The sequence below is a fragment of the Phenylobacterium sp. T106 genome, assembly GCF_057219735.1.
The window spans coordinates 492,708-549,218 of the sequence record NZ_JBXVWA010000002.1; the positions used below are offsets into that span (position 1 = coordinate 492,708).

Below are 56,511 nucleotides of genomic sequence, written 5' to 3' on the forward strand. Positions count from 1 at the left end.
CGGCGGCGAGGCGTTCGACGACATCAACGGCAACATGGGCCGCGACACGCTGGAGGCGGGCGACGGAAACGACTGGGTGCGCGGGGGCAAGGATGAGGACGTGGTCTTCGGCGGCGCCGGCGACGACCTGGCGTTCGGCGACATCGGCGCGGACACGGTGGGCGGCGGCCTGGGCGACGACAGCATCCACGGCGGCGACGACAGCGACATCCTGCGCGGGGACGACGGCGACGACACGCTGTCGGGCGACGCCGGCAACGACACCATGGACGGCGGCCTCGGGGCCGACACGTTCATGTTTGCCGGGGGCGAGGGCCGCGACAGGATCATGTGGTTCAGCGCCGACGAAGGCGACACCGTCCGCCTCGAGGCCGGGGTGTCGTACGAGGTCTACCAGGACGGCGACGACACGGTGATCGCCACGGCCGGCGGGGGCCAGGTGGTGCTCGCCGGCGTGAACATGGCGACGCTGCCGCAGGGCTGGCTGGTGGCGGGCTGAGCGCCGGAGGGCCCCGGGCAGGACGCGTCGCGGGCGCGAGGGGCGGCGGGACCGTCCGACCGGCCCCCTCTCGCTTCGCGAGCTCCCCCAGGGGGAGCATCGACGGGACGGCGCAGGCCCCCACGTCCGGGCCTCGTGCCGGCTGTTCACCCGCGGTTGACGGCGTGCGGGGCATTGTCCAGCTTCGCAGCGCACCCAGGGGGGCTTCGCCGTGGCTGAGATCACCGGGACCAACGACAACGATGTGCTGATCGGCGGCGCCGAGGGCGACACGATGTCGGGCGGCTTGGGCGCCGACACGCTGACGGGCGGCGGGGGCGTGGACATCTACCGCCTGTCGGGCTCGGACAGTTCGGACGTGTCAGGCCTCACCAGCATCGCCAACCTGGACGTGATCACCGACTGGACGGCGGCCGACCGGTTCCTGGTCGCGGGAGGCAATCCGCCGGGGTTCTCGGCGCTGTTCCAGGGCGTCGACGACACCTACGAGGGCGCCTACAATCAGGCCCTGGCCGCCTATGGCCGCAGCTTCGACTACGCCTCGATCAAGGTGGGGAACGACGTGTTCCTGTTCTCCAAGATCGGCGGGCACGCGGTGCGCCTGGTGGGCGCCAGCCAGTCGGACATCACGCGGTTCAGCTTCATGTCGGGCACGCTCGACGGCGGCCTGCAGGAGACGGGGTCCTCGGGCGCCGACGTGCGCACGCTGGGCGCCGGGGCGGACCGCTACGACGGCGGGGCGGGCGACGACTGCATCACCGCCGGCGCGGGCGCCGACACCGTGTTCGGCAGCTTCGGCGACGACCAGGTCTACGGCGGCGCCGACAACGACTCCATCGCCGGCGGCGACGGCCGCAACTACCTCCGCGGCGAGGACGGCGACGACGTGGTCCAGGGCGGCGCCGGCTTCGACGACATCAACGGCAACATGGGCCGCGACAGCCTCTACGGGGGCGAGGGCAACGACTGGGTGGTCGGCGGCAAGGACGACGACATCGTGTTCGGCGACGCCGGCAACGACATCGTCTACGGCAACATCGGCTCGGACTCGATCGGCGGGGGGCTGGGCGCGGACACCGTGCGCGGCGGGCAGGGCGACGACCTGGTGCGCGGCGACGACGGGAACGACATCGTCGCGGGCGACCTGGGGACCGACACCCTGGAGGGCGGCCTGGGCGCCGACATCTTCATCGCCTTCGCCGCGGCGGGCGTCGACCGGGTGACCGACTTCAACGCCGGCGAGGGCGACCGGGTGCTGGTGGACGGCGGCGGATCGTACACCGTGAGCCAGATCGACGCCGACACGGTCATCGACTTCGGCGGCGGCAACCGCATGGTGCTGGTGGGGGTGACGCTGTCGTCGCTGCCCAGCGGGTGGATCTTCGGGACCTGACGGCGTCCTCCGCAGGCGCGGTCTGGAACCGCCTCCTGGCCCCGGGGTTAGGAAGCTCCCGTCCGCCAAGCCGCCAGGAGATTCCCCATGGCCGAAACCCGCCTTGAAGGCTGCCGCATCGCGATCCTCGCGACCGACGGCTTCGAAGAGGTCGAACTCACCCGGCCGCTGGAGGCGCTGCGCGACGCCGGCGCGCTGCCCGAGGTCGTCTCGCCGAAGGATGGCGAGATCCAGGGCTACCGGCATCACGACAAGGGCGGGACGGTCCCGGTCGACCGCGGGCTGTCGCAGGCCAGCCCCGAGGACTACGACGGGCTGGTGCTGCCGGGCGGGGTGATCAATCCCGACCAGCTGCGGCTCTCCGAGGAGGCCATCGCCTTCGTCCGGGCCTTCGTGGACGCCGACAAGCCGATCGCCGCGATCTGCCACGGACCGTGGACGCTGATCGACGCCGGCGGCGTCGACGGGCGGCGTGTGACGTCCTGGCCGTCGCTGAAGACCGACCTGCGCAACGCCGGCGCCGAATGGGTGGACCAGGAGGTGGTGGTGGACCAGGGGCTGGTCACGTCCCGCAAGCCCGACGACCTGCCGGCGTTCTGCGCCCGGATGATCGAGGCCTTCGCCGAAGCCCGCGCCGCGAACCGCGACCAGCCGCCGAGCGGCGACACCGTCGAGGCGGCGCGAATCTAGAAGCCTGCGCGTCCGCTGGTCGGGGCGACGGCGCGGCGGCTCGGCTGGGTGGCGCGGAGTCTATAGGACCCGGTGTTGCTCTGGCGGCGAAGCCGGGGTCTGAAGGAAGGCTTCGATTTCGCGATCGCTGCGCAGGCGCACGAGGCGGGCGTGGGCGCCGTGGTCGGCGAGGGCGCGCTCCAGGCGCGGGCGGACCTTGCGGTTGTAGGTCAGGATGAAGCCGTAGAACTTGAGGTCGATCTTCTCGCGGCAGCCCTCGGCCATGTCGGGCCGTGAGCCGTCGCGGTACTGGAACACGCGCCGGATCGCGCGAACGAGGCACAGCCAGACAGGCTGGTCGATCCAGACGATGGTGTCGGCGGCGGGCATGCGCAGCCTCCACGAGCCGCCGAAGTTGCCGTCGGCGATCCAGGCGTCTTCCTGCTGGTACGCCGCGATCCGGGCCTCGAACTCGGCGTCGTCGCTTTCGACCCAGCCCGGCTTCCAGAACAGCACGTCGAGGTGGATGACGGGCAGGCCCAGCTTCGCGCCCAGCCGGCGCGCCAGGGTCGACTTGCCGCCGCCCGAGTTGCCGATCACGAGGACGCGCCGCATCCCGACCTCCCGCCGCCACGCGTAGCCTGGGCCTGGGCGCGCGACAAGGCTTGACCCGATCACATATAAAGATATCTTTATGTGCGATGCTGCTCTCGGCGAAACAGACGGTCGACGTGCTCCGCGCTGCGGGCGAACCGACCCGGCTCCGCATCCTGGCGCTGCTCGAGCGCGAGGAGCTGGCGGTGCTCGAGCTGTGCCGCGTCCTCGACCAGAGCCAGCCGCGCGTGTCGCGGCACCTGAAGCTGCTGGGCGAGGCCGGGCTGGTCGAACGGTTCCCGGACGGGGCCTGGGTTTTCTACCGCCTGGCCGGCTCGGGCCGGCAACGCGAAGTGATCGGCGAGGTGCTGGCGCGGGTCAACCCCGACGATCCGGGCCTGGCGCGCGACCTGCGCAAGCTGCACGACGTGCAGGACGAGCGCGCGGAGGCCGCGCAGGGCTACTTCGCCGAGAACGCCGCCCGCTGGGACGAGATCCGGTCGCTGTACGTGTCGGACGCCGACGTCGAGGCGCGGGTGCTGAAGGCGGCCGGCCGCGGCCGCCTGCGCCGCCTGGTCGACCTGGGCAGCGGCACCGGGCGGATGCTGACCCTGCTGGCGCCGCAGGCCGAGCAGGCGATCGGCCTGGACCTGTCGCAGCAGATGCTGAACATCGCGCGCCGCAACGTGGCCGAGGCGGGCCTGGCCAACGTCGAGCTGCGCCACGGCGACATCCTGGACACCCGGCTTCCCGAGCATTCGGCCGACCTCGTGGTCGTCCACCAGGTGCTCCATTACCTGGGCGATCCGGCCTCGGCGGTGAAGGAGGCGGGCCGGCTGGTGGCCCCGGGCGGCAAGCTGATCATCGTCGACTTCGCGCCCCATAAGCACGAGTTCCTGCGCGAGCAGCATCAACACCGCCGGTTAGGATTTTCCGACGAAGAGATGGGCCGCTGGCTGGCCGAGGCCGACCTGCCGAACACCGACCTGACCGCCCTGCCGCCCAACCGGGCCGACGGGCTGACCGTGAAGATCTGGGCCGCCCGCCGCGCGCCCACCCAGCTGCGGAGCGCCGCATGATCATCCCGAACCGCAGACGCACCGACGGGACGGCGCTGGGGCCCGTGGCGCGCGCCGGCGCCGGCATCGGCCCGCGCCCGCGGGTCTCGTTCGAGTTCTCCCCGCCGAAGGGGCCGAAGAGCGAGGAGAGCCTGTGGGAGGCGATCCGCCGGCTCGAGCCCCTGAACCCCGAGTTCGTCTCGGTGACCTACGGCGCCGGCGGCTCCACCCGCGAGCGCACGCACCGCACGGTCGTCCGCATCCTGAAGGAGACGACGCTGAAGCCCGCCGCGCACCTGACGTGCGTCGAGGCCAGCCGGGCCGAGGTGGACGAGGTGATCCGCGACTATTGGGACGCCGGCATCCGCCACATCGTGGCCTTGCGCGGTGATCCGCCCGGCTCGCTCGGCGGCGCCTACACGCCGCGGGCGGACGGCTACCAGAACGCCACCGAGCTGACGGCGGGGATCCGGGCCATCGCCGACTTCGAGGTCAGCGTGGGCGTCTATCCGCAGATCCACCCCGAGAGCCCGTCCGTCGAGCACGACATCGAGGTGCTGAAGGCCAAGGTGGACGCCGGCGCCACGCGCGCGATCACCAACTTCTTCTTCGACATCGACGGCTACCTGAGGTTCGTCGACCGCATCCGGCGCGCCGGCGTCGAGGTTCCGATCCTGCCCGGGATCATGCCCGTCTCGAGCTTCGAGGGGCTGGCCAACATGTCGGCCCGGATCGGGGTGGAGATCCCCGCCTGGCTGGCCAACCACTTCGAGGGCCTGGACGCCGACCCCGAGACCCGGAAGCTGGTGGCCGCCTCGGTGGCGTCGGAGATGTGCGCCCGCCTCGCCGAGGAGGGCTTCAATGACTTCCACTTCTACACGCTGAACCGCGCCGACCTGGTCTATGCGATCTGCCGGGTCCTGGGCGTGCGCGAGGCGCCCCCGGCCGAACCCAAGGAAGCCGCCGCATGACGTCCCCCGTCTCGAGATCCGACCGCATCGCGGCCCTGAAGGCCGCCGCCCGCGAGCGGGTGCTGATCCTGGACGGCTCGTGGGGCGTCATGATCCAGAAGCGCGGCCTGGACGAGGCCGACTACCGCGGCGAGCGCTTCAAGGCCGCGCCGGGGCAGCTGAAGGGCAACAACGACCTCCTGTGCGTGACCCGGCCCGACATCGTCGCCGACCTGCACGACCAGTACTTCGCCGCCGGCGCCGACATCTCGGAGACCAACACCTTCTCGGCCACCTCGATCGGCCAGGCCGAGTACGGGATGGAGGCCGCGGTGCGCGACATCAACCTCGAAGGCGCCAGGATCGCCCGCGAGGTCGCCGACCGGTGGACCGCCAGGGAGCCGGGGAAGCCGCGGTTCGTCGCGGGCTCGATCGGGCCCCTGCCGGTGATGCTGTCCATGAGCTCCGACGTGAACGACCCGGGCGCGCGCAAGGTGACCTTCGACCAGGTCTACGAGGCCTACGCCAAGCAGGTGCGCGCGCTGCACGAGGGCGGCGTGGACATGTTCCTGGTGGAGACGATCACCGACACGCTGAACTGCAAGGCCGCGATCAAGGCGATCCTGGACCTGCAGGACGAGGGCTACGAGCCGCTGCCGATCTGGATCTCCGGGACCATCACTGACCGCTCGGGCCGGACGCTGTCGGGCCAGACGGTCGAGGCGTTCTGGAACTCGGTGCGCCACGCCAAGCCGTTCGCCATCGGCCTGAACTGCGCCCTGGGCGCCGACCTGATGCGGCCGCACATCGCCGAGCTGGCCCGGGTGGCGGACACGCTGGTGTCGGCCTATCCGAACGCCGGGCTGCCGAACGCCATGGGCGAGTACGACGAGGAGCCCCACCAGACGGGCCACCAGCTGCACGAATGGGCCGAGCACGGGCTGGTCAACATCCTGGGCGGCTGCTGCGGCACGACGCCCGACCACATCCGCCACGTGGCCGACGCCGTCAGGGGCCTGAAGCCGCGCGCCGTGCCGGAACGGCCGAAGGCCATGCGGCTGGCGGGCCTGGAGCCCTTCGAGTTGGCTGATGGCTAGCGTCTACGAACGGCTCGACGACCGGCTCATCGCCTTCATCAAGGCACAGAAGATGTTCTTCGTCGCCACGGCGCCGCTGTCGGCCCAAGGCTCGGTCAATGTCTCGCCCAAGGGGTACGACAGCCTGGCCGTGATCAACGAGCGCACCGTCGCCTATCTCGACCTCGGGGGCTCGGGCGCCGAGACGCTGGCCCATGTGCGCGAGAACGGCCGCATCACCCTGATGTTCTGCGCCCTCGAGGGCCCGGCCAACATCCTGCGGCTCTACGGCCAGGGGCGCGTCGTGGCCTTCGAGGAGCCCGGTTTCGCCGAGTTGAAGGCCCTGTTCCCGGGGTTCGAGCGGGCGCGCGCCGTGATCGTGGTCGATGTCACGCGGGTCGCCGACAGCTGCGGCTGGGGCGTCCCGGTTTTCGAGTTCAAGTCCGAGCGCGAGCAACTCCGCCGCCACGTGGACCATCGCCCGTTCGACGAATGGGCCGAGCGCCGCTACGAGGCCAACGCCTTTTCGATCGATGGCCTTCCGGCCCTGACGCGCCCCAACTAGTCGAGTCTCATGCGCCCCACCTTCATCAACGTCGGCGAGCGGACGAACGTCACCGGCTCGGCGAAATTCCGCAAGCTCGTGGCGGAGGGGAACTATCCCGAGGCGCTGAGCGTCGCGCGCCAGCAGGTCGAGGCGGGCGCACAGGTCATCGACGTCAACATGGACGAGGGCCTGCTCGACTCCGAGGCGGCCATGCGGACGTTCCTGAACCTGGTCGCCGCCGAGCCCGACATCGCCCGCGTGCCGGTGATGATCGACTCCTCGAAGTGGGAGGTCATCGAGGCCGGCCTGAAGTGCGTCCAGGGCAAGGCCATCGTGAACTCGATCAGCCTGAAGGAGGGCGAGGCCAAGTTCCTGGAGCAGGCGCGCGCGTGCCTGCGCTACGGCGCCGCCGTGGTGGTGATGGCCTTCGACGAGGTGGGCCAGGCCGACACCGCCGACCGCAAGGTCGAGATCTGCAAGCGGGCCTACGATCTCCTGGTGGAGAAGGTGGGTTTCCCGCCCGAGGACATCATCTTCGACCCCAACATCTTCGCCGTCGCTACGGGGATCGAGGAGCACGACAACTACGCGGTCGACTTCATCGAGGCGACGCGGCGGATCAAGACGCAGTGTCCGTACGCGCGGATCTCGGGCGGCGTGTCGAACGTCAGCTTCTCGTTCCGCGGCAACGAGCCGGTTCGGCGCGCGATCCACTCGGTGTTCCTGTACCACGCGATCGCCGCGGGCATGGACATGGGCATCGTCAACGCCGGCGACCTGCCGGTCTACGACGACATCCCCGCCGAGCTGCGGGAGGCGGTGGAGGACGTGATCCTGAACCGTCCGCAGCGCCTGCCCGACGTCAGCAACACCGAGCGGCTGGTCGAGCTGGCCCCCAAGTACAAGGGCGGCAAGTCCGAGGCCAAGGGGCCCGACCTGACCTGGCGCGAGCAGCCGGTGGCGGGGCGGCTCAGCCACGCCCTGGTGCACGGCATCACCGAGTTCATCGAGGCCGACACCGAAGAGGCGCGCCAGGCGGCCGAGCGCCCGCTGCACGTCATCGAAGGCCCGCTGATGGACGGGATGAACGTCGTCGGCGACCTGTTCGGCGCGGGCAAGATGTTCCTGCCGCAGGTGGTGAAGTCGGCGCGGGTGATGAAGCAGGCCGTGGCCTACCTGATGCCCTTCATGGAGGCCGAGAAGGAGGGCAAGCCGCGCGAGCAGGCGGGCCGCATCCTGATGGCGACCGTCAAGGGCGACGTCCACGACATCGGCAAGAACATCGTGGGCGTGGTCCTGCAGTGCAACAACTACGAGGTCATCGACCTGGGCGTGATGGTCCCGGCCGACCGGATCCTCGACGAGGCCGAGAAGCACAAGGTCGACATCGTCGGCCTCTCGGGCCTGATCACGCCCAGCCTGGACGAGATGGTGTTCGTGGCCTCCGAGATGGAGCGCCGGGGCATGACCATGCCGCTGCTGATCGGCGGCGCGACGACCTCGAAGACCCACACGGCGGTGAAGATCTCGCCGCGGTATCCGTCGGGGTCGACCACCTATGTGCTGGACGCCAGCCGGGCGGTGGGCGTGGTCTCGAACCTGCTGTCGCCCACCGAGAAGACGCGGTTCCTCGCCGACACCGCCGCCGACTACGAGAAGGTGCGCGAGCAGTTCGCGCGCGGCCAGGGCGCCCGCGCCCGGGCGACGATCCAGGAGGCGCGGGACAACGCCTACACGCCGGACTGGAGCGCCTATTCCGCGCCGAAGCCGGCCTTCCTGGGGACGCGGACCTTCGCGCCCTACGACCTGGGCGAGCTGGTGCGCCACATCGACTGGACGCCCTTCTTCGCGAGCTGGGAGCTGGTGGGCCGCTTCCCGGCGATCCTGGAGGACGACGTGGTGGGCAAGGCCGCCAGCGACCTCTACGCCGATGCGCGCCGGATGCTGGACCGTATCGTCCAGGAGGGCCTGCTGGAGGCGCGCGGCGTGGTGGGCTTCTGGCCGGCGAACGCCGACGGGGACGACGTGGTGGTGTACGCCGACGAGGGCCGCAGCACCGAGCTCGCCCGGCTGCACACGCTGCGCCAGCAGATGCTGAAGTCGGGCGACCAGCGCAACGTGGCGCTCTCCGACTTCGTCGCCCCGGTGGGGACGCGGCCCGACTGGATCGGCGGCTTCGCGGTCACCGCCGGCCATGGCGAGCTGGCCCAGGCCAAGGCGTTCAAGGACGCGGGCGACGACTATTCGGCCATCCTGTTCACGGCGCTGGCCGACCGCCTGGCCGAGGCCTTCGCCGAGGCGCTGCACCGGCGCGTGCGCACCGAACTCTGGGGCTATGCGCCGGACGAGCCGTTCGACATCGACGCCCTGGTGGCCGAGCAGTACCGCGGCATCCGCCCGGCGCCCGGCTATCCGGCCCAGCCCGACCACACCGAGAAGGCCACGCTGTTCCGCCTGCTGGACGCCACCTCGGCCACGGGGATCGAGCTGACCGAGAGCTTCGCCATGAACCCGCCCGCGGCGGTGAGCGGCCTCTACTTCGCCCATCCCGAAGCGCACTACTTCGGCGTCGGGCGGATCGAGAAGGACCAGGTCGCCGACTACGCCCGCCGCAAGGGCTGGGACCTGGCCACGGCCGAGCGCTGGCTGGCTCCGATCCTCAACTATGAGCCGGCCTGATGGAGCCAGCATCGCGCAACAGGCTGGCGGGCCGGGCGATCATCATCGTGCTGGGGCTGCTGCTGGCGGCCTACGTGGCGGCGACGTTCCTCCGGTAGCCCGCCGACGGCCCGCGCGATCCGCCGCTCAGGGGACGGCGTCGGCGGGAAGCGGCTGGACGACGACCCTGGCCGCGCCTTCGGTCTTCATGCCGAGGCGCTCGGCGGCCTTGGGCGTGACGTCGATGATCCGGTTCTTCGCATAGGGCCCGCGGTCGTTGACCTCCACGACGACCGAGCGGCCCGTCTCGGTGTTGGTCACCCTGGCGTCCGTGCCCAGCGGCAGCGACCGGCTGGCGGCGGTCATGGCCTCGGGCTTCAGCGGCTCGCCGCTGGCCGTCGGCCGCCCGGCGAGTTCGGACGCGTAGTAGGAGGCCTCGCCCACCTGCACGGGGCCGGGCGCCGCGGCGTCGGCCGCGCGCGCCGGCTCCGGTCCGCTCTCCGTTCCGCTCGGGGCCGACGTCTGCCCGCAGGCGGCGATCGCGAGGGCCAGCGGCAGCGCGGCGAGGGCCGTGAGGCGGGGCATGGAGCCCCAACGCGCCAGCCGGCCGGACGATCCGCGTTCCGCGAAACGCCACGAGGGGCCTCCCGCCGCGGCCTCGGATGAGGCAGGATCATGCCGAGGAGGACGCGCGATGCCCCAGCTCACCCACCTTCCGGCCGATGCGCCGGCCGACGACGTCTTCGCCGTTCTGGCGCGCGACGGGGCCCTGATCCTGGACGACGCGCTGCCTGCCGCCGCCGTGGACGCGCTGGTGGCCGAGCTGAAGCCGTACGTGGACGCGACGCCGCCGGGCCGGGACAGCTTCACCGGGGCGCGCACGACGCGCACCGGGGCGCTGGTGGCGCGTTCGCCCCGCATCCGGCCGCTGGTGATGGACCCTCGGATCCTGGCGCAGTGCGACGCCCTGCTGAAGCCGAACTGCCACCGCTATCACCTGCACCTGGCGCAGCTGATCCGGATCATGCCGGGCCAGCCGGGACAGGCGATCCACCGCGACCGCTGGGCGTGGGGCCAGCACCTGCCGCTGGCCATCGAGCCGCAGCTCAACACCATCTGGGCCCTGACCGACTTCACCGAGGCGAACGGGGCGACCCAGGTGTGCCCGGGCTCGCAGGTCTGGCCGGACGACCGCGTGGCGGCCCCGGAGGAGATCGGGCGCGCGACGATGCGCAAGGGATCGGTGCTGGTCTACACCGGCACCGTGTTCCACGCGGGCGGCGCGAACGTCCTGGACGATCCGGGCGACGGCGGCGGCGACCGCTGGGGCCTGAACATCACCTATTCGCTGGGCTGGCTGCGTCAGGAGGAGAACATGTACCTCTCGTGCCCGCCGCAGGTCGCCGCGGGGCTGGAGCCCGAGCTGGCGGCCCTGGTCGGCTACGCGATGAGCAACTACGCCCTGGGCTACTACACCCCGCCGCTGCCGCCGGGCGAAGGCCCCGAGACCGTGCCGCCGGAGTACGCGCTGGGCGGCGCGCAGGCGGACGCCGAGGGCAGCCTGGGCGGGGCCGAGCTGCTGGACGCGGTGCGCGCGGCGGCGCGGAAGCGGCGCGAGGCCGCCGAGGCCCTGAAGCCGCCGGCTACGGCCTGACGTCGCCCAGGCCGGCGTCGGTCAGGGGGAAGGGGGCGCCCGGCCGGAAGAGCACGATCGGGCGGACCTCGTAGGCGGCGCTGGGATTGGCGGCCTTCAGGTCGCGGGCGAGCTCGGCGGCGGCCGGGAGGCTCTCGGCCTCGACGACGTAGAAGCCCAGCAGGGCCTCCTTGGTCTCCGCGAAGGGGCCGTCCGTGACGAAGCCGCGCCCTTGCCCCCGAACGGTGGCGGCGCGCGTGGTCGCGCCCAGGCGGGCGGCCGGCCCCAGGGTCCCGGCGGCCGTCCACCGGCCGTGGACGGCCTCGAGGTCCGCCATCAGGGCGTTGTCGGCCGCCTCGTCCATCGCCTGGACGACGTGTTCCTCATGGTAGGCCAGCAGCGCGTAGAGCATCGGGCTCCCTTCTCATGCGTCCCGGAGGACGCACGATGGACCCCGATTCCCGACAAATGCGCGGCGGAAAGGTCCTACTTGCCCTGGCCGGTCCAGAGGCTGACGCCGCCGAGGACGACCATGAAGGTGACGAACATCGCGACGATGCCGCCGATGATGGGAACGACTTCCGTCGGCATGGGGCTCTCCTTCTGCTTCGGCGGAAGGACTAGCGGCGGGCGCGGCCCCGCGAATTGATCATGGTCAAGCTTGCCCGCCCGCCCGCTCAGCGGACGCGGTACTCGCGGCTGACCTGCAGGTCGTAGGTCTGGGCCACCCAGTTCGGCACGTCCTCGTCCAGGTCCAGCGCGGCGCCCCGGTCACGGCGGCTGGCGCCCTCGTCGCCGCGCAGGGCGTGGCTGAGGCTTCGCCCGTAGAGGGCGGTGGCGTTCTTCGGATCGGCGGCGAGCACGCGCGCGAACTCGGCGTCGGATTCGGCCCTTCGCCCGATCTTGAGCAGGATGTACGCCCGGTCGAGCCGCGTGGCGTGGTCGTCGGGGCGCAGCGTCAGCGCATGCGCGCAGTCGGCGGGCGTGCGGCTCCGCCACCGGTTGCGCACGCCGGCCGCGCAGAGCCAGGCCCAGGCGTCGGCGTCGCGCCGGTCGGCCTCGGCGCGGGCCGCCACGGCCTCGGGCAGGGCCTGCACCTCGCGCTGGGCCTGCCGCCAGGTGGCGACGATCCGACCCTTCGCCTGCTCGCACAGGACCGGGACCTCGTAGTCGCCGGGGTCGGCGGGACGGCCGCCGGGGTAGCCGTTGGTCGCGGTCTTCAGCCGGCCTTCGGCGTCGAACGCGCCGATGCGTCCCTCGTAGATGCGCCGCGCGCCGCAATCGACGCTCTCGCGGCGGGTCAGCAGCGCCGAGCCCTCGACGCCGTCCGGCTTGCGGCCCACCTTCAGGACCGTGGCCGACACGGCCCCGTCGGCGGTCCGGCGGACGTCATCGAGCGAGACGTAGACGGCTTCCTGCATGGTGGAGCTGACGAGTTGCAGGCGACCGGCCGGAAGGGTCGGGACGATCCGGGCCGCCGCCTCGGCCTCCCGGCGGGCGCGCTCGACGTCCTTCATGATCCAGAGGGCGCCGCCCGCGAGGGCCGCGACGGCCAGGCCGCCGAAGACGAACAGCGGCGTGCGGTTCGCCGCCTTGCGGCGTGAGGTGGTCATGGCGCAAACACCCCCCAGGTTGCGTCCCGGCGCCTGACGCGCCTTCCGCGTGGAGGATAACGGGCGGGTGAAGGGCGCGTCCACGCCGACGTCGCGGACGGAATGGTTGCCCTCCGCAGGGGCGCCGCCGGATAATGCGCGCTGCAGCAGTGGGAGCCTTGGCGTTGCGCGACGGGATCGAACAAGCGGCCTGGGAAAGCCACAGACCGAAGCTGACCTATCCGTTCGAACACGCGCCCAAGCTGGGCGAGGCGGTGGACATCGCCCCGGGCGTGAAGTGGCTGCGGATGCCGCTGGGCGGCGCGCTGGCCTGGATCAACGTCTGGGCGATCGAGGACCACTTCGCCGACGGGCGTCCCGGCTGGGCGATCGCCGACACGGGCATCAGCGGGCTCGAGACCCGCAACGCGTGGCGGTCGGCGCTCAAGGGGCCGCTGGAGGGCCGGCCGGTGACCCGGGTGTTCGTGACCCACATGCACCCGGACCATATCGGCATGTCCGGCTACCTCACGCGCAAGTTCGACGCGCGGCTGTGGATCACGCGGCTGGAGTACATCACCTGCCGCTCGCTGGCGGCGGACACGGGGCGCGAGGCCCCCGAGGACGCCATCCGCTTCTTCCGGGCGGCGGGCTGGGACGAGGAGGCGCTGGAGAACTACCGCGCAAAGTTCGGCGGCTTCGGCCGGGGGCTCTACGCGCTGCCCGACAGCTTCCACCGGCTGAACGACGGCGACGAGATCCGCATCGGCGACCACCTCTGGCGCGTGGTGGTGGGCTCGGGCCACAGTCCCGAGCACGCCTGCCTCTACTGTCCCGACCTCAAGCTGATGATCTCGGGCGACCAGGTGCTGCCGAAGATCTCCTCGAACGTGTCGGTCTTCCCCACCGAGCCGGACGGCGACCCTCTGACCGACTGGCTGACCTCGCTGAAGCGGATCAAGAGCCAGGTGCCGGACGACGTGCTGGTGCTGCCGGCGCACAACGACCCGTTCCGCGGCCTGCACGCGCGGATCGACCACTTGGTGGGCGGCCACGAGCGGGGGCTGACGCGCCTGCTCGACCTGCTGAAGGAGCCGAAGCGGGCCGTCGACGTCTTCCACGTCCTGTTCCGCCGACGGATCGACGAATATCTGCTGGGCATGGCCACGGGCGAGAGCCTGGCTCACCTCAACTGCCTGATGAGCCGCGGCCAGGTCGTGCGCGAGCGCGACGCGTCCGGCGTGGACTGGTACCGCGCGGCGGCCTGAGCCACTTTCGGGTCACGCCCGGCTCCGTCGTTCCGGCCCTCCGCGCTCCGGCGAGCGCTGCGCCCGTGATGACCCGGACCTGCCGGATGTTGGCTTGGGGGGCGCGGGTCGCTAGCGTGCGCGGCCACGCTTCCGGGAGGACCGCCATGACCGAACATGTGATCGTCGACAAGTCCGGCGGCGTGCTGACGCTCACGCTGAACCGGCCCGACAAGAAGAACGCGCTGACGGGCGAGATGTACGCGGCGCTGGGGGACGCGATCGACGCGTCCGGCGACGACCCGTCGGTGCGCTGCATCCTGATCCAGGCGAACGGCGACATGTTCACCGCCGGCAACGACCTCGGCGCCTTCGCGGCCGTGAACTCGGGCGAGACGCCGGCGGGCGAGCGGCGCGGCGGCAGCGCGCTGATCATGGCGCTGGCCCGGGCGAAGACGCCGATCGTCGCCGCCGTGAACGGCCGCGCGGTGGGCGTGGGCACGACCATGCTGCTGCACTGCGACCTGGTGTTCCTGGCCGAGGACGCGCTGCTGACGACGCCGTTCGTGAACCTGGCGCTGGTGCCCGAGGCGGCCTCGTCGATGCTGCTGCCCACGCGGATCGGGCACGCGCGGGCGTTCTCGATGTTCGTGCTGGGCGAGGCGGTGGACGCGCGCAAGGCCGAGGCCTGGGGGATCGCCAATGCGGTGGTTCCCGCGGCCGAGCTGCGGGCGCGGGCCCGGGCCGCCGCCGACGCCATCGCCGCCAAGCCGCCGGCCTCGGTGGCCATCACCAAGGCGCTGATGCGGGACGCCCAGGCCTACCTGGACCGCATCCAGGAGGAGGGCGGCCACTTCACCAACCAGCTGAAGAGCCCGGAGGCCCGCGAGGCCTTTGCCGCCTTCCGCGAGAAGCGCGCGCCTGACTTCGGCAAGGTCTCCTGACGTGGCCGACGCGTCCGGCGCGAGGCCGGCGGTGAAGGTGCGGGTCGCCACCGTGGCCGACACGCCGCTGATCCTGCAGTTCATCCGCGATCTGGCCGAGTACGAGCGGCTGCTGCACGAGGTGGAGGCCACCGAGGCCGACATCCGCCGGGACCTGTTCGGGGAGAACCCGCGGTGCTTCTGCGACATCGCCGAGCATCAGGGCCAGGCGGTGGGCTTCGCGCTGTGGTTCTACAACTACTCGACATTCCGGGGCCGGGCCGGGATCTACCTGGAAGACCTGTTCGTGCGGCCCGAGGCCCGCGGCGTCGGCGCCGGCAAGGCGCTCCTGCGCCGCCTGGCGCAGCGCTGCATGGAGGCCGACCTGGGGCGGCTGGAATGGGCGGTGCTGAACTGGAACGCGCCCTCGATCGCCTTCTACGATTCGCTGGGCGCGGGCGCGATGACCGACTGGACCGTGCGCCGGCTGGACGGCGCGGCGCTCGAGCGCCTGGCGGCCTCGTGAGCGCGCCCCCGAAGACCGTCATCCACGCCTCCCGCGAGGAGGCCGAGGCCATCCGGCAGGCCGTGCGGACCGCCGACGTGGCGGCGCTGCCGGGCCGGCGCGAGCGGGCCGAGATGAAGCACGTGCCGGGCCTGGTGGCCCTGCTCGCGGACGAGCGCGTGTCGGGCTGGATCTACGACCTGCCGAAGCCCGTGACGCCGGAGAGCGTCACCCGCTGGGTGGCGGAGAACCAGGCGCGCATGCAGGCCGGCGAGGCGCTGCTGATCGTCAACCTGGACGAGGCCGGGCAGGTGGCGGGCTACTCGCACGTGGCCGTGTGGCCCGAGCACGCCTCGGCGGAACTGGCGGGCGGCGTGCGGGCCGACCTGCAGAACAGCGGCACGGGCAGCGCGGGCATGGCGCGGATGTTCGGGTGGATCTTCGAGACGCTGGGCGTGCGGCTGATGTGCCTGACGGCGGCGCTGGACAACCTGCGCGTCCAGAAGGGCATCGACGCGGCCGGCTTCGTCCGGATGGGCGAGCGCGACGCCGTGCGGCCCGACGGCACGATCCGCCGCTCGGTCTACTGGGAGATGACCCGCGACCAGTGGCGCCGGCGCCACGTGCTCTGAAGAGCGACCCGCCAGGCCGCTAGGGCGGCGGCCCGAACGCGCGGCCGAAGTGGATCAGGGCCTGTTCGATCGCGGCGCGGTGGGTCTGGCTGCGCGGGACGCCGACCGCGCAGAGGTCCCTGACCGCCGCCTCTCCGGCGGGCGTGCAGCGGGACAGGAAGTCGTAGTGGCCGACGCCGGGGAGGACCTTCAGGCGGGCGCCGGGGATCATCCGCGCGGCGTAGCTGCCGTTGGTGTTCGGCGGCGCGACCTCGTCGGCGTCGCCCACCACGATGGCGACGGGAATGCGCAGGCTCTGCAGGCTGGGCTGGTCGAGCGCCTGGACGATCGCGGGCGCCATGGCGAAGGCGGCGCGGACCTCGGGCACGCTCAGGTCGCCGGCGGCGCGCTCCACGGCCGCCTTCGCTTCGGGGCTTTCGAGGAAGGCCACGGCCTGGTCGATCGTGAGGGTCGGAAGCTCCTTCTGCGGCCTGCAGACGCCGTCGCTGGGCCGCTCCCGGCAGAAGGCCTTGAAACGCGAGACGTCCACCCGCGCGCCGGCGGCGACGAGGCTGGTGAAGCCGCCGGCGGAAAAGCCCGCGACGCCCACCTTCGCCAGGTCGAGGCGGCGGCCGAGCTCCGGGTCCTGGCGGACGCGGGCGAGCGCCGTGGCGAGGTCGCCCGGCCGCTCCCAGAAGAGGGCCGCCCCGGCGACGGTCATCGGATCGACGCCATTGTTGCCGGGGTGGTCGACGGCGATGACGATGTACCCCTGCGCGGCCATAACCGTCCCGAACCAGCCCATCATCCGCGCGGCGCCGCCGAACCCGTGCGAGAACAGGATCACAGGCCGCCGGCGGTCGTCGGCGAAGCCCGCGTTCGGGGCCGCTTCTCCCACGTAGAACAGCGGGTTCTCCGGGGGGCCGATGAGGATGTCCTCCTCGGGCGTCAGGTCGTTCGCCGGATACCAGACGGTGATGCGGAGGGCGTCCCTGTGCTGCGCGTCGCGCAGCGGCGCTGTCGGCTGGGTCGTCTGGAAGTGGCGCTCGCCCACCGGGTAGGCGAGGGCGGCCGTCGCCCACAGGGAGGCCAGCACGGCCAGCAGAATCGTCCTCATCGCGCCCTCCGCACGCCCTGGAGTAGCCGAGCGGAATCCCGCCGTCACGGGCGGGGCTAGGCGGCCCAGGCGGCGGCGAAGCGCCGTAGGAGCGCCATGGCGGCGCTGTCGGCGAGGCCGGGGGCGGCGGTCAGGCGGATGAGCATGTGCCCCTTCGGGCGGCGGCCGCGGGCGGGGAGCCCCTCGTCCTCGAGCCGGACGAGACCGCGCTCGGCGGCCTTGCGGTCGATCCAGACGCTGCGCGGACCGAGCGGGGTCTCCAGCGTGATGCGCCCACCCTTCTTCAGGGTGGCGGCCGACACCTTGGCGGTGAGCCAGAGGTCGTCGCCGCGGACCAGCACGCCGTCGTGGGCGCGGATGTAGACGCAGAGCTCGGCGCCGCCGGCCAGCACCTTGTCGCCCGATCGCAGGCCCGGCGGCAGGCTGATGCGGATGATCCGTCCGTCCGGGAAGCGATGGTCCACGTCGCCGCCTTCCAGGGCGAGCCTGGGGCAGATCTCGAGGTCGGGGTCCGGGGTGGGCCGCGGTCGGACGGGTGGGGCGGTGAAGGTCTCGGGATTCTGCAGGCGCTGGTAGGCGTCGACCACCTGGCGGAAGGCTCCGGCGTCGCCGCCGGCGTCGGGATGGGCGCGTCGGGCGGCCTCGCGGAAGGCCTGCCGCACCTCCGCCGGCGTCGCGGCGGAGGTCACGCCCAGCACCTCGCGGGCGTCCCTCATCGACATCTCGGGCATCGGCCGAGTCATGAGCGGCGAGATTAAGGTGAACGACCTCAACGCTCCGTTAAGGCGGGTTAAGCGCTCGCAAGGGGCTTGCGCCTCGCGCTATAGGGCGAGCGTGACCGACAAGACGCTCATCCCGCCGTCGCCCAGCGAGGACGACTATGTCCGGCAGGTGACCGCCGCCGAACCGCCGCCGCTGCTCAGCGAAGCGGACCCCCTCGCGCTCTTCCAGGAGTGGTTCGCCGAGGCGCTCCAGAAGGAGCCGAACGACGCCAACGCCATGGCGCTGGCGACCGCCGACGCCGATGGCCTGCCCGACGTGCGGATGGTCCTGCTGAAGGACGTCGATCCGGCGGGCTTCGTCTTCTACACCAACCTGGGCAGCGCCAAGGGCCAGGAGCTGGCCGCCAATCCGCAGGCGGCGCTGCTGTTCCACTGGAAGTCGCTGCGCCGGCAGGTGCGGGTGCGCGGGGCCGTCTCGCGGACCACCGACGCCGAGGCCGACGCCTATTTCGCCACGCGGGCGCGGCCGGCCCAGCTGGGCGCCTGGGCCTCGGACCAGTCGCGGACGCTGCCCGACCGGCTGGCGCTGGAGAAGCGGATCGCCGAGGTGGGCCTGCGCTTCGGCCTGGGCAAGGTCCCGCGGCCGCCGCACTGGTCGGGGTTCCGGGTGGAGCCGCAGACGATCGAGTTCTGGCGCGACCGGCCGTTCCGGCTGCACGAGCGGCTGGTGTTCGACAGGGCCGAAGGCGGCTGGACCACGCGCCGACTGTTCCCTTGAGCGCCTTCGACGCCCCGACCGGGCTGGAAGCCGAGCTGATGGCCTGGTTCGCCGGGCGCACGCAGCGGACCATCGACACGGCCTGCGCCCACGTGTTCCTGGCCCCCGACGCGGCCTGGAAGATCAAGCGCCACGCCGACCTGGGGTACGCCGACTTCTCGACGCCCGAACGGCGCAAGTGGGCGCTGGACCGCGAGCTGGAGTTCAACCGGGCCACTGCGCCGGACATCTATCGCGCCGTGCGCCGGGTCACTCGCGAGCCGGGCGGAGGCTTCGCCATCGACGGCGCCGGCGAGACCGTCGAGCACGTGCTGGAGATGCGCCGGTTCGACGAGCGCGGGGTGCTCTCGGCCAAGCCCGAGGCGGTTGACGGCGACCTCGCGGAAGGGCTCGGCCGGACCATCGCCGGCTTCCACGCCGCCGCGCCCCTGCGGCCCGCGGGCGGGCTCACGGCGCTCTCGTTCACCGTCGGCTCGAACGCGCAGCTGCTGCGCGAGACCTGCCCGAACCTGGACCAGGCCCGGGTCGAGGTGATGGTCGAGGCGACCGAGGCTGCGCTGGAGGCGCAGGCGGCGCTGCTGGCCCACCGCGCGGCGACCGGCTTCTCCCGCCGCTGCCACGGCGACCTGCACCTCGGGAACATCCTGCTGGAGAACGGCCGGCCGGTGCTGTTCGACTGCATCGAGTTCAACGACCTGCTGTCGGACCTGGACGTCCTGTACGACCTGGCCTTCCTGCTGATGGACCTGGATTTCCGCGACCGTCGCGACGCGGCGGTGCGGGCGCTCTCGGGCTACCTCGACGAGGCGGCGCGCAGCTTCCCCGCCGAGATCTGGGACGGCCTGGCGGCCCTGCCGCTGATGCTGTCGGTGCGGGCCGGGGTCCGGGCGCACGTGATGGCGCATTCGAACGACGCGGCGACGGGCCGCGCCTATGTGGAGGCGGCCATCGCCCACCTGTCGCCGCCGCCGCCGGTGCTCGCCGCGGTGGGCGGCCTGTCGGGGTCGGGCAAGTCGAGGTTCGCCCGCGCGATCGCGCCGGCGCTGGGCGCGTCCCCGGGCGCGGTGATCCTGCGGACCGACGAGGTGAGGAAGCGTCTTGCGGGCGTGGCGCCCACGGATCGGCTGCCGCCGGAGGCCTACGCGCCCGAGCACTACGCCCGCACCTACGACACCCTGTTCGAGAGCGCCCGCGCCCTGCTCAGGGCCGGCCGCGCCGTGGTGCTGGACGCGACCTTCCTGGACCCGGCGCTGCGGGCCCGCGCCGAGGCGCTGGCCTCCGCATGCGGCGTCCCGTTCCGCCCGGCCTGGCTGGACGCCCCCTTGGCGGTGCTGGAGGCGCGGGTGGCGGGCCGCGAGGGCGACGCCTCGGACGCCACGGTCGAGGTGCTGCACGACCAGGCGGCGCGGCTGGCCGCGCAGGATCTCGCCTGGCCGCGCGTGAACACCGATGCGGAGAAGGGCGCCGCCGCGCGGGCGTGGCTCGCGGGCTGACCCGGCGGCGCGTCGGCGCCGGGTTGGTGGTCGAGGCCGCGTCCGCGCCGCGGAGCGCAGGGCCGTTGCGGAACGCGCATCCGCTCACTAAGCGTGCTCAGTAACTTACGAACGATAAGTCGGGAGACGCTTGCATGTTGGGCCTGATGCAGAACTGGCCGATGACCGTCGATCGGATCCTCGATCACGCCAAGGCCTGGCACGGGGACCGCGAGATCGTCAGCCGGTCCGTCGAGGGGCCGATCGTGCGCAGCAACTGGGCCGAGGTGCACGCCCGCGCCAAGCGGCTGTCGAACGCGCTGAAGGGCCTGGGCGTGCAGGTCGGCGACCGGATCGGCACCCTGGCCTGGAACACCGGACGGCACATCGAAGCCTGGTACGGGATCATGGGCATCGGGGCCGTCTGCCACACGCTCAATCCGCGGCTCTTCGCCGAGCAGCTCTGCTACATCATCAACCACGCCGAAGACCGGATCATCTTCACCGACCTGACCTTCGTGCCGATCCTGGCCGAGAACCGGGCCAAGATGCCGTGCGTGGAGCACATCGTGGTGATGACCGACCGCGAGGGCATGAAGGGCGTGAACCTGCCGGGCGCGCTGTGCTTCGAGGACCTGGTCGACGGCGCGTCGGCCGACTGCGCGTGGGGCGGCTTCGACGAGAACACCGCCTCCAGCCTCTGCTACACCTCGGGCACGACGGGCAACCCGAAGGGCGTCCTTTATTCGCACCGGTCGAACTTCCTGCACACGCTGGTCACGCTGGGCGTCGACGTCATGGGGCTCTCGGCGCGCGACACGGTGCTGCCGGTCGTGCCGATGTTCCACGCCAACGCCTGGGGCCTGGCGTTCTCGTGCGCCGCGGCGGGCTGCAAGATGGTGATGCCCGGGCAGAAGCTGGACGGCCCGTCGGTGCACGAACTGCTGGAAAGCGAGGGCGTGACGTTCTCGGCGGCCGTGCCCACCGTCTGGCTGGGCCTGCTGCAGCACCTGCGCGCCACCGGCGGCAAGCTCTCCACGCTGAAGCGCGTGGTGATCGGCGGCTCGGCGGTTCCGGAGGCGATCGTCCGCGGCTTCCGCGACGAGCACGGGGTGGACGTGACCCACGCCTGGGGCATGACCGAGATGTCGCCGCTGGGCACGCTCTCGGCGCCCAACGCCAAGGTCGCGGCCATGAGCGCCGAGGACCAGCTCCGCTACAAGCTGAAGCAGGGCCGCCCGCCGGTGGGCGTGGACATGAAGCTCGAGGACGACGCGGGCAAGCGCATCGCGCACGACGGCGCCACGTTCGGCCGGCTGATGGTGAAGGGCCCCTTCATCGTCGGCAGCTACTTCAAGGGCGAAGGCGGCCAGATCCTCGACGACGAGGGCTTCTTCGACACCGGCGACGTCGCCACCATCGACGGCGACGGCTACATGCAGATCACGGACCGGGCCAAGGACGTCATCAAGTCCGGCGGCGAGTGGATCTCGACCATCGAGATCGAGAACATCGCGGTGGGCCACCCCACGGCGGCCAACGCCGCGGTGATCGGCGCCTATCATCCCAAGTGGGACGAGCGGCCCGTGCTGCTGGTGCAGCTGAAGCCGGGCGAGACCGCCACCAAGGACGACTATCTGAAGTTCCTGGAGGGCAAGATCGCCAAGTGGTGGACCCCCGACGACGTGGTCTTCGTCGAGAACATCCCGCTGGGCGCGACCGGCAAGATCGACAAGAAGCTGATCCGCGAACAGATGAAGGACTACGTCCTGCCGACCGCGCAGGTGGCGGAAAAGGCCTAGCGCCGACCTGCGTGGGCATCTGGATCCCGGCCTTCGCCGGGAGGGGCGGGGCTCCAGGATGATCCGACTGACCGAGGCCACGACCGAAGAGCACGGGGAGGTCATCGCGCTGACCAACCGTGCGTATCGCCAGGCCGAGGGCCAGACCGGCTGGAAGGTGGAGTCGCTGGTGGCGGGCCAGCGGATCGACGCCTCGCTCCTCGCCGAGGATCTCGCCGCGCCCGGCGCGGTGCTGCTGGTGGCCCGCGACGGCGCGGGCGCACGGGTGGGGCACGTGCGGCTGGACGATCACGGCGACGGCGTCTGGTACCTGTCGATGCTGACGGTGGACCCCGCGCGGCAGGACGGCGGCCTGGGGCGCGAGATCCTGGGCGCGGCCGAGGCCTGGGCGACGGCCCGCGGCGGCGCGCGCATGCAGATGTCGGTGCTGCGTCAGCGCGACGAGCTGATCGCCTGGTACGGCCGCCGCGGCTACGCGCCGTCGGGCGAGGAAAAGCCGTTCCCTTACGGCGACGCCCGTTTCGGGTGGCCCACGCGCGATGACCTCAAGTTCCTGGTGCTGGAGAAGGCGCTGGCGCGGAGGGCCGCGCCGTGAGGGTGGCGAGGTGGACCGCCTTCGCGCTGCTCGCGCTCGCGGCGCTGGCGGCGGCCGCGGCCGGGTGGGTCCGATTCTCCATCGTCGAGCGGCAGGTGGCCTTCCGCAGCGGGGATCTGGTCCTTCGCGGCACGCTGCTGACGCCGCGCTTCGGACACCCGTCGCCCGGCGTGGTGCTGGTCCACGGGTCCGGTCAGACCAGCCGCAAGTCGATGCTGCCCTATGCGTGGGTCCTGGCGAGTCACGGCTATGCGGCCCTCGCCTACGACAAGCGCGGGGTCGGCGGGTCGGACGGTGCAGCGGACGCCTGGGACAGGTTCAGCTTCGACGACCTGGCCGGCGACGCGGCGGCCGCATTCCGGTTCGTGCAGTCGCAGGACGGCGTCGATCCGCGACGCGTCGGCTACCTCGGCGCGAGCCAGGGCGCCTGGGTGGTCTCCGAGGCCGCGAGCCGGGGGGACCCGCCGGCGTTCCTGATCATGATCTCCGCTTCGGTGGCGACGCTGGCGGAGGACCGGCTTGATGGGCGCCGCGCCATGGTCCGCCACCTGGGCTTCACGGACGCGGACGCGGGGCGGGCCGTGGGGCTGCTGCGCCTCGACCACGAGGTGACCCGGACGGGCCGGGGATACGAGGCGCTGGCCGCGGCCGTCGAGTCCGAGCGCTCGGCGCCCTGGTTCACCGCCGTCTATCCCGAGGGCCGGGCGCGCCCCCCGGAAGATCCGCATCGGCTCTGGGAACGCACCGTGCTCGACTTCGACCCCAGGCCCAGGCTGGCGCGGCTGGACGCGCCGGTGCTGTGGATCTACGGCGACCCCCGGCTGGACAGGAACGCGCCGGTTCCCTTGAGCCTTTCGCGGCTGCGGGCGCTCAAGGCCGCGGGCAAGCCCTACGAGATCATCCAGATCCCGGGCGTCGGCCACACCCTCGAACTGGACGGCGAGGGGCCTGTCGCAACGATCGTGAAAGTGCGCATTCCACTCGTGCGCCGAATCTTCGGCTGGCTAGATTCGCTCGCGACCACCCCCTAGGCGGCCGGAGCCCCTGCCCACCGATGCGGCCCTCGTCGGCTTGGCGCCGACCTTTGCTCTTCAGGGAGGCGAGGCCGCAGCAAGCTCCCGGGGGATAAAGGCGGGGTGCGCGAATCCCGCGCACGCCCCACCCGCCACCAGCACGTCGACCCGCCGGGCCGGACCTGAACGCTGGCGCAATAGTTGCCTCTCAGGCGTGCGCGTCCGCGGCAATTTCCCCCATTGGGAGAACTGAATTCTGCGAACGTTGATCGCGAAGTAAGCTCGGATTGGGGTGAGACAGGGGGTAATCCAGTGAAGTTCAAGGCTTTGGCCATCGCCGCGGGGCTCGCGGCGATCTCGTCCGCGGCGCAGGCGGCCGACTATCTGCCGTTCGGCGTGCAGAACAACGTGAACGAATCCACCGTCGTCGGCGGCGGCTGGAGCGAATGCTATTCAGAGGCCTACGGCGCCAACGGCACGTCGATCGGCTCGATCCTCGGCGGGTGCTCGGCCGGCTCGCGGCTGATGCTGGCCGGTCGCGCCACGGGCAGCGATACGCTGTTGGTCCTGGCCCAGGCGGCCACGTCCGACGTGACGTTCAACACGGGCGGCAGCAACACCACGCACAACGCCAACGGCGTGGAGTGGTACTTCAGCGACAACTACTCCTGGGGCTTCGCGCCGGGTGGCTCGTCCGTCTCGCTCAACAGCTGCGACATCCAGCACAGCACCTCGTTCGGCACCGGTCCGACCGTGAACCAGCGCCTGTGCTGGCACACCGGCGGCGGCGCCATGAACGGCGGCTGGCGGATCGGCGCCATCGACTTCCTCAACAGCTCGAGCGACTACGAGAAGGTGATCTTCACCTACACGGGCGACGGTGGCGGGGTGGTCCCCGAGCCGGCGACCTGGGCGCTGATGATCGGCGGTTTCGGCCTGGCCGGCGCCTCGCTGCGGCGGCGCCGGGCCGTCGCGGCCTGACGGCCGGCGACAACCGAGACTATGAGACGCCGGCCCTTGCGGGCCGGCGTTTTCATTTGGCGAGGCGGTAAACGCTGTCGGGCCCGGGCGCGCCGTCAGCCGCCAGGACGCCCGCGCGCACCAGGTGGATCATGCCGGCCAGCATCGAGCGGGCGGCCGCCGGGTGCAGGCGCGAATCGACATCGGCGTAGAGGCGCGGAACGAGCTCGTTGATGCGAGCCGGGCCCGCCGCAAGCGCGGTCGTGAGCTGGTCCAGGCGCTCCTGACGATGGTCGGCATAGGCCTGGATGAAGGCGTCCACGTCTCGGATCGGCGGGCCGTGGGTGGGCCACATGACGTCGAACCTCCGGCGGCGGATGTCCGCGAGGCTCGCCAGATAGTCGGTCATGTCCCCGTCGGGCGGCGTGATGACCGTCGTCGACCAGCCCATGATGTGGTCGCCGGTGAAGCAGGCGTTCTCTTCGCGCAGGGCGAAACAGATGTGGTTGGAGGTGTGGCCCGGGGTGGCGATGGCCTCCATCGTCCAGCCGGGGCCCTCGATGACCTGGCCGCCCCCGCAGAGGCTGACGTCGGGCGAGAAGGCGAGGTCGTGGCCGGCCTCCATCTTCACGCCCCCGTCGTCGACGTCGTGGGCCGCCACCGCGCAGCCGTAGACCGGCGCGCCGGTGCGGGCCTTCAGCGGCCCGGCCAGGGGCGAGTGGTCGGAATGGTGGTGGGTGATGAGGATGTGGCTGACCGTCTCGCCCTCCACCGCCTTCAGGATGGCCTCGAGATGCGCCGGGTCGTCTGGGCCCGGGTCGATCACCGCGACCTGGCCCTTGCCCACGATGTACGTGCCGGTGCCCCGAAAGGTGAACGGGCCGGGGTTGTTCGCCGTGACGCGCCGGATCAGCGGCGAGACCTGGTCGCAGCGGCCGTACTCGATGTCGATCTCGCGGACGTAGGGGATGCTCATCCGCCCAGGACCCCGGAGAGGTCGTAGCCGGCGTCGCGCCCCAGGCGCACCAGTTCGTCGCGGGGACGGGCGCCGGACTGCGCCTGGACCAGCGACCAGGTGACGATCGAGCGCGTGCCCGAGCGGCAGAAAGCGAGCACCGGCCGTTCCGCCGTCTCGAGGATGCGGCCGACGGTGTCGACCTGCTGCGGGGTCGGGCCGCCGACCACCGGAACGTGGAAGTAGGCGAGCCCGGTGGCCTTGGCGGCGGCCTCGATCTCGGCGCTGGCGGGCTGGCCGGGCGCCTCGCCGTCGGGGCGGTTGTTGATGATCGTGCGGAAGCCCAGCCGGGCGGCCTCGTCGACGTCGGCGACGCTGATCTGGGGGGCGGTGGTGAAGTCGTCGGTGACGCGTCGGAAGTCGCTCATGCGGATGGCCTTACCGGAGAACAGGGGTTCGTTGACATCATCGGGGGTGGGTGGAAGTTTCGCAACGTCCGGGCCGCGTGGCCCTTCCGGGGTAAGGCTTCTCGAGCGCCATGCTGCGATACATCGGCCGGCGGCTCCTCGTGGCGATCCCGACGCTGTTCCTGGTGATCACGGCCGCCTTCTTCATGATGCGCGCCGCCCCCGGCAGTCCCTTCGATTCCGACCGCAAGCTGCTGCCCGAGATCGAGGCGAACGTGCTGGCGCAGTACGGCATGAACAAGCCGCTGGGCGAGCAGTACCTGGACTACCTGGCCGGCGTCGCGCGCGGCGACCTGGGTCCTTCGCTGAAGTACCGCGACAAGAGCGTCCTCGACATCCTGAAGGAGAACTACGAGCCCTCGCTGAAGCTGGGGGTAGCGGCGATCACCCTGGCCTCGATCATCGGGATCAGCCTGGGCGTCATCGCGGCGCTGCGGCAGAACCGGACGGCGGACAACCTGGTGATGGCGGTGGCGATCCTGGGCGTCTGCATCCCCACCTTCGTGACCGCGCCGCTGCTGGTGCTGGCCCTGGCGTCGAAGCTGGGGTGGTTCCCCACGGCGGGCTGGAACGACGGGGCGCTGGCGAACCTGGTCCTGCCGGTCACCGTGCTGGCGCTGCCGCAGATCGCCATCATTTCGCGGCTCACGCGGGCCGGGATGATCGAGGTGCTGAGCGCGAACTACATCCGCACCGCGCGCGCCAAGGGCCTGCCCGAGAGCCTGATCGTCCGCAAGCACGCGCTGCGGGCGGCGATCCTGCCGCTCGTGAGCTACCTGGGTCCGGCGTGCGCCGGGCTGATCACCGGCTCGCTGGTGGTGGAGAAGATCTTCAACCTGCCGGGCCTCGGGAAGTTCTTCGTCATCAGCGCCCTGCAGCGGGACTACACGGTCGTGATGGGCATGGTCATCTTCTACGCCGCCCTGATCCTGGTCCTGAACCTCGTCGCCGATCTGCTCTACGCGGCCCTGGACCCGCGGGTGAGGCTGGCATGAGGCCTTCGCTCCCTCCAACTGGGATGTCCGAGGACCGCGCGTGGAGAGGTCCTTCCGTCGCGGATAGCCCCCCTCCACCGCCTTCGGCGGTCCCCCTCCCCCTGCGGGGGAGGACTGGGGAAGTTATAGCGCCGACCCGGATCGTGGCCGACCATCGCCTTGGTCCTCCCCTGCAAGGGGAGGGGGACCCTGCGCAGCAGGGTGGAGGGGTCGCTGGCGCGGTGGGTCACCCCCCTCCACCGCCTTCGGCGGTCCCCCTCCCCCTGCGGGGGAGGACTGGGGATGTTTTGGGGCCGACCCGGATCGTGGCCGACCATCGCTCTGGTCCTCCCCTGCAAGGGGAGGGGGACCCTGCGCAGCAGGGTGGAGGGGTCGCTGGCTCCGCGGATAGACCCCCTCCACCGCCTTCGGCGGTCCCCCTCCCCCTGCGGGGGAGGACCTGGGGAAATCCGGCGCCGACCCGGATCGTGGCCGACCATCGCCTTGGTCCTCCCCTGCAAGGGGAGGGGGACCCTGCGCAGCAGGGTGGAGGGGTCTTGAGCGCCGCGGGCAGCCCCCCTCCACCACCTTCGGCGGTCCCCCTCCCCTTGCGGGGGAGGACTGTGGAGGGCGGCTCGACCGGCCGGCCGATGGGGTCTTCGGCGCGCCGCGCCGGGGCGGGAGCTTCAGCGTGACGGCGTCGGTGACCGCGCCGGCCATCAAGGGCCGCAGCCTCTGGGACGACGCGCGCCGGCGGCTCTTCCGCAACCGGGCGGCGGTCGCGAGCATGGTTGTGCTGGCCCTGCTGGTGCTGGCCGCCGCGGTCGGGCCGGCCCTGACGCCCTTCACCTACGACCAGGTGAACAAGGAGGACGTCTGGCTGCCGCCGCTGACGAACGGCCACCTGCTGGGCACCGACGCCCTGGGCCGCGACCTCTTGGCGCGGCTGCTGACAGGGCTGAGGGTGTCGCTGGCTATCGGCGCCGTGGCCACCCTGGTCTCGCTGGTCATCGGCGTCGCCTGGGGCGCGACCGCCGGCTACGTCGGCGGCAAGGTGGACGAGGTCATGATGCGGGCGGTGGACGTCCTCTATTCGCTGCCCTTCATCTTCTTCGTCATCCTGCTGATGGTGACCTTCGGGTCGAACATCGTGCTGATTTTCGTGGCCATCGGCGCGGTCGAGTGGCTGACCATGAGCCGCATCGTGCGCGGCCAGACCCTGACGCTGAAGCACAAGGAGTTCATCGAGGCCGCCCGCGCCGCCGGTCTTGGCCGGACGGCGATCGTTGCGCGGCATATCGTCCCGAACCTGCTGGGACCGGTGGTCGTCTACGTGACCTTGACCATTCCCGCGGTCATCCTCGCCGAGAGCTTCCTGAGCTTCCTCGGCTTGGGCGTGCAGCCGCCGATGGCGTCGCTGGGCGTCCTGATCGCGGGGGGCGCCTCGGACATGGAGCTCGCGCCCTGGCTGCTGGTGTTCCCGTCCCTGGTGATGATCGTGACGCTCATGTGCTTCAACTTCATCGGCGACGGATTGCGCGACGCCATCGATCCCAAGGACAGGTGAGCACCGCGCTCTGGCCGATCCGCCGGCCTATTCGGTGCGGCGGGCCCGGAACGCTCGCATGTCTCCCACCGACATGAAGAAGCTGCCCAGCGAGGCGCGGCGGATCTTGACCGGCATGCCGGACCTCGGCGACGGCCAGAGCTCGTTGCTGTCGATCTGCGTCCAGACGGCGCCGTCCTCGAGCTGGACAATCCACTTGCCCAGGCTGTTCTGACGGGCGGCCCGGACGACGCCGGTGACGTTCTCGAGTTCCTCCTTGGACACGCCCTTCTCGAAGATCGAGATGGATGGGAGGGTCAGGCCGAAGGCCTGCCGGCGAACCCTGCGGGCCTGTTCGCGATCCACGACGACGATGTCGCCCTTGGCCTCGGCCTGGTCCAGCGCGGCCGCGGTGTCGTCGTAGCAGGCCAGGCGGGCCGCGGTGTCGGCGATCTTGCGGCAGTCGACCAGCTTCTGGACGATGGCTGCCCGCGCCTCCGGCTGAGGCTGGGCGTTCGCGGACGCGCAGGCCGCGGCGAGAGCCAGACCGAACGTGGCCGCGAGCAACCTTCTCATCGGCAAATCCCCGAAGACGCGATGCCCTCACATACGCGAGGCCTGCCTCGGGGCGCAACGCCGCCGCCGAACACCGGCTTTCGGGAAAGGGTCACGATATGCCGCCCGGCGCCAGGAGTGTGACATGACGGTTACATGCGGCGCTCATAGCAAAGCGTCACCATTGCGGACGAATTGACGCAGATGACGATGAGGGAGTGGAGGGTTCGTCAGAGCACCATTCAGTTCACAACAAACTTAGGCGCGACGAATGAAAATCTCTCGGCAGTCTCTGCTAACCTCTACTATGGCGACTGCGGTCATCTCCGCCGTTTCGGCGACCCCGGTTCTTGCCCAGGACGCCGTTGATGTTGGCGAGATCGTGGTGACGGGCTCGCGCATCGCGCGTCCCAACCTCGACGCGCCCACGCCGGTTTCGGTGATCGACACCCGCACCATCGAGGCCCGCGGCGCCATCAACACGGGCGACGTGATCCGCACACTGCCGGCCGCGGGCGTGTCGTCGATCACCCCGACCAACTCCGGCTTCCAGACCGCCGCCAACGGCATCACGACCGTGGACCTGCGCAACCTGGGCGAGGACCGCACCCTGGTGCTGGTGAACGGCCGCCGCTTCGTGGCCGGGCTGGTCGGCACGCAGGTGGTCGACTTCAACACCATCCCCACCGAGCTGGTGGATCGCGTGGACGTGGTCACCGGCGGCGCCTCGGCGACCTACGGCTCGGACGCGCTGGCGGGCGTCGTCAACATCATCACCAAGCGCAACATCGATGGCGTGATCGTCGCGGGCCAGTACGGCCTCTCCGAGCGCGAGGACGACGAGCGGATCAAGGTGTCGGTCACCGCCGGCAAGACGTTCGCCGACGGCAAGGGTTCGATCACAGCGTCGCTCGGCTACAACCAGATCGGCTCGATCTACGCCAAGGACCGCAAGGACCAGGGTCTCGACCTCGACGCGGTGGACGACTACGACGGCGACCCCGCGAACTACAAGCTGATCCACAGCCAGACGGCGGGCCTGTTCTCGTCCTACACGCCGACGGGGGTGTTCGAGCTGCCGCGCGAGGGCGCGTCGAGCCTGCTGCGCACCTATGACGTCTCGGGGACGCTGGTCCCCTACAGCGGCGCCCTGGGCTTCAACCGCCAGGGTTCGCGCCTGCTGCAGGTGCCGCTCAAGCAGTGGAACTTCGCCACCTACGGCTCGTACGAGTTCAACGAGAAGGCCCGCCTGTTCACCGAGGTGAACTTCGTCTCCTCGAAGCTGACCTCGAACATCGAGGCGACGCCGCTGGGGTCGGACCAGATCTACGGCGCCTTCGCCTTCTGCGACACCGGCGTCTGTCAGAGCGGCGTGCCGATCCTGTCGGCCGTGGTGCCGGAGGCCGTGCGCAAAGCCGCGCGCGCCGCCAATCCGGGCGTCAGCGACGACAACCTGGTGGTGGGCTTCCGCCGCCGACTGACCGAAGTGGGCGACCGCGGCAACGACATCGACCGCCAGACCTTCCGCTTCGTGGCCGGCATCGAGGGCGACATCAACCCGTCCCACCACTACGAGCTGTCGATCAACTACGGCCGTACCGACGACGAGCAGACGTCCTCGGGCGACATCGACGCGGTGCGGTTCCGCAACGCGCTGGACGCGGTGGTGGTGAACGGCTCGGCGGTGTGCCGCAACCCCGCCGCCCGGGCCGCCGGCTGCGTGCCCATCAACATCTTCGGCGCGGGCTCGATCACCCCGCAGGCGGCCGACTACGTGCGCGTGCCGACCAGCCGCGACGCGTTCGTCGAGCAGCTCGTGGTCAACGGCTTCCTGCGCGGCGACCTGTTCGAGCTTCCCGCCGGCACGGTGGGCTACGCCGCCGGCGCCGAATACCGCCGCGAGCGTGCGGCGGACGTCCCCGATCTGCTCACCCAGACCGGCCAGACCTCGGGCAACGCGACGCCGCCCACCCGCGGCCGGTTCGACGTGACCGAGCTGTTCGGCGAGCTGCGCGTGCCCATCCTGGCCGACCTGCCGTTCGTCCAGTCGCTCGACCTGAACCTGGCGGGCCGGTACTCGAACTACTCGACCGTCGGCGTGACCGAGGCGTGGGCCGCTTCGGTGGAGTACCAGCCGGCCTCGTGGCTGAAGCTGCGCGGCCAGTTCGCGCGGGCGGTGCGGGCGCCGAACATCTCGGAGCTCTACTCGCCGGCCTCGCAGGACTTCCCGACCGTGAACGACCCCTGCGCGGGCGTCACGCGGACGGCGGGTGGCCAGGCGGCCTTCTTCAACACCCGCACCAACATCGGCGACCCCTCGGCGGTGCTGGGCAGCGGCGTCAACGCGGCGACGGTCGGCAACGCCGTCGCGACCGCCTGCCTCGCCGACCCGGCGGTGGCGGCCCGCGTCGCGCGCGACGGCGGCTTTGCGCTGACCCAGATCGAGCAGCAGGGCGTCACCGGCTTCGACGGCGGCAACGCGAACCTTCGCGCCGAGAAGGGCGACAGCTACACCGTCGGGCTGCTCATCAACCCGAAGGGCATGGGCTTCCTCGACAACCTGTCGCTGTCGGTCGACTACTACGTCATCAAGATCAAGGACCGCATCGCGACCATCAGCGAGGACAAGCTGCTGACGGGCTGCTACGGGCCGGCCGGCTTCAACACGGGCAACGCGTTCTGTTCAGCCGTCGGCCGCTTCGGATCCGGTCCCTCCGTGGGCGCGCTGAACTTCGTCAACCAGGTGAACGACAACTTCGCCGAGACGGACACGCGCGGCTGGGACGTGCAGGTGAGCTATCGCCAGGACCTCAACGACCTGGGCTTCCTCGACGGCCTCTACGGCGGCGAGAAGGGCGCCCTCACGATGAGCCTGGCCTACGGCTACCTCGAGAAGCTGCAGACCACGCCGTTCAAGGGCGCCGATCGCGCGGACTTCATCTACGACGCCGGAACGGTGGGGGCGCCGACCAACGAGTGGACGCTGGACCTCCTCTACCGGCGCGGTCCGCTGCAGCTGGCCTGGAACACCCAGTTCATCGGCGACGTGGTGGTCACCAAGGACGTCAACGACTTCTACTACAACGTCCCGCTGAGCTCGAAGACGTTCCACAACGCCCAGGTCCGCTACGATGTAACGGAGAAGGCCAGCATCTACGCCGGCGTGGACAACATCTTCGACAACTACCAGTTCGTCGGCGGCACCTCGGGCCTCGTGCCCGGCCAGACGACTGGATGGACGACCTATCCCGACGTCTATGACGCCGTGGGCCGGCGGTTCTACGCCGGGGCCCGCATGCGATTCTAAAGGTCAGGATTCGGGGCGGCGCGGACAGGCGCCGCCCCGAGCGACCCGTCCCCGCAGTTCACGATCCTTGACGAATCCTTGCCGCATTCCTGCCGGAGTGCGGCATTCTGTGACCAGAATGCGACAGGTGGGCGCCCGAAACATTGCTGACCGCTAATGTTCGTTGACCGCCGTGACCCTACCCCCGTAACTCCGCCGTAACCGGCGACGGCTCCGTCTCCGGGACCGATCTCTTTTTGTGGGGAGCGGCCGTCCCGAGGGGCGGGTCCGCTGGAGGATTCAAACCGTGAAATTCAATTCCAAGCGGGAACGCCTTCTGGCGTCTTCGATCATCTGCGGCGCGGCCCTGCTGGGCCTGGCGTCGCAAGCCGCGGCCCAGACCGAAGGCGGCGAAGTCGCCGAAGTGGTCGTCACGGGCACGCGGATTCCGGCGCCCAACCTCGAGAGCATCAGCCCCGTCCAGGTTGTGGGCGCGCAGGAAGTGGTGCTCGGCGGCCGCCCGGTGACGGCGGACATCCTGAACACGCTGCCGCAGGTGAGCCAGAACAGCCAGACCGGCCTCGGCTCGACCTCCAACCCGCTGTCGGGTCCGGGTGGCGTCGCCACGGTCGACCTGCGCGGCCTGGGTCAGCAGCGGACCCTGGTGCTCGTCGACGGCCGCCGTCTCGGCATCGGCGACCCCAACACGGGCAACCCGAACCCCTCGCCCGACATCAACCAGATTCCGTCGCAGCTGATCCAGCGCATCGACGTTCTGACCGGCGGCGCCTCGGCGACCTACGGCTCGGACGCCGTCGCGGGCGTGGTCAACTTCGTCATGAAGCGTGACTTCGAGGGCGTGCAGATCGACGCGCAGTGGGGCGTCTACCAGCACAACCAGCACAACGAACTGGTGCAGAACCTTCTCCGCACCAACTCGAGCCCGATCGTGGTTCCCGACAACGCCTGGGACGGCAAGTCGCGCGACCTCAGCATCATCATGGGCACGAACTCGGGCGACGGCCGCGGCAACGTGACCGCCTACTTCACCTACCACGACCAGGATCCGGTGACGCAGGGCAAGCGCGACTACGCGGCCTGCCAGGTGAACGTCAGCGCCGCCGGCGTGCCGGCCTGCGCGGGCTCGAGCAACTCGAACCTCTTCTACCTGTCGAGCGGTCTCGGCGGCCAGTTTGCCGTCAGCGGCAACAACTTCGTGCCGTACAACCCGAACGGTCAGACCACGCCTCCGCCGCGGTTCAACTCGAACGAGTACGCCTATCTGCTGCAGCAGAGCACGCGCTACACGGCCGGCTTCTTCGCCAAGTACGAAGTCAACAAGCACGTCGAGTTCTACTCGGACTTCGGCTTCATGAACGACCGCACGAACGTGCAGATCGCCCCGACCGGCCTGTTCCAGGGCAGCGGCGCGACCGACACGGGCGGCTTCCTCGTCAACTGCAACAACCCCTTCCTCAGCGCCCAGCAGCGCGGCGCGATCGGGTGCACGGCCGCCGAGATCGCCTCGGGCGCGACGAAGGACCTGTACATCGGACGCCGCAACATCGAGGGCGGCGGCCGTAACGCCTTCTACGAGCACCAGAACTACCGGATCGTCGGCGGCATGCGCGGCGAGATCACCGGCCCGTTCAGCTACGACGTCTATGGTTCGTACTACTACACGAGCCTCTATCAGGCGTCGCAGAACTACCTGTCGATCTCGCGCCTCCAGAACTCGCTTCTGGTGAACCAGGGCCCGAACGGTCCGGTCTGTCAGTCGGGCGGCGGCTGCGTGCCGTACAACATCTTCCGCGACGGCGGCGTGACGCCTGAGGCTCTCGCCTACCTGGACGTCACCGGCACCTCGCGCGGCAGCATCGCCCAGCGGATCGTGGAAGGCGTGGTCACGGCCGACGACCTGGCCCAGTACGGCTTCAAGAGCCCCTGGGCGGAAGACGGCGTGGGCCTCGCGGTGGGTCTGCACATCCGTCGCGACCACCTCGAGTACGCGCCCGACGTGGCCCAGCTGAGCGGCGACCTGTCCGGCGCCGGCGGCGCCTCGGTCACGGTGGACAACAGCCTCAGCGTCACCGAAGGGTTCGGCGAAGTCCGCATCCCGCTGGTCCAGGACATGCCGTTCGCGCAGGACCTGACCGCCGAGGGCGGCTACCGCTACTCGGACTACTCCACGGGCGTCGACGCGAAGACCTGGAAGCTGGGCCTGCAATGGTCTCCGGTGCAGGACATCCGCTTCCGCGGTTCGTACCAGAAGGCGATCCGTGCGGCCTCGATCCTCGAGCTCTACACGCCGCAGTCGGTGACCAACACCAGCCAGGTGTCGCAGGACCCCTGCGCGGCGGGCGCCGCCAACCCGGCGACGCTGGCCCAGTGCCAGCTGACGGGCATCACGGCCGCCCAGTACCTCGTGATCCCGAACTGCCCGGCGGGCCAGTGCGCGGTGCTCACCGGCGGCAACCCGGCCCTGGCGCCGGAGCGGGCCAAGACGCTGTCGCTCGGCTTCACGGCCACGCCGTCCATGCTGCCCGGCTTCACCGGCAGCATCGACTACTACCGGATCAAGCTGACCGACACGATCGGCGCGATCCCGCTGGGCGTGATCCTGAACCGCTGCCTCACCACCGGTGAGCAGGCGTTCTGCTCGCAGATCGTCCGCGCCACCAACGGCACGCTGTTCGGCACCAGCCAGGCGACCGGCGGCTACATCAACGGTTCGAGCGTCAACATCGGCGCCGGCACCACCGAAGGCGTGGACGTCCAGCTCGGCTACAACCTCCCGCTCGAGGACTGGGGCGTCGACAGCTGGGGTCGGATCAACGTCAGCCTGTACGGCTCGTACCTGATCAAAGCGACGACCGTGCCGCTCCCCGGCGATCCGGCCTACGACTGCGCCGGCCTGTTCGGCCCGCAGTGCCAGACGATCAACCCGCGCTGGCGCCACACGATGCGCATCAACTGGACGACGCCCTGGGACGCCACGGTGTCGCTGGCGTGGCGCTACATCGGCGAAGCCAAGAACGAGACGGACACCGACGAACCCACGATCGGCAACGGCTCGACCTTCCGCGATCGCTTCAACCACAAGCTGCCGGAGCGTAGCTACATCGACCTGGCCGCCACGTGGCGCGTGAACGACATGTTCACCCTCCGCGGCGGGGTGAACAACGTGTTCGACCAAGATCCGCCGCTGGTGCGGAACGGTGTGGTCGGCACGGGTCTGCCGAACACCTTCCCGACCTACGATCTGCTGGGCCGGAAGCTGTTCGTGGGCATCACGGCCGACTTCTAAATCGCCAGACACAAGGCGACGGTCGGGGCGGCAGGGCAACCTGCCGCCCTTGCCATTTCTGATGGATGGGCGCGTGATGCCGCGGCATGGGCGCTGCACTGATCGTACCCTGTCCGGTCCGCCGCAACCTGTTCTTGGGCGCGATCGGCGCGTGGCTCTGCGCCTCATCCTCCCAGGCCGCGCCGGTCCATCCGACCGATGTCAGGCCTGTCGGCGACGACGCTCCGCCGCAGGCGGTCGGCTTCGATTCTGCCCTGCGGATGACCGTGCCGGTACGTATCGGCGGCGCAGGCCCCTTCGAGTTTGTCGTCGATACCGGGGCCAACCGGTCGGTTGTAGCGGTCGAACTTGCGGAATCCCTCGGGCTGCCGCCCGGCCCGACGCTTGAGGTGCATGGCGTCGCCGGGCGCGAGCCTGCGCGGACGGCGCACGTGGACGTGCTGGGGGTCGCGGGGGTCACCGCGCGTGGCCTCGTCTGCCCGATCCTGCCGCGGGAGAGGCTGGGCGCTGACGGCCTCATCGGGGTGGATGTCCTGAGGGGCCGGCGGGCCTTGCTCAATTTCCGGAGTCGCGAACTCCGGCTGTTCGCGAGCCAGTCCCACTTCGAAAGAGGCGGCGGCGCGACCAGTCGCAGCATCGGTCGCGTTCAGGACAGCGCTCTTGGCGTGCCGGTGGCGGTGCCGGCGCGCTATCGACTCGGGCAACTCATCATCGTCGGCGCGGCCGTCGGGCGCTGGCCGGTCACCGCCTTCCTCGACACGGGCTCGCAGAGCACCGTGGCGAACCGCGAAATGGGTCGTCTGGTCACGCGCGTCGCGCCGGGGCCGGTGCGCTTCCGCTCGCCCGTGATCGGAACCACCGGGCAGGTCCTGGATGGGGAGGTGGGGATGACCCCTCAGCTGCAGATCGGCGGGCTCTCCATCACGCGCCTGCCGACGGTGTTCGCCGACCTGCACGTCTTCGACCTGTGGGACCTCACCGACCGGCCAAGCCTGCTGATTGGGATGGACGTGATGCGCCAGTTCAATGCCGTGGAACTGGACTATGGCCGCAAGCGCGTAGTCTTCTATCTCCCGGCTTAGGCCGCGGTGTGACGGAGGTCTGCAGTGAACGGTTGGAAGGTCGGACAGATGAAGGTGACGGTGGGCGGCTACGTGCCCGCCGCGAAGGCCGCGCCAAACCCGAACGTGCGCAGTCCGCTCGCCGACCAGGCGATGCTGCAGCAGATCCAAGCCGCCGCTCAGGGCGGTGATTTCGCCCGCGCCGCCACCCTCGCCGACCAGGCGCTGACCGGCGGTCTCGAACACCCGATGGTGCTCAACCTCGCGGCGCTGAAGTACGAGCAGGAGGGCCGTTTCGACGACGCCCTGAAGGTGCTGGGCCGCGCCGTCGAACTGGCGCCGCAGGATATTGGCGCGCGGAACGCCATGGGCCTCGTGCTCACCCGCAGCGAGCGCTACGGCGAGGCGCTGGCGGTCTTCGAGGGCGTCTGCGCCATGGCGCCCGACTTCGCCGGGTCGCACTGCGCCCGGGGCGCTTCGCTGGAGGCCATGGGCCGCTACGGAGAGGCCGAAGACGCCTACAGGCGCGCGCTCGATCTACAGCCCGACAACCTCGGCGCCATGCAGGGTCTCGCCAACATGCTCTCGCAACGCGGCGCGCACGCCGAGGCCCGCCGGCTGGCGGAAGAAGTCCTCGAGGCAGCGCCCGAGTTCCCCGACGCGCTCAAGGTGCTGGCGGCGGCGGACGCGGCGAAGCGTTAGAGCGCAGTCCGAAAACCTGGAACGGTTTGCGGATCCAAGCGCGCTCAAGCCGTCGATCTAGAGCCTCGTTTCACCGGATCGGCATGGGCGCCAGCACCGTGCCGCCGCCTTCGCTCCTGAGCCTGGCCTCGGCGACCTGGTCCAGGACCGCCTGCGCGCGGGGGTCGCCGAAGATCCAGGCGGCGGCGGCCAGGGTCCGGGCGGACGCGGCGGAGACGCCGAGGGCCTTCTGCAGAGCCTCGAAGGCGCCCTCGGTGGGCGTCATCCGCCGGATCGGTACGTCGCCCTCCAAGCGGGCCAGCTGCTTGGCCTTGTCGACCGCCTGGTAGAAGCCGCCGACCTCGTCCACGAGGCCGAGGCTCCGGGCCTGGGCGCCGGTCCACACCCGGCCCTTGGCGATCTCGCGGACGCGCTGGACGGGCAGCTTCCGACCCGCCGCCACACGCGCGACGAAGCTTTCGTAGATGCGGTCCATCCAGCCCGAGAAGGCGGCGCGCTGGTCGGCGGTGAAAGGCTGGCTCACGCCGAACGCCCCGGCGTACTCGCCGCCGACGCCTACGGGGCGTATGTCGACCCCGAAGCGGGCCGCCGCCTCGCCCAGCGCGAACTTGCCGCCGAAGACGCCGATCGAGCCGGTGAGGGTGGTCGGCTGGGCGACGATGGACGAAGCTTCGGACGCGATCCAGTAGCCGCCCGACGCGCCGTAGGTGCTCATGGACACGACCACGGGCTTGCCCTTCGACTTGGCGAAGCGGATGGCGTCGAGGATCTGCTCCGAGGCCGTGTCGGAGCCGCCGGGAGAGTTCAGGCGCAGGACGATCGCCTTCACGGAATCGGCCTTCGCGGCGCGGACGACGGCCTTGGCGATGTCGTCCGAGTAGATCGTCGCGCCGCCGGTGAAGGGGTTCGAGCCACGGTCGCGGCCGGTCACGATCGGGCCTTCGGCCTCGATCAGGCCGATCGCGTCGCCGACGGGCCGCCGGTCGCTGGGATCGTCGGCATAGTCGTCGAAGTCGATGAGCCGCGCGCCGTTCCCGGCCTTGTCGAGGAGCGCCTGCTGGACCTCGCGGACCTGGCCCACGCCGTCGATGAGGCGCAGCCGCAGCGCCTCCTGCGCGCCGTGGGGGCCGGCCTCGAGGTTCCGGCGCAGGACGGCGGGGTCCGCCTTGCGGTCGGCGGCCGCGAACGCGAGGTTCGACGCGTACACCGACCCCATCCAGGACAGCGTCGCCTCGCGATGCGCCGGGGTGAAGTCCGACTGCATGTAGCCGTTGACGGCGTTCTTGTACTCGTAGCGCTGCTCGAACTGCGGGACGACGCCGTACTTGTCGAAGAAGCGCTTCAGGAACAGCTCCTCGGTGGCCAGCCCGGTCACCTGGAGGGACGCGCCGGGCTGCATCCAGAACTGGTCGGCGGCGCGCCCGAGCATGTAGGCCGTGGTGCCGATCCCGGCGGGGTAGATCCCCTGGCTGTGCGCATAGACGGGCTTGCCCGACGCCCGGAAGTGGTTGAGGCCGAGGCGGATCTCGTCGGCCATGCCGGGCTCGAGCCCGCCTTCGGGCAGCCGCACCAGGACGCCCTTGACCCGGTCGTCGCGCTCGGCGCGGCGGAGGGTCTCGACGATCGACATGACCGAGGTCGAGTTGCGCCCGATGCCCCAGAGCGGGTTGTGCGGCGCCTGGTCGGTGAGCGGCCCGCGCAGGTCCAGCTCGAGCACAGTCCGGCCGGGGATCGGTTCGGGCGCGGTGGCCGAAAGCGCCATGGTGACGAGCACGACCGGTACGAAGACCATGAAGAGAACGAGGCCCGCGAAGACCCCGGCCATCGTAAACAGGAACTGCTTCATCGTGGCCCTTGCCCGCGCCCGAGCGCGCTCCGGCGCTCTCGCATACATTGCGCCCCGGCGGAAGCGTTCAGGGGTCGAACTCCGCCACCAGGTGGCCCGGAGCGACCTCCCTCAGCGCCGGCGGCGGCACGGGCGCCGAGGGATCGGCCGGCAGGCGCGACGGCAGGAACCGGAACGCCGCCAGCGGGTCCATCGGGCTGGGCGGCTCGCCGGTCAGGCGCAGGCGCTTGCGGGTGCGCTCGATCGCCGGATCCGGAATCGGCGCCGCCGAGAGCAGGGCCCGGGTGTAGGGGTGCTGCGGGGCCTGCCAGATGCGGTCGCGGTCGGCCAGCTCCATGACGCGGCCGAGATAGAGCACCATCACCCGGTGGCTGATCTCGCGCACCACCGCCAGGTCGTGGCTGATGAAGATCATCGAGAGCCCGAGGTCGGTCTGGAGCCGGATCAGCAGGTCGATGATCTGGGCGCGGATCGAGACGTCGAGGGCCGAGACGGCCTCGTCGCAGATGACCAGCCGCGGCTTCAGGATCATGGCCCGGGCGATGCCGACCCTCTGGTTCTGGCCGCCCGACAGCTCGTGCGGGTAGCGGTTGATGAGGTCGGGGTCGAGCTCGACCTTGCGCATCATGGCCCGCGCCTCGGCCTCGCGCGCCGCGGCGTTCAGGTCGGGGCGGAAGGCCGTCAGGGGCTCGGCGATGGAGGCGCCGATGGTCATGCGCGGATCCAGGCTGGCGAGCGGATCCTGGAAGACGATCTGGAGATCCTTGCGCGCCGCCCGCATCGCAGCGCGGTCGGCGTGGGTGATGTCGCGGCCCATCAGGGTGACCGCGCCCTCGCTGGCGGGCCAGAGGTTCAGCACCGCGCGCGCCAGGGTGGACTTGCCCGACCCGCTCTCGCCCACGATCCCCAGCGTCTCGCCGCGCCGGACCTGGAACGAGACGCCGTCGACCGCCCGCAGCATGCGTGGCCGCCCGAAGAGGCCCTCGCGCAGGGGGAACCAGACCTTGACGTCGCGGCCCTCGACCACGGTCTCGGCGTCGGGCGCCACGGGGACCACCTCGGGCCGTCCGCCGCGGTCGGCGCGGTCGAGCCGCGGGATCGCCGCGAGCAGCGCGCGTGTGTAGTCCGTCTGCGGACTGGCGAAGAGGTCCGCGGCCGAGCCGGCCTCGACGTAGGCGCCGTCCTTCATGACGCAAACCCGGTCGGCCAGGCGGGCGATGACCCCCATGTCGTGGGTGACGAGCACGAGGGCGGCGCCGGTTTCCCGGGTGAGTTCGGCCATCAGGTCGAGGATCTCGGCCTGAACCGTCACGTCGAGCGCGGTCGTGGGCTCGTCGGCGATCAGCAGCTCGGGGCCGGGCGCCATGGCCGCGGCGATCATGATCCGCTGGCGCATGCCGCCGGACAGCTCGTGCGGATACTGGTCCAGCCGCCGCGCCGCGTCCGGGATCCGCACCCGCTCCAGCCATTCCAGCGCGCGCCGGCGGGCGTCTGCGGCCGACAGGCCGAGGTGCAGTCGCAGGGGCTCGGCGATCTGTTCGCCGATCTTCACGTGCGGGGTCAGCGCCGTCAGCGGATCCTGGAAGATCATGGTCATCTTCGACCCGCGCACCCGGTTCAGCGCGCGCGGCGACAGGCCCAACAGTTCCTGGCCCTGCAGCTTCGCGGACCCGGAGGCGCTGCCGTTGCGGGCCAGCAGGCCCATGACCGCCATGAAGGTCTGGCTCTTGCCCGACCCGCTCTCGCCCACGACCCCCAGGGTTTCGCCCCGCGCGACGTCCAGCGACACGCCACGGACCGCCCGGACGAGGCCGTCGTGGGTGGTGAAGTCCACGGCGAGGTTCGAGATCGAGAGGACGGGCGGATCGGCCATGGGGCACAGCATAGCGGCGGTCGGCGCGCTTGGCGCGGCCGACCGCCGGCCGGGTCAGTCGCCGCGCGACGCGGCGGCGCCGGCGTCGAAGGCGCGGGCGAAGGTGTCGAGCAGCTGGACGCCCCAGCCTTGCGCGCCCCTGGGCGTGGTCGGGCTGTCCCGGTCGATCCAGGCCACCGACGCGATGTCGAGGTGCGCCCAGGGGGTCTCGGGATCGGCGAAGAACGCGATCACGTGGGCGCCGACGCCGGCGCCGGCCGAGCCGGTCCCCTCGGCGATGTCGCGGATGTCGGCGATCGGGCTCTCGGTGTCCTTGGCGTAGCTGGGGTGCATCGGCAGCCGCCAGACGGGCTCGCCGCTCTGGCGCGCGGCGGCCTCGATCTGACCGGCGAGGCCCTCGTGCCGCGTGAAGAGGCCGGCGTACTCGTCGCCCAGCGCCTGCCCCACCGCACCGGTGAGGGTGGCGAGGTTCACGATGGCGGCGGGCTTGAACCGGCTCTGCGCGTAGGCCGTCGCGTCGGCCAGGACGATGCGGCCCTCGGCGTCGGTGTTGAGGCGCTCGATCGACTTGCCGTTCATTGCCCGGACCACGTCGCCAGGCCGCGCCGCGGCGCCGTCCGGCATGTTCTCGGCCAGGGCCGCGATGGCCACCACGTGGACGGGGGCGCCGGACTTCGCGAGCGACAGCACGCCGCCCACCGCCGCGGCCGCGCCGGCCATGTCCGTCTTCATGCGCCACATGCCCGAGCCGGGCTTGATGGAGACGCCGCCGCTGTCGAAGGTGATGCCCTTGCCGGTGAAGACGATCGGCGGGCCCTTGGCGCCCGGGGCCTTGTACTCGACCACCAGCATGCGCGGCGGCCGGGGCGAGCCCTGGCCCACGGAGAGGATGGCGTTCATCCCGAGCTTCTGCATCGCCGGCGCGTCGAGCGCCTCGACGGTCGTGTTCGCGATGCCGCGGAACGCCGCCCGGGTGCGCTCCACGAACACCTCCGGATAGAGGATGTTCGCGGGCTCGGTGACGAGGTCGCGGGTGAAGGCCACGGCCTCGGCGACGGCCGCGCCGCGCGCCTGGAAGGCCTCGCGCGCGCCGGCGGCCGTCGGCGCCACCACCACCAGGGGCTCCGGGCGCTGCGGGCGCGGCGCGGCCTTGTAGTCGGCGAAGCGGTAGGACCCAAGAGCGGCGCCGACCGCCACCTCTGCGGGATCGCCCAGCCCCTCGGTCAACAGGGCGACGCGGCCCTCGGCCTTCGCGGTCGCGCCGGCCGCCGCGCCGCCCAGCCTGCGGAGATCGACGGCGGTGAGCGCGCCCGGACGCTCCGGCTGGACGCCGAGGACGACGATCTCGTCGTGGGCGGACAGGCCGCGCAGGCTGAGCGACGCGCCGGCCTTGTAGTCGAAGCGCGCGCTGGCGAGGGCGCGGGCCACGGCGGCCCGGACGGCGGGGTCGAGGCTTCGGCCGCGGGCTTCCAGGTCGGCCGCGGAGGCGAGCGGCAGGACCAGGGCGCCGGCCCGGGCCGGGGCGTCGGTGGAGAACTCGATCGGACGCGCGTCGGCGGCCGTCGCGCCGAGCGCGAGGACGAGGACTGCGGACAGGAGACGCATGGATGACTCCGAATGGGGTTGCTGACGCCCGGTAAAGCAGGGCTTGGGCCCCTTCGCCAAGCCCTGTCGGCCGCGGAGCTGCGGGTGGGGCCGGACGGACGACCGGCGGCGCGCTTGCCTTGCCCGCTGGCCTCCCACATCCTTAGCTTTCGAATGATCGAGCCCGACCTCTTTGCCCGCGAGGACGACGCGGCCCACCCGGCCAGCCTGTCGGAGGCCTACCGGTCGACCGCCCTGCGCTCGCCGGGCCATCGCCCGATCCGCATTCCCCAGACCCTCACCGAGACCTCGGGCTTCACCGACTGGTCCCAGGCCTGCGCGGTCGGGTCCGCCGACCTGACGCGGACGGCGGGGGGGGAGGCGATCGGCCAGCGCATCCTCGTGGCGGGACGCGTCCTGGACGAGGCGGGCCGGCCCGTGCCCCGCACGCTGGTGGAGGTCTGGCAGGCCAATGCCGCGGGCCGCTACGCCCATGCGCGCGACCAGTGGGACGCGCCGCTGGACCCGAACTTCACGGGGGCGGGGCAGGTGGTGACGGATGACGACGGCCGCTACGCCTTCGAGTCGATCCGGCCGGGCGCCTATCCCTGGGGGAACCACGAGAACGCGTGGCGACCCGCCCACATCCATTTCTCGCTGTTCGGCCCGGCGTTCGCCACGCGGCTGGTCACCCAGATGTACTTCGAGGGCGACCCGCTGATCGCGCTGGACCCGATCGCCCAGTCCGTGCCCGCCGGCGCGCGCGACCGGCTCGTGGCGCGGTTCGACCTGGGGCTGACGCGTCCGAGCTACGCCCTGGGCTATGTGTTCGACATCGTCCTGCGCGGTCCTGCCGCCACGCCCACGGAGGCCTGAGGTGCGGCTGGGCCAGACGCCTTGGCAGACGGTCGGGCCGTTCTTCCACTACGCCTTGCCACACCCTGGCGGCGCGGACCTGACGGCGCCGTCCGAGGCGGGCGCTCGGCCCGACCTGATCGCGCCGGGCCACGCGCCGCTGCCCGCGCTGTCCGCGGCGACGGCGGGGGGCGAGGCGATCGTGGTCCAGGGCCGCGTGCTTGACGGCGCCGGCGCCCCCGTGCCCGACGCCCTGGTCGAGATCTGGCAGGCCGACGCGCAGGGCGGCTTCGCCGGCGGCCGCCACTTCGGGCGCTGCGCGACCGGCGACGACGGGAGCTACCTGTTCCGGACGATCCGGCCCGGCCGGACGCCGGGTCCCGGCAACAGCCTTCAGGCGCCGCACATCGCCGTGGGCGTCATGGGGCGCGGCCTTCTGCGCCGGCTGGTGACCCGCATCTACTTCGCCGACGACCCGTCGCTGGACGAGGATCCGATCCTCGCCCTCGTGCCGCCGGAGCGGCGCGGAACGCTCCTGGCGGCGGCGGACGGCGCCGGGCGATACCGCTTCGACCTTGTCCTGCAGGGACCGGGCGAGACGGTGTTCTTCGACATCTGATGCCCGCGCGGATCCACGACCTCGCCGCCTCGACGCCGGAGATGCTGGCCGTGTTCGGCGACGCCTCGCTGGTCGGCCACGCCCTGGCGTTCGAGGCGGCGCTCGCACGCGCCTCGGCGGCCGAGGGGCTGATCGACCCGGACGCCGCCGCCGCCATCGAGGCCGCCTGTGGCGAGGCCTTCGACCTCGGCGCCCTGGCCACGGCGGCCGCGCACGCCGGCACGCTGGCCATCCCGCTCGTGGCGGCCTTGCGGACCCGGGCCGACCTCCGGCGCGCGGGGGCCGGCGCGGCGGCGCATTGCGGAGCGACCAGCCAGGACGTGGCCGACACCGCCCTGATGCTGCAGGCGCAGGCGGGCCTGGCGCTGCTGAGGCGCGACGGCGGGCGCGTCGTGGACGCCCTGGGCCGCCTCGCCACGGCGCACGCGGCCACGCCGATGCTGGCGCGCACGCTGCTGCAGCCGGCCGCGCCGACCAGCTTCGGCCTCAAGGCGGCCCAGTGGCGCGCGGGCGTCGTCGGCGCCCTCGACCGCCTGGAGCGTGAGGGCGCGCAGGCCATCGTGCTGCAGTTCGGCGGGGCCGTGGGGACGCGGGCGGGGCTCGGGAACCGGGGCGAGGCGGTCGCCGCACGGATCGCGGCCGACCTGGGCCTCGGCGCAGCGGCGCCCTGGCACGCCAGCCGCGAGCGCGTCGCGGGGCTGGGCGCCGCCCTCTCGATCCTCACCGGCGCCGTGGCGAAGATCGCGGGCGACGTGGCGCTGATGGCGCAGGGCGAGGTGGGCGAGGCCTTCGAGCCCCAGACACCAGGCCGCGGCGGCTCGTCGGCCATGCCGCACAAGCGCAACCCCACCGGCTGCCAGATCGCGCTGTCGGCCGCGGTCTGCGCGCCGCACCTTGCGGCCACGCTGATGTCGGCGATCCCCGGCCAGCACGAACGCAGCCTGGGCGGGTGGCAGGCCGAGGCGCCGGCGCTGGCGGCCCTGTTCGAGGCCGCACATGGAGCCGTGGCGGCGATGGCGGCGGTGACCGAGGGCCTCCAGGTCGACGCCGCGGCGATGGCGCGCAACCTCGACCGCGCGGGGGTGGGGCAGGATCTCGGCGAGGCCGAGGCCCTCACGCGTCGCCTGCTGCAGGATGCGCCATGAGCACGGTCGCGGCCGACGACGGCGCCGAGCTCTTCGTCCGAGTCGACGGGCCGGCCACGGCGCCGCCGATCCTGTTCCTGCACTCGATCGGTTGCGACCACCGGCTGTGGGACGCACAGGCCCAGGGGCTGAACGCGTACCGCGTCATCCGGCCGGACCTTCGCGGGCACGGCCGCTCGGCGGCGCCGCCCGGCGACTACCCGCTCGACCGGCTCGTGGCCGACGCCGTCGCGGTGCTGGACGCGGCCAGCGCAACGCCGGCGGTCGTCTGCGGCCTCTCCCTGGGCGGGCTCGTCGCCCAGGCGCTGGCGCTGGCGGCGCCCCACCGGGTCGCCGGGCTGGTGCTGGCCAGCACGGCGCCGCGGATCGGCGCGCCAGAGGCCTGGCGGGACCGCGCCGCCGCGGTCCGCGCCGGGGGGCTGGCGGCGATCTCGGACATGGCCATGGCGCGGTTCTTCTCCGATCCGTTCCGCAACGCGCGGCCCGATGTGGTCGCGGCGTATCGGTCGCGGCTCGAGGCCAGCTCGCCCCAGGGCTATGCGGGCTGCTGCGCGGCCCTGCGCGACGCCGACCTCACCGCACGGCTGGGCGAGATCGCCGCGCCCTGCCTGGTCGTCGCCGGGCGGGCCGACGTCTCCACCCCGCCGGATCAGGTGCGCGGCCTCGCCCACGCCATTCGCGGCGCCGCCTATCGCGAGCTCGAGGCCGGCCACCTGTCGAACGTCGAGCAGCCGCAGGCCTTCAGCGATCTGCTGCGCGCCTTCCTGGAGGACCTCTGATGGACGACGAAGAGCGCCGGGCGCGCGGCGCCGCCAACCGCAGGGCGGTCCTGGGGGACGCCTATGTGGACCGCGCCGCGGCCTCGGCCACCGCGTTCACCGCCGAGTTCCAGGACTTCATCACGCGCTACGCCTGGGGCGAGATCTGGGAGCGGCCGGGCCTCGACCACGAGACGCGCCGCCTGCTGGTGATCGCGATGACCATCGCGCTCGGGCGGGAAGGCGAGCTTCGGCTGCACCTGCGCGCGGCCTTCGAGGCCGGCGTCCCCGTGGAGCGGGTGAAGGAGACGATCCTGCAGAGCGCCGTCTATTGCGGGGTTCCCGCGGCGAACGCGGCCTTCCACGTGGCGGGCGAGGTGCTCCGGGATCTGGGCGGCCTCTGACGCGCCTTTCCTAGTCGCCCGGATTGTGTAGATATCTAACTATTCTGTGGTCGGTAATGGGGGGCGGTTTGGACGCTAGCGAGCCGTTGCGGACACGCTTCCTCTGCACCGTCGACATCCAGCTCACGGCGGAGTCGCCGCTGCCGCTGGGCCGATCCCCTTGGCGCAACCGCCGACTCAGCCCGATCGCGGGCGGGACCATCGAGGGCGAGCGGCTGCGCGGCGAGGTGATGGCCGCCGGCGGCGACTGGTCGGAACTGGGCGCGGCGTCCGACGGCGCGGCGGTGACGCTGATCGACGTCCGGTCGCTCTGGAAGACGCACGACGGGGCCCTGATCCACGTGACCTACGGCGGGCGGCTGGTGATCCCGCCGGAGGCGCTGGCCGACTTCCGCGACCCTGCGAGGGTCGAGGCGCTGGCCGAGGACGCCTACTACTTCCGGATCCAGCCCGTCTTCGAGACCGGGGACGAGCGGTATGGGTGGCTGAACGCCCTGGTCGCGGTCGGCGTGGGCAAGCGCACCGCCGCCGGCGTCCGCTACCGGATCTTCGCCGTTGAGTAGCCGGCCGGACCAGACCCCCTCGCCGACCTACGCCTGGTATGTCGTGGGCGCTCTGCTGGTCGCCTACACCCTGTCGTTCATCGACCGGATGATCCTGAGCCTGCTCGTGGGGCCCATCCGCGCCGACCTGGGCATCTCCGACACCCAGATGAGCCTCTTGATGGGGTTCGCCTTCGCGATCTTCTACAGCCTGCTGGGGATTCCGCTGGGCTGGCTGGCCGACCGCGGGAGCCGCAAGACCCTGATCGTCGCCGGGATCGCCGCGTGGAGCCTGATGACGGCCGTCTGCGGGCTGGCGCGCAGCTACATGGGGCTGTTCCTGGCCCGCGTGGGCGTCGGGGTGGGCGAGGCGACGCTGTCGCCGGCGGCCTATTCGATGCTGGGCGACTACTTCCCGCGCGAGCGGCTCGGACGCGCGATGGCCGTCTACTCGATCGGCGTGCCGCTGGGATCGGGCATCGCGCTGGTCGCCGGATCCGTCGTGGTGCGGTTCGTGACCGAGGGCGACCCCGTCGTCCTGCCGGCGGTGGGCGCGCTGGAGCCCTGGCGGCTGGCCTTCCTGATCGTGGGGCTTCCCGGACTGCTGGTGGCGGCGCTGATCGCCCTGACGGTGCGCGAGCCCGCGCGGGGCGGGGGCCGCGCGGTCGCGGAACCGGCGCCCGGCGAGTTCGCGGCGTTCCTCAAGCTGCGCCGGGCGGCGCTGGCGTCGCACTTCGGCGGCATGTCGCTGGTGGCGCTGGTGATGTACGGCGCCATGGCCTGGATCCCGCAGTTCCTGCACCGCACCTACGCCATGCCGGTCGCCGAGGCCGGCCTCTGGTTCGGCGCCGCGACGGCGCTGTGCGGCGCGGCCGGGCTGCTTCTCGGCGGCTGGCTGGCCGACCGGATGTACCGCCGCGGCCTCAAGGACGCCCATCTCCGGGTGATCCGCCTCAACGCCGTGATCCTGCTGCCGCTGTTCGTGGGCATGGCGCTGGCGCCCAGCCGCGAACTGGCCCTGGGCATGATGATCCTCAGCATGCTGCTGGGCACGATCCACGGCGGGGTCGCCGGAGCGGGGCTGCAGCTGATCTCGCCGAACAGGCTGCGCGCGCGGACGGTGGCCCTGTACTTCCTGGTGGCCAACCTGGTCGGGCTGGGGCTGGGCCCCACGGCCATGGCGATGGTCACGGACTTCGTGTTCCGGGACGACGCCGCCCTTCGCTACGGGATCGCCGTGGTCACGGCCGTCGCCCTGCCGCTCTCGGCGCTGATCCTGACCGCCGGACTGAAGCCTTTCGCGGCGGCGGCGGAGGCGGCCGACCGCGCCGAAGCCCAGTGACCTCGCCCGCCCGGCGCAAGCGCCACCAGATGCTTAGCATTCTATCTATTTTGGTGTAGGCTCCACCCGAGTCCCCGCGCACGAGACGGGGCCGAAGGGGGAGATCCCGAATGCGCACGTACCTCAGCAACCATGCGTCCTGGGCCGCGCTGGGCCTGGCCCTCGCCATCGCGGCGCCGGCGGCGGCCCAGAGCGGCGACAACGAGATTTCAGAACTGGTCGTCACCGCCCAGCGGGTGGAGGAGAACGTCCAGAAGGTCCCCATCGCGGTCACTGCGTTCTCGGCCGCGGCGCTCGAGCGGCAGTCGGTCGAGACCCTGCAGGACATCGCGATCAAGACCCCCGGCTTCAGCGCCGGCCAGGTCGATCCCATCCAGACGAATTTCGCGATCCGCGGCATCGGCTCGGCCTTCGGCATCAGCCAGAACGCGGGCGGGGACGCCTCGGTGGTGGTCTTCGTGGACGGCGTCTACGCCGGACGCGGCGGGACGCCCGACATCGACGCGCTGAACCTGGAGCGCGTGGAAGTGCTGCGGGGCCCGCAGGGCACGCTGTTCGGCAAGAACGCCGTGGGCGGCCTGATTCAGTTCGTGAGCCGCAAGCCGTCGGCCGACCCGTCGCTGCGCATCGAAGGGCAGCTCGGCAACTACGACCGCCGCACGCTGAGCGCGCGGGGCAACATGCCCATCTCGGACAAGATCTTCGTGTCGCTGGGCGGCTCCATCAAGCTGCGGGACGGCTACGAGTTCAACCAGACCACCGGCAACGATGTGAACGACCAGGACCTGCGCAGCGCCGCCCTGGCCGTGCGCTTCCTGCCGAGCGAGGACCTGGACATCGTCCTGGGCGTCGACCTGACCGACCAGGACCAGAAGGGCAACCCCCGCGACAACATCTGCGACGCCACCCTGCGCGGCGGCGTCCACTGCGTCGGGATCAATCCCGACCCGCGCATCGTCAACGCCTACACCGACGGCTACCTGCGGCGCTGGCTGCAGACCTACCGCGGCGAGGTGAACTGGACGACGCCGTACGGCACGCTGACGTCGATCACGGCCTTCCGGGCGGTGACGCTGAACTTCCGCACCGTGTTCTTCGCCAACCCGGTCAACCCGCCGAACCAGATCGAGTCGACCCAGACCGACCACGAGGACAACGAGCAGTTCAGCCAGGAAGTGCGGCTGGCGTTCGACGCCTTCGACTCGCGCCTGCGCGGCCAGGTCGGCGCCTACTACCTGAACGAGGACAACACCCGCATCGAGGACCTGCGGCAGGACTTCCCCGCGCCGGCACAGACGGGGATCGCCACCTATCCTCAGATGGTGAAGAGCCGCAGCTGGGCCCTGTTCGGGCAGGTCAGCTACGCCTTCACCGACACGATCACCGCCACCGCCGGACTGCGGCAGACGTGGGAGCGCAAGAGCGGCCGCTTCATCGGGCAGAAGGTCTCGGGACCGGGGCTGCCGCCGCCCCTGGCCGCGAACTACGACGTGCGCGGCCGCAAGTCGTGGGACGCCCTGACGCCGCGCTTCGCCCTCGACTGGCAGGCGACGCCGGACGTGCTGCTGTACGCCTCGGCCACCCGCGGCTTCAAGAGCGGGGGCTTCCAGGGTATCGCCGGCAGCGGCGTCAGCCAGTCGACGCCGTACGATCCCGAGTTCGCCTGGAGCTACGAGGGCGGCGCGAAGACCCAATGGCTGGACGGCCGCCTGCGGCTGAACCTGTCGGCCTTCCACACCGACTACAAGGACCTGCAGGTCTCGCAGCTGGTGCCGCTGTGCTGCGTCGTGGTGGGCAACGCCGCCACGGCCGAGATCGAGGGCGTGGAGCTGGAATGGGTGATCCAGCCGGTGCGCGGGCTGCAGATCGACGGCGGCTTCGCCTACCTCGACGCGAAGTTCACCAGCTTCGCCAACGGGGCCACGGCGAACTTCACCGGCAACGACCTGCCCCGCTCGCCCAAGCACAAGGTCCACGTGGGCGCGCAGTACGCCACAGAGTTCAACGGCTGGGGCGCCCTGGCGCGGGTCGACTACACCAACCAGTCGCACATGTACTTCGAGGCCTCGAACATCCCGACGCAGAAACAGGAGGGCTACATCAACGTCGACGCCCGCCTGTCCCTGACCTCCCCCGACAAGCGCTGGGAAGTGGCCGTGTGGGGCAAGAACCTGACGGACGAACTGGTGGCCACCTACGTGACCGCCTTCGCGCCCTACCGCCAGGTGCTGGTGCCCTACGCGCCGCCCAAGACCTACGGCGTGACGCTGGTCTGGAAGATGTAGGAGAGCGAAGGGCGGCGCCGGGCCTCCGGGCCCGCGCCGCCCGGGCGCTCAAGGCCGGCGTTCTCAGGACTGCCGCGGCGCCAGGAATTCCTGGGCGTTGAAACCCTCGGGCGCGGCCACCTCGACGATCGGCTCGGGGCGGTTATCGAACTCCATCCGCAGCGCGCGCGTGATCACCGCATGCATCGCGTAGAGCGTGGTGATGTAGGTGAACTCGAAGATCTCCTCGTCGCCCCAGAAGGTGCGCAGCTTCTCGAACACCTCGAGCGGCGTGCGGCCGTCCCCGGCGGTCAGGCAGTCGGCATAGGCCAGGACCGCGCGCTCCTTGTCGTCGAACACGTCCGACACCTGCCAATGCGGGACGGCGGCGATCTTCTCCTCCGACACGCCCAGGCTGCGCAGCGACTTGCAGTGCTGCGAGAAGACGAACTGGCTGCCCTTCACCCAGCCGGCGCGGGTCTGGCCCAGCTCGCGCAGCACGGGGTCCAGCTTGCGGTCCGGATGGCGATAGACGGCGAACCCGTCGACGGCGTGCTGGAAGATGTCGGGGCAGATGGCGAAGACGGTCCACCAGTCGCCCGGGGTGCCCGTGGCCGTGCCGGGCTCCGCGACCGGATCGCGGCCCGGGCCGAACAGGCGGTCGTAGTAGCGGTTCACCACTTCGGCGGTGACTTCCGAGCGGGGGACCTGGCGCAGGACGGGCATCAGCGGGCTCCGGTAGGGATGGGATCGGGGTGGGTCAGGCGAACTTCCGGAACTCCGCCACCGCGGCGGAGTCGAAGTACTCGTCGAGGCGGGTGATCCTGCCCTCCTCGACCTCGCAGACGATGCAGGCCGGCAGTTCGAGGCGGACCCCGTCGTGGGCCCGCACGCCCTTCAGCACATGCTGCTGGACGAAGCCGCCCGGGAAGACCTGGAGCCGCCGGTCGGCGTACTCCCGCTCCAGGATCCGCTTGACCATGCCCTTGAGCGTGGCCTCGTTCTCGGCCGGCGTCTGCTCGAGGCGGTCGGTGTTGTGCCAGATGCGGGCGTCCGGCGCGTAGCAGGCGACAAGGCCGTCCACGTCGCCGGCTTCCACGCAGTCGAAGAAGCGCTTGGCCAGCGCGCGCATGGCCTCGTCGGTCATCACCATCGCCTCGGGTCTGGACGGAACGTCTACTCGGCCGGCTCGGCCACGCGACGGCCGGGCTCGCGCGGCGTCCCGTCGGGGTTCAGGACCAGGTTGACGCTGCGGGTGCCGTCCGCCCGCGCCGCCTCGTGCGCGATGTCCTGGGGCCCGAGCGGCTTCGTCCAGGCGGCGAACTCGAGCAGCGCGCCGTCGGGGTCGAAGAAGTAGATCGAGCGGACGAACACGTCGTCGGTGACCGTGGGCGAGATCTGGCGCGGCGAGTTGTCGTGGTTCGAGATCGCGGACACCGCGACGCCCTTCGCCTTCAGACGCTCGCAGTACTCGTCGAACTTCTCGGGCGGGACGTCGAAGGCGAGGTGGTTCATCGAGCCGTGCGCCGAGGCGAGCCCGCCCTGGCCGGGCAGCGTGGTCGGGGCCGAGACCCCGGGGATGCCTTCCTGGGCGTCCGGGAACCAGAAGAACGCGAGCGAGTCGCCGTTGCCGATGTCGAAGAAGAAGTGCTGGCCCATGTTGTTGGGCAGGTCGATGGTCTTGGTGAGGGGCATGCCCAGCACGTCGCGGTAGAACTCCACCGTGCGCGCCATGTCCTTGCACACAAGGGCGACGTGGTTGACGCCCCGGATCTCGAACTCGCGGTTCCTGTTCATCACTACCTCCTTCTGCGGCGCCCGTTGCGCGCCGCGGTCTCGTTCAGGGCTGGAGCGCGGCGGCGGACCGCGGCGCGTGGGAAACGTCGAGCAGCGTGAGTTCGCGGGCCCAGGCCGCGAACTCGAGCCGGATCCCGTCGGGATCGTGGAAATAGATAGAGCGGATGAAGGTGGGATCGTCGCCCACCAGTGGGGACGGGTCGCGGTGCGAGACCACGTCGGTGACGTCGACCCCGGCCTCGACGAGGCGGTGGCGGAACACCTCCAGCTCCTCAGGCGCCACATCCAGGGCGAGGTGGTTCATCGAGCCGTGCGCCGAGGGGCCTCCCCCGCGCGGGGCCTGCACGATCCCGGGCTGCGCCTCGGGCGCGTCGGGAAACCAGAAGAAGGCGATCGACGCGCCGCCGCCGGCGTCGAAGAAGAAGTGCTGGCCCTTGCCGTCGGGCAGTTCCAGGGTCTTCACGAGCGGCATCCCCAGCAGGTCGCGGTAGAACGCGACGGTCCGCGCCATGTCGCGCGCCACCAGGGCGATGTGGTTGACGCCCCGGAAGCTGAACCTCGGCGTGTCTCGACGGCTGTCCATCGTGAGCCTCGCGCTCTGGAGCCTGTGGCGGCCTGGGCCCTCATCCTATCAGGAAAGCGCCGCGAGGCCTGCTTTCGCAACCTCCATGTCCTGCTCGTAGTGGCCGCCGCTGACGCCGACGCCGCCCACGACCGCGCCGTCGATCTCGATGGGATAGCCGCCACCGAACACGATCAGCCGCGGGGTCTTGATGATGCCGTGCAGCAGCGGCGGGTCGTTCTTGATGAACTCATGCCACCCGTGGGTGGGAATGCCGTAGGCGGCGGAGGTGTAGGCCTTGTCCGTCGCCAGCTCGACCGACAGCAGGGGCGCGCCGTCCATCCGCGAGAAGGCCTTCAGGACGCCGGATTCGTCGACCACGGCGATGACCATCGGCACGCCCATCTCCGCGGCCTTGGCTTCGGCGGCGCGCAGGACGTCCGCGGCCGCCTGCGACGTGATCGAGCCCTTGGTGAAGGTGCGCGCACCCATCGGCGTCATCTCTCCCGGACCGTCTTCTTTTCGGCCGCCCTTCGAGGGGCCTTGCTTCTAGGTTTACCGATGTGACGCAGGGGCCGGCGCCCCAAAATGATTTGCGGCGACCGTCAAAATAATTGGCCGTCACGCGAGCTCGTTGGCGGCGAGGCCGAGCTCCCATCGCAGCCAGGTGCGGAAGGCCTGCAGCCGCGGCGTGCTGGCCATCGCGGGGGAATAGACGAGCCAGTAGGCGATCCGGCTGGTCACCTCGATGTCGAAGGGCGCGACCAGGGCGCCGGACGTCAGGAAGTTGTCCACCAGCGGCCGGCGGCCGATCACGACGCCCATGCCCTGCAGGGCCGCCGTGGTCGCGAGCTGGATGGTGTCGAACCGCAGGCCGTGGTGCGGGTCGAGGCCCGGCATCTCCCAACCCAGGGCGCGCGCGCGCTCGATCCACTCGGGCCACCCCTCGGGCGTGCGCGAGACGATGATGAGGGTGTGGTTCACCAGGTCGTCGGGCGTCCGCAGCGCCACGGGCCCGTCGCGCGTGGACGCGGTGCAGACCGGGAACATGACCTCGGGCACCAGCCGTTCGGCGGTGAGCCCCGGGAAGGCGCTCTTGTCCAGGCCGGCGCGGATGGCGATGTCGGCGCCCAGGCCGCGGAGGTCGACGACCTCGCCGAACCGCCCACCGGTGTTGATCTCGAGCTCGATGTTGGGGTGGTCCTGGTGGAACTGGGCCAGTCGCGGCACCAGGAAGTTGGCGGCGAACGACGGCAGGCTGTTCACCACCAGCCGCTCGACGCACGACCGGCGCGCCAGCCGCTCGACGCCGGCGTGCAGGGTCTGGAAGGCCTCGGTCGCCGAAGCCAGGAACTCCGCGCCCGGACCGGTCAGCTGCAGGCCGCGGGCGCCGCGGACGAAGAGCTCGACGCCCAGGTGGTCCTCCAGCGTCCGGATCTGGTGGCTGACCGCCGCGGGCGTGACGTTCAGCTCGTCGGCGGCCTCGCGCACGTTGCCCAGCCGGCCGACGGCCTCGAAGGCGCGGAGCGCGGTCAGGGGAGGCAGGCGCACGGGGTCACCAAAGGGCTCGCCGGGGCCAGTAAGCCCGCGGGGGGTTCGGGCAGGGCGACAAAGCGGATTTGTCTAAACGCCAAAATTTTATGCCGTAGGGCGAAAATGCTTCGCAACCTAACATTCTCCCCAAGCAAGACAATGACCGGCGCTATGCCGGCGGGGAGGAGGGATATGTTCAAGAACCTGCTGATGGCGTCGGCCTGCCTGGGCGCGATCGCCGTGGGGGCCCCTGCGGGCGCCGCCGAAACCGACAACGCCATCGAGGAGCTGGTGGTCACGGCCCGGATGCGCGCCGAGTCGCTGCAGGAGACGCCGGTGGCCGTCACCGCGATCAGCGAGACGCAGATCGAGAAGATGTTCGTGCAGGACCTCTCGGACTTCACCCGGGCGGCGCCGAACTTCACCATCGAGGGCGTGGGCGCGATCCACCGCAACGCCTCGGTCGCCTACTCGCGGGGCATCGGCTACCAGGGCGTGGACCAGGCGATCGACCCCAGCGTCGGCATCGCGGTCGACGGGGTCTTCTTCACCCGCAACATCGGCGCGCTGCAGAGCACCTTCGACATCCAGCAGATCGAACTGCTGCGGGGGCCGCAGGGCACGCTGTTCGGCAAGAACACCACGGGCGGCGTGATCAACATCACGACCAAGAAGCCGGGCGACGCCTACAGCTTCAGCGGCCTGCTGCGCGTGGGCAACTACGGGCGGGCCGACGCCTCGATGGCGGCGGACCTGCCGGTCAGCGATTCGCTGGCCTTCCGGCTGTCGGCCACGCGTCAGCACTCGTCGGGCTACATGCACAACCTCTACCGCACGCCCGCGGGCCTGCAGCCGGTCGAGGAGTGGCTGGCCGGCGACGACGTCCAGTCGATCCGCCTGGCCATGCGGTGGAACGCCACCGAGAAGCTCGAGGTGAACGCGAGCTACTCGTACGTGAAGGACCGCAGCGACTCGGTCGGCGGCGTGAACGGCTCGTTCCCCACCGACGCCCTGTCGCGGGCGGGGCGGCCGGGCTTCGGCTTCCCGGGCGGTCCGACCGATCCCTTCATCGCCATGCGGAACTTCCCCAGCGGCGACTTCCAGGACACCTACTTCGGCGCCCTCAACCTCGCCTACCAGGGCCAGGGCTACCGGATCGTCTCGGTCAGCGGGATCATCCGCAGCTCGAACTTCTCGTACAGCGACTTCGACGTCACCGACCTGGCGTTCTTCGAGACCACCGCCAGCAAGCGCCACAAGACGATGTCGCAGGAACTGCGGATCGAGTCCGATCTGGAGGGCCCGTTCCAGTTCGTGACCGGCGTCTACGCCGGCCGCACCAAGTGGGACGCCGACCAGATCTTCTTCCTCGCGACCCAGACCTACGAGGCGTCGCGCCAGAAGGAGAAGACCGCCGCCGGCTTCGCGCAGGTGGACTTCGACGTCACCGAACAGCTCACGCTGACGGCGGGCGGCCGCTACTCCTGGCAGGAGAAGGACTTCGTGCGCCGGCTGCAGCGTCCGATCGCGACGTTCGCGGCGACGCCCGCGGTGGTCGCGTCCGAGGACTGGTCGCGGTTCACCTACCACCTCGGCGCCAACTACCAGATCAACGCCGACGCGATGGTCTATGCGAGCTACTCGACGGGCTTCAAGAGCGGCGGCTTCAACTCACGCGCCGCCTCGGCGGCCACCATCGGGCCGTTCCGTCCCGAGAAGGCCAAAGCGTTCGAGGTCGGCCTGAAGTCCGACTGGCTGGAGAACCGCCTGCGCGTGAACGTGGCGGCGTTCTGGAACAAGTACAGCGACCTGCAGGTCTCGGTGTTCCGGCCGGCCACGGTGGGCACCGGCGAGGAGCAGGTGGTCGCCAACAACGCCAACGAGCGCGCCCGCGGCATCGAGTTCGAGGTGACGGCGCTGCCGATCGAGAACCTGACCGTGAGTGCGTCGGTCGGCTACCTCGACGCCGAGTACACCAGCTTCGTCGCCAACCTCTCGGGCGGCGCGGCGACGGCGGCCAACCCCTGCGGCGGCCTGCGCGACCGCTCGCTCAGCGGCCCCTGCAAGCTGGTGCCGACCCGCGTGCCGGAGATCACCAGCCGTGTCAGCGTCTCGTACGA

Annotated in this window: 52 protein-coding genes (2 of these 52 running past the window's edge); 34 read left to right on the forward strand and 18 right to left on the reverse strand. The window is 71.2% G+C overall.

All coding sequences use genetic code 11. From position 1 onward, the window contains the following. From AC2D8W_RS07060 to AC2D8W_RS07070, 3 genes are all read left to right on the forward strand, one after another. Nucleotides 1-499: the end of a calcium-binding protein gene (locus AC2D8W_RS07060; protein ID WP_484670939.1), read on the forward strand. The gene continues 680 nt to the left of window position 1, outside the view; 499 of the gene's 1,179 nt are visible here — the last part of the coding sequence; the start codon falls outside the window, past its left edge; the stop codon is at nt 497-499. Nucleotides 500-710: 211 nt separating this feature from the next. After that, nucleotides 711-1,892, forward strand: a complete 1,182-nt coding sequence (locus AC2D8W_RS07065; protein WP_484670940.1) for a calcium-binding protein — start codon at nt 711-713, stop codon at nt 1,890-1,892. Nucleotides 1,893-1,979: 87 nt separating this feature from the next. Next, entirely contained in the window at nt 1,980-2,582 is a 603-nt protein-coding gene (locus AC2D8W_RS07070; protein WP_484670941.1) for a type 1 glutamine amidotransferase domain-containing protein, read from the forward strand. A gap of 60 nt (nt 2,583-2,642) precedes the next feature. Here the strand turns inward: AC2D8W_RS07070 and AC2D8W_RS07075 are convergent, their stop codons facing one another. Then, on the reverse strand, nt 2,643-3,176 hold the full coding sequence (locus tag AC2D8W_RS07075) for a P-loop NTPase family protein (RefSeq protein ID WP_484670942.1): 534 nt from the start codon (nt 3,174-3,176) through the stop codon (nt 2,643-2,645). 86 nt (nt 3,177-3,262) lie between these two features. On the opposite strand from AC2D8W_RS07075, the gene AC2D8W_RS07080 reads away from it, so the two are divergent. From AC2D8W_RS07080 to metH, 5 genes are read left to right on the forward strand one after another with little or no spacing between them, the layout of a single operon-like run. Beyond that, the gene (locus AC2D8W_RS07080; RefSeq protein ID WP_484670943.1) at nt 3,263-4,234 is read left to right on the forward strand and encodes an ArsR/SmtB family transcription factor; all 972 of its coding nucleotides are present in this window, start codon (nt 3,263-3,265) and stop codon (nt 4,232-4,234) included. Continuing rightward, nucleotides 4,231-5,184, forward strand: a complete 954-nt coding sequence (gene metF, locus AC2D8W_RS07085; protein WP_293481680.1) for a methylenetetrahydrofolate reductase [NAD(P)H] — start codon at nt 4,231-4,233, stop codon at nt 5,182-5,184. Before AC2D8W_RS07080 ends, metF begins: the two co-directional genes overlap by 4 nt. Continuing rightward, nucleotides 5,181-6,260, forward strand: a complete 1,080-nt coding sequence (locus AC2D8W_RS07090) for a homocysteine S-methyltransferase family protein (RefSeq protein WP_484670944.1) — start codon at nt 5,181-5,183, stop codon at nt 6,258-6,260. The genes metF and AC2D8W_RS07090 overlap by 4 nt, the downstream gene beginning before the upstream one ends. Continuing rightward, nucleotides 6,253-6,804, forward strand: coding sequence for a pyridoxamine 5'-phosphate oxidase family protein (locus AC2D8W_RS07095; RefSeq protein WP_484670945.1), 552 nt, complete (start codon nt 6,253-6,255; stop codon nt 6,802-6,804). Before AC2D8W_RS07090 ends, AC2D8W_RS07095 begins: the two co-directional genes overlap by 8 nt. Before the next feature lie 9 nt (nt 6,805-6,813). Continuing rightward, entirely contained in the window at nt 6,814-9,465 is a 2,652-nt protein-coding gene (metH, locus tag AC2D8W_RS07100; RefSeq protein WP_484670946.1) for a methionine synthase, read from the forward strand. 126 nt (nt 9,466-9,591) lie between these two features. Here metH and AC2D8W_RS07105 read toward each other — a convergent pair whose 3' ends face one another. Then, the gene (locus tag AC2D8W_RS07105; protein WP_484670947.1) at nt 9,592-10,029 is read right to left on the reverse strand and encodes a septal ring lytic transglycosylase RlpA family protein; all 438 of its coding nucleotides are present in this window, start codon (nt 10,027-10,029) and stop codon (nt 9,592-9,594) included. Between the two features lie 109 nt (nt 10,030-10,138). On the opposite strand from AC2D8W_RS07105, the gene AC2D8W_RS07110 reads away from it, so the two are divergent. Beyond that, nucleotides 10,139-11,098 (forward strand): phytanoyl-CoA dioxygenase family protein, encoded by a 960-nt coding sequence (locus AC2D8W_RS07110; RefSeq protein WP_484670948.1) that lies wholly within the window; start codon nt 10,139-10,141, stop codon nt 11,096-11,098. Here AC2D8W_RS07110 and AC2D8W_RS07115 read toward each other — a convergent pair. Beyond that, nucleotides 11,088-11,489 (reverse strand): YciI family protein, encoded by a 402-nt coding sequence (locus AC2D8W_RS07115; RefSeq protein ID WP_484670949.1) that lies wholly within the window; start codon nt 11,487-11,489, stop codon nt 11,088-11,090. The two genes, AC2D8W_RS07110 and AC2D8W_RS07115, sit on opposite strands and share 11 nt — an antisense overlap. A gap of 265 nt (nt 11,490-11,754) precedes the next feature. Continuing rightward, complete coding sequence (locus tag AC2D8W_RS07120) at nt 11,755-12,690, reverse strand: tetratricopeptide repeat protein (protein WP_484670950.1); 936 nt, start codon at nt 12,688-12,690, stop codon at nt 11,755-11,757. Between the two features lie 164 nt (nt 12,691-12,854). On the opposite strand from AC2D8W_RS07120, the gene AC2D8W_RS07125 reads away from it, so the two are divergent. From AC2D8W_RS07125 to AC2D8W_RS07140, 4 genes are all read left to right on the forward strand, one after another. Then, nucleotides 12,855-13,937 carry an MBL fold metallo-hydrolase gene (locus AC2D8W_RS07125; protein ID WP_484670951.1) on the forward strand — a complete coding sequence of 361 codons (1,083 nt, stop codon included), beginning with the start codon at nt 12,855-12,857 and terminating at the stop codon, nt 13,935-13,937. Nucleotides 13,938-14,083: 146 nt separating this feature from the next. Continuing rightward, nucleotides 14,084-14,860, forward strand: coding sequence for an enoyl-CoA hydratase-related protein (locus AC2D8W_RS07130; protein WP_293481702.1), 777 nt, complete (start codon nt 14,084-14,086; stop codon nt 14,858-14,860). Nucleotide 14,861: 1 nt separating this feature from the next. Continuing rightward, on the forward strand, nt 14,862-15,365 hold the full coding sequence (locus tag AC2D8W_RS07135; protein ID WP_293481704.1) for a GNAT family N-acetyltransferase: 504 nt from the start codon (nt 14,862-14,864) through the stop codon (nt 15,363-15,365). Beyond that, nucleotides 15,362-15,976, forward strand: coding sequence for a GNAT family N-acetyltransferase (locus AC2D8W_RS07140; RefSeq protein ID WP_293481706.1), 615 nt, complete (start codon nt 15,362-15,364; stop codon nt 15,974-15,976). The genes AC2D8W_RS07135 and AC2D8W_RS07140 overlap by 4 nt, the downstream gene beginning before the upstream one ends. 19 nt (nt 15,977-15,995) lie before the next feature. Here the strand turns inward: AC2D8W_RS07140 and AC2D8W_RS07145 are convergent, their stop codons facing one another. Both AC2D8W_RS07145 and AC2D8W_RS07150 read right to left on the reverse strand, forming a co-directional pair. After that, nucleotides 15,996-17,072, reverse strand: coding sequence for an alpha/beta hydrolase family protein (locus AC2D8W_RS07145; RefSeq protein ID WP_484670952.1), 1,077 nt, complete (start codon nt 17,070-17,072; stop codon nt 15,996-15,998). A gap of 56 nt (nt 17,073-17,128) precedes the next feature. Further along, complete coding sequence (locus tag AC2D8W_RS07150) at nt 17,129-17,815, reverse strand: DnaJ domain-containing protein (protein ID WP_484670953.1); 687 nt, start codon at nt 17,813-17,815, stop codon at nt 17,129-17,131. A gap of 91 nt (nt 17,816-17,906) precedes the next feature. On the opposite strand from AC2D8W_RS07150, the gene pdxH reads away from it, so the two are divergent. From pdxH to AC2D8W_RS07180, 6 genes are all read left to right on the forward strand, one after another. Next, the gene (gene pdxH / locus AC2D8W_RS07155) at nt 17,907-18,572 is read left to right on the forward strand and encodes a pyridoxamine 5'-phosphate oxidase (protein ID WP_484670954.1); all 666 of its coding nucleotides are present in this window, start codon (nt 17,907-17,909) and stop codon (nt 18,570-18,572) included. Beyond that, nucleotides 18,569-20,065, forward strand: coding sequence for a bifunctional aminoglycoside phosphotransferase/ATP-binding protein (locus tag AC2D8W_RS07160; RefSeq protein WP_484670955.1), 1,497 nt, complete (start codon nt 18,569-18,571; stop codon nt 20,063-20,065). The genes pdxH and AC2D8W_RS07160 overlap by 4 nt, the downstream gene beginning before the upstream one ends. Before the next feature lie 134 nt (nt 20,066-20,199). Next, on the forward strand, nt 20,200-21,846 hold the full coding sequence (locus tag AC2D8W_RS07165) for a long-chain-fatty-acid--CoA ligase (protein WP_484670956.1): 1,647 nt from the start codon (nt 20,200-20,202) through the stop codon (nt 21,844-21,846). Nucleotides 21,847-21,904: 58 nt separating this feature from the next. Beyond that, nucleotides 21,905-22,441 carry a GNAT family N-acetyltransferase gene (locus AC2D8W_RS07170; RefSeq protein WP_484670957.1) on the forward strand — a complete coding sequence of 179 codons (537 nt, stop codon included), beginning with the start codon at nt 21,905-21,907 and terminating at the stop codon, nt 22,439-22,441. Beyond that, nucleotides 22,438-23,472 carry an alpha/beta hydrolase family protein gene (locus AC2D8W_RS07175; RefSeq protein WP_484670958.1) on the forward strand — a complete coding sequence of 345 codons (1,035 nt, stop codon included), beginning with the start codon at nt 22,438-22,440 and terminating at the stop codon, nt 23,470-23,472. The genes AC2D8W_RS07170 and AC2D8W_RS07175 overlap by 4 nt, the downstream gene beginning before the upstream one ends. 294 nt (nt 23,473-23,766) lie before the next feature. Further along, nucleotides 23,767-24,435 carry a PEPxxWA-CTERM sorting domain-containing protein gene (locus AC2D8W_RS07180; protein WP_484670959.1) on the forward strand — a complete coding sequence of 223 codons (669 nt, stop codon included), beginning with the start codon at nt 23,767-23,769 and terminating at the stop codon, nt 24,433-24,435. A 52-nt stretch (nt 24,436-24,487) separates the two neighbouring features. Here AC2D8W_RS07180 and AC2D8W_RS07185 read toward each other — a convergent pair whose 3' ends face one another. Further along, nucleotides 24,488-25,390: an MBL fold metallo-hydrolase gene (locus tag AC2D8W_RS07185; protein ID WP_484670960.1), complete on the reverse strand. Its 903-nt coding sequence runs from the start codon at nt 25,388-25,390 to the stop codon at nt 24,488-24,490. Beyond that, a complete protein-coding gene (locus AC2D8W_RS07190) occupies nt 25,387-25,797 on the reverse strand; it encodes a protein tyrosine phosphatase family protein (RefSeq protein ID WP_484670961.1) in 411 nt (136 codons plus the stop codon). Before AC2D8W_RS07190 ends, AC2D8W_RS07185 begins: the two co-directional genes overlap by 4 nt. Before the next feature lie 110 nt (nt 25,798-25,907). On the opposite strand from AC2D8W_RS07190, the gene AC2D8W_RS07195 reads away from it, so the two are divergent. Beyond that, nucleotides 25,908-26,831, forward strand: a complete 924-nt coding sequence (locus AC2D8W_RS07195; RefSeq protein ID WP_484670962.1) for an ABC transporter permease — start codon at nt 25,908-25,910, stop codon at nt 26,829-26,831. A gap of 670 nt (nt 26,832-27,501) precedes the next feature. Further along, nucleotides 27,502-28,377 carry an ABC transporter permease subunit gene (locus AC2D8W_RS07200; RefSeq protein ID WP_484670963.1) on the forward strand — a complete coding sequence of 292 codons (876 nt, stop codon included), beginning with the start codon at nt 27,502-27,504 and terminating at the stop codon, nt 28,375-28,377. A gap of 27 nt (nt 28,378-28,404) precedes the next feature. Here AC2D8W_RS07200 and AC2D8W_RS07205 read toward each other — a convergent pair whose 3' ends face one another. Beyond that, nucleotides 28,405-28,932 carry a hypothetical protein gene (locus tag AC2D8W_RS07205; RefSeq protein WP_484670964.1) on the reverse strand — a complete coding sequence of 176 codons (528 nt, stop codon included), beginning with the start codon at nt 28,930-28,932 and terminating at the stop codon, nt 28,405-28,407. A 286-nt stretch (nt 28,933-29,218) separates the two neighbouring features. On the opposite strand from AC2D8W_RS07205, the gene AC2D8W_RS07210 reads away from it, so the two are divergent. From AC2D8W_RS07210 to AC2D8W_RS07225, 4 genes are all read left to right on the forward strand, one after another. Next, entirely contained in the window at nt 29,219-32,218 is a 3,000-nt protein-coding gene (locus tag AC2D8W_RS07210) for a TonB-dependent receptor plug domain-containing protein (RefSeq protein WP_484670965.1), read from the forward strand. 286 nt (nt 32,219-32,504) lie between these two features. After that, the gene (locus AC2D8W_RS07215; protein ID WP_484670966.1) at nt 32,505-35,504 is read left to right on the forward strand and encodes a TonB-dependent receptor domain-containing protein; all 3,000 of its coding nucleotides are present in this window, start codon (nt 32,505-32,507) and stop codon (nt 35,502-35,504) included. Between the two features lie 86 nt (nt 35,505-35,590). Further along, a complete protein-coding gene (locus AC2D8W_RS07220) occupies nt 35,591-36,586 on the forward strand; it encodes an aspartyl protease family protein (protein ID WP_484670967.1) in 996 nt (331 codons plus the stop codon). Nucleotides 36,587-36,610: 24 nt separating this feature from the next. Then, a complete protein-coding gene (locus AC2D8W_RS07225; protein ID WP_484670968.1) occupies nt 36,611-37,267 on the forward strand; it encodes a tetratricopeptide repeat protein in 657 nt (218 codons plus the stop codon). Between the two features lie 70 nt (nt 37,268-37,337). On the opposite strand, the gene sppA is transcribed toward AC2D8W_RS07225, so the two are convergent. The 3 genes from sppA to AC2D8W_RS07240 form a co-directional block, all read right to left on the reverse strand. Next, nucleotides 37,338-39,113: a signal peptide peptidase SppA gene (gene sppA, locus AC2D8W_RS07230; protein WP_484670969.1), complete on the reverse strand. Its 1,776-nt coding sequence runs from the start codon at nt 39,111-39,113 to the stop codon at nt 37,338-37,340. Between the two features lie 67 nt (nt 39,114-39,180). Next, nucleotides 39,181-40,986, reverse strand: coding sequence for an ABC transporter ATP-binding protein (locus AC2D8W_RS07235; RefSeq protein ID WP_484670970.1), 1,806 nt, complete (start codon nt 40,984-40,986; stop codon nt 39,181-39,183). A 54-nt stretch (nt 40,987-41,040) separates the two neighbouring features. Further along, on the reverse strand, nt 41,041-42,591 hold the full coding sequence (locus AC2D8W_RS07240; protein WP_484670971.1) for a leucyl aminopeptidase family protein: 1,551 nt from the start codon (nt 42,589-42,591) through the stop codon (nt 41,041-41,043). Between the two features lie 153 nt (nt 42,592-42,744). Here AC2D8W_RS07240 and pcaH point away from each other — a divergent pair, with 153 nt between their 5' ends. The 8 genes from pcaH to AC2D8W_RS07280 all read left to right on the forward strand — a co-directional run bounded on the left by pcaH (nt 42,745) and on the right by AC2D8W_RS07280 (nt 50,520). Continuing rightward, a complete protein-coding gene (gene pcaH / locus AC2D8W_RS07245) occupies nt 42,745-43,446 on the forward strand; it encodes a protocatechuate 3,4-dioxygenase subunit beta (protein WP_484670972.1) in 702 nt (233 codons plus the stop codon). Nucleotide 43,447: 1 nt separating this feature from the next. After that, nucleotides 43,448-44,044: a protocatechuate 3,4-dioxygenase subunit alpha gene (pcaG, locus tag AC2D8W_RS07250; RefSeq protein ID WP_484670973.1), complete on the forward strand. Its 597-nt coding sequence runs from the start codon at nt 43,448-43,450 to the stop codon at nt 44,042-44,044. Continuing rightward, on the forward strand, nt 44,044-45,189 hold the full coding sequence (locus AC2D8W_RS07255; RefSeq protein WP_484670974.1) for a lyase family protein: 1,146 nt from the start codon (nt 44,044-44,046) through the stop codon (nt 45,187-45,189). Before pcaG ends, AC2D8W_RS07255 begins: the two co-directional genes overlap by 1 nt. Continuing rightward, nucleotides 45,186-45,968 (forward strand): 3-oxoadipate enol-lactonase, encoded by a 783-nt coding sequence (gene pcaD / locus AC2D8W_RS07260; protein WP_484670975.1) that lies wholly within the window; start codon nt 45,186-45,188, stop codon nt 45,966-45,968. The genes AC2D8W_RS07255 and pcaD overlap by 4 nt, the downstream gene beginning before the upstream one ends. Next, nucleotides 45,968-46,351: a 4-carboxymuconolactone decarboxylase gene (pcaC, locus tag AC2D8W_RS07265; RefSeq protein ID WP_484670976.1), complete on the forward strand. Its 384-nt coding sequence runs from the start codon at nt 45,968-45,970 to the stop codon at nt 46,349-46,351. Before pcaD ends, pcaC begins: the two co-directional genes overlap by 1 nt. Before the next feature lie 86 nt (nt 46,352-46,437). Beyond that, nucleotides 46,438-46,914, forward strand: a complete 477-nt coding sequence (locus AC2D8W_RS07270; RefSeq protein ID WP_484670977.1) for a DUF3237 domain-containing protein — start codon at nt 46,438-46,440, stop codon at nt 46,912-46,914. Then, entirely contained in the window at nt 46,907-48,235 is a 1,329-nt protein-coding gene (locus tag AC2D8W_RS07275; protein WP_484670978.1) for a spinster family MFS transporter, read from the forward strand. Before AC2D8W_RS07270 ends, AC2D8W_RS07275 begins: the two co-directional genes overlap by 8 nt. 110 nt (nt 48,236-48,345) lie before the next feature. Next, entirely contained in the window at nt 48,346-50,520 is a 2,175-nt protein-coding gene (locus AC2D8W_RS07280; RefSeq protein ID WP_484670979.1) for a TonB-dependent receptor, read from the forward strand. Between the two features lie 63 nt (nt 50,521-50,583). On the opposite strand, the gene AC2D8W_RS07285 is transcribed toward AC2D8W_RS07280, so the two are convergent. The 6 genes from AC2D8W_RS07285 to AC2D8W_RS07310 form a co-directional block, all read right to left on the reverse strand. Then, the gene (locus tag AC2D8W_RS07285; RefSeq protein ID WP_484670980.1) at nt 50,584-51,225 is read right to left on the reverse strand and encodes a carboxymuconolactone decarboxylase family protein; all 642 of its coding nucleotides are present in this window, start codon (nt 51,223-51,225) and stop codon (nt 50,584-50,586) included. A gap of 34 nt (nt 51,226-51,259) precedes the next feature. After that, entirely contained in the window at nt 51,260-51,646 is a 387-nt protein-coding gene (locus AC2D8W_RS07290; protein WP_484670981.1) for a nuclear transport factor 2 family protein, read from the reverse strand. 29 nt (nt 51,647-51,675) lie between these two features. Then, nucleotides 51,676-52,296 carry a VOC family protein gene (locus AC2D8W_RS07295; RefSeq protein ID WP_293481931.1) on the reverse strand — a complete coding sequence of 207 codons (621 nt, stop codon included), beginning with the start codon at nt 52,294-52,296 and terminating at the stop codon, nt 51,676-51,678. Nucleotides 52,297-52,339: 43 nt separating this feature from the next. Beyond that, nucleotides 52,340-52,879: a VOC family protein gene (locus tag AC2D8W_RS07300; protein WP_484670982.1), complete on the reverse strand. Its 540-nt coding sequence runs from the start codon at nt 52,877-52,879 to the stop codon at nt 52,340-52,342. 48 nt (nt 52,880-52,927) lie between these two features. Then, on the reverse strand, nt 52,928-53,350 hold the full coding sequence (locus AC2D8W_RS07305) for a GlcG/HbpS family heme-binding protein (RefSeq protein WP_484670983.1): 423 nt from the start codon (nt 53,348-53,350) through the stop codon (nt 52,928-52,930). A gap of 129 nt (nt 53,351-53,479) precedes the next feature. Then, nucleotides 53,480-54,409, reverse strand: coding sequence for a LysR substrate-binding domain-containing protein (locus AC2D8W_RS07310; RefSeq protein WP_484670984.1), 930 nt, complete (start codon nt 54,407-54,409; stop codon nt 53,480-53,482). Between the two features lie 174 nt (nt 54,410-54,583). Between AC2D8W_RS07310 and AC2D8W_RS07315 the strand changes: the two genes are divergently transcribed. Then, nucleotides 54,584-56,511, forward strand: partial view of a TonB-dependent receptor gene (locus AC2D8W_RS07315; RefSeq protein WP_484670985.1) — the 5' portion only. 298 nt of this gene lie beyond the right edge of the window; only the first 1,928 of its 2,226 coding nucleotides appear in the window; its start codon is at nt 54,584-54,586; its stop codon lies beyond the right edge, outside the window.

Bases quoted from the DNA above. Each gene is read 5' to 3' on its own strand.
- AC2D8W_RS07070 (WP_484670941.1), top strand. From the start codon at position 1,980: ATGGCCGAAACCCGCCTTGAAGGCTGCCGCATCGCGATCCTCGCGACC.
- AC2D8W_RS07075 (WP_484670942.1), bottom strand. From the start codon at position 3,176: ATGCGGCGCGTCCTCGTGATCGGCAACTCGGGCGGCGGCAAGTCGACC.
- AC2D8W_RS07080 (WP_484670943.1), top strand. From the start codon at position 3,263: ATGCTGCTCTCGGCGAAACAGACGGTCGACGTGCTCCGCGCTGCGGGC.
- metF (WP_293481680.1), top strand. From the start codon at position 4,231: ATGATCATCCCGAACCGCAGACGCACCGACGGGACGGCGCTGGGGCCC.
- AC2D8W_RS07090 (WP_484670944.1), top strand. From the start codon at position 5,181: ATGACGTCCCCCGTCTCGAGATCCGACCGCATCGCGGCCCTGAAGGCC.
- AC2D8W_RS07095 (WP_484670945.1), top strand. From the start codon at position 6,253: ATGGCTAGCGTCTACGAACGGCTCGACGACCGGCTCATCGCCTTCATC.
- metH (WP_484670946.1), top strand. From the start codon at position 6,814: ATGCGCCCCACCTTCATCAACGTCGGCGAGCGGACGAACGTCACCGGC.
- AC2D8W_RS07105 (WP_484670947.1), bottom strand. From the start codon at position 10,029: ATGCCCCGCCTCACGGCCCTCGCCGCGCTGCCGCTGGCCCTCGCGATC.
- AC2D8W_RS07110 (WP_484670948.1), top strand. From the start codon at position 10,139: ATGCCCCAGCTCACCCACCTTCCGGCCGATGCGCCGGCCGACGACGTC.
- AC2D8W_RS07115 (WP_484670949.1), bottom strand. From the start codon at position 11,489: ATGCTCTACGCGCTGCTGGCCTACCATGAGGAACACGTCGTCCAGGCG.
- AC2D8W_RS07120 (WP_484670950.1), bottom strand. From the start codon at position 12,690: ATGACCACCTCACGCCGCAAGGCGGCGAACCGCACGCCGCTGTTCGTC.
- AC2D8W_RS07130 (WP_293481702.1), top strand. From the start codon at position 14,084: ATGACCGAACATGTGATCGTCGACAAGTCCGGCGGCGTGCTGACGCTC.
- AC2D8W_RS07145 (WP_484670952.1), bottom strand. From the start codon at position 17,072: ATGAGGACGATTCTGCTGGCCGTGCTGGCCTCCCTGTGGGCGACGGCC.
- AC2D8W_RS07150 (WP_484670953.1), bottom strand. From the start codon at position 17,815: ATGACTCGGCCGATGCCCGAGATGTCGATGAGGGACGCCCGCGAGGTG.
- AC2D8W_RS07165 (WP_484670956.1), top strand. From the start codon at position 20,200: ATGTTGGGCCTGATGCAGAACTGGCCGATGACCGTCGATCGGATCCTC.
- AC2D8W_RS07170 (WP_484670957.1), top strand. From the start codon at position 21,905: ATGATCCGACTGACCGAGGCCACGACCGAAGAGCACGGGGAGGTCATC.
- AC2D8W_RS07185 (WP_484670960.1), bottom strand. From the start codon at position 25,390: ATGAGCATCCCCTACGTCCGCGAGATCGACATCGAGTACGGCCGCTGC.
- AC2D8W_RS07190 (WP_484670961.1), bottom strand. From the start codon at position 25,797: ATGAGCGACTTCCGACGCGTCACCGACGACTTCACCACCGCCCCCCAG.
- AC2D8W_RS07195 (WP_484670962.1), top strand. From the start codon at position 25,908: ATGCTGCGATACATCGGCCGGCGGCTCCTCGTGGCGATCCCGACGCTG.
- AC2D8W_RS07205 (WP_484670964.1), bottom strand. From the start codon at position 28,932: ATGAGAAGGTTGCTCGCGGCCACGTTCGGTCTGGCTCTCGCCGCGGCC.
- AC2D8W_RS07210 (WP_484670965.1), top strand. From the start codon at position 29,219: ATGGCGACTGCGGTCATCTCCGCCGTTTCGGCGACCCCGGTTCTTGCC.
- AC2D8W_RS07220 (WP_484670967.1), top strand. From the start codon at position 35,591: ATGGGCGCTGCACTGATCGTACCCTGTCCGGTCCGCCGCAACCTGTTC.
- sppA (WP_484670969.1), bottom strand. From the start codon at position 39,113: ATGAAGCAGTTCCTGTTTACGATGGCCGGGGTCTTCGCGGGCCTCGTT.
- AC2D8W_RS07235 (WP_484670970.1), bottom strand. From the start codon at position 40,986: ATGGCCGATCCGCCCGTCCTCTCGATCTCGAACCTCGCCGTGGACTTC.
- AC2D8W_RS07240 (WP_484670971.1), bottom strand. From the start codon at position 42,591: ATGCGTCTCCTGTCCGCAGTCCTCGTCCTCGCGCTCGGCGCGACGGCC.
- pcaH (WP_484670972.1), top strand. From the start codon at position 42,745: ATGATCGAGCCCGACCTCTTTGCCCGCGAGGACGACGCGGCCCACCCG.
- AC2D8W_RS07255 (WP_484670974.1), top strand. From the start codon at position 44,044: ATGCCCGCGCGGATCCACGACCTCGCCGCCTCGACGCCGGAGATGCTG.
- pcaD (WP_484670975.1), top strand. From the start codon at position 45,186: ATGAGCACGGTCGCGGCCGACGACGGCGCCGAGCTCTTCGTCCGAGTC.
- pcaC (WP_484670976.1), top strand. From the start codon at position 45,968: ATGGACGACGAAGAGCGCCGGGCGCGCGGCGCCGCCAACCGCAGGGCG.
- AC2D8W_RS07280 (WP_484670979.1), top strand. From the start codon at position 48,346: ATGCGCACGTACCTCAGCAACCATGCGTCCTGGGCCGCGCTGGGCCTG.
- AC2D8W_RS07285 (WP_484670980.1), bottom strand. From the start codon at position 51,225: ATGCCCGTCCTGCGCCAGGTCCCCCGCTCGGAAGTCACCGCCGAAGTG.
- AC2D8W_RS07290 (WP_484670981.1), bottom strand. From the start codon at position 51,646: ATGACCGACGAGGCCATGCGCGCGCTGGCCAAGCGCTTCTTCGACTGC.
- AC2D8W_RS07295 (WP_293481931.1), bottom strand. From the start codon at position 52,296: ATGAACAGGAACCGCGAGTTCGAGATCCGGGGCGTCAACCACGTCGCC.
- AC2D8W_RS07300 (WP_484670982.1), bottom strand. From the start codon at position 52,879: ATGGACAGCCGTCGAGACACGCCGAGGTTCAGCTTCCGGGGCGTCAAC.
- AC2D8W_RS07305 (WP_484670983.1), bottom strand. From the start codon at position 53,350: ATGGGTGCGCGCACCTTCACCAAGGGCTCGATCACGTCGCAGGCGGCC.